At 48.7% G+C, this 57,671-nt stretch carries 45 protein-coding genes and 1 tRNA gene (1 of these 46 cut by a window edge); 24 read left to right on the forward strand and 22 right to left on the reverse strand.

Going from position 1 to position 57,671, the window contains the following annotated elements:
• The first annotated feature begins 171 nt into the window (after positions 1–171).
• The 6 genes from H6F94_RS17115 (at position 172) to H6F94_RS17140 (ending at position 8,534) form a co-directional block, all read left to right on the forward strand.
• Entirely contained in the window at positions 172–1,602 is a 1,431-nt protein-coding gene (locus H6F94_RS17115) for an APC family permease (protein ID WP_190803448.1), read from the forward strand.
• A 719-nt stretch (positions 1,603–2,321) separates the two neighbouring features.
• The gene (locus H6F94_RS17120; protein WP_190803449.1) at positions 2,322–3,701 is read left to right on the forward strand and encodes an ammonium transporter; all 1,380 of its coding nucleotides are present in this window, start codon (positions 2,322–2,324) and stop codon (positions 3,699–3,701) included.
• A gap of 15 nt (positions 3,702–3,716) precedes the next feature.
• Complete coding sequence (locus H6F94_RS17125) at positions 3,717–4,151, forward strand: hypothetical protein (RefSeq protein WP_190803450.1); 435 nt, start codon at positions 3,717–3,719, stop codon at positions 4,149–4,151.
• A gap of 177 nt (positions 4,152–4,328) precedes the next feature.
• Positions 4,329–5,762 (forward strand): acyl-CoA dehydrogenase family protein, encoded by a 1,434-nt coding sequence (locus H6F94_RS17130; RefSeq protein ID WP_190803451.1) that lies wholly within the window; start codon positions 4,329–4,331, stop codon positions 5,760–5,762.
• A 103-nt stretch (positions 5,763–5,865) separates the two neighbouring features.
• The gene (locus H6F94_RS17135) at positions 5,866–8,028 is read left to right on the forward strand and encodes a DUF1989 domain-containing protein (RefSeq protein WP_190803452.1); all 2,163 of its coding nucleotides are present in this window, start codon (positions 5,866–5,868) and stop codon (positions 8,026–8,028) included.
• The gene (locus H6F94_RS17140; RefSeq protein WP_190803453.1) at positions 8,025–8,534 is read left to right on the forward strand and encodes a hypothetical protein; all 510 of its coding nucleotides are present in this window, start codon (positions 8,025–8,027) and stop codon (positions 8,532–8,534) included. The genes H6F94_RS17135 and H6F94_RS17140 overlap by 4 nt, the downstream gene beginning before the upstream one ends.
• A 191-nt stretch (positions 8,535–8,725) precedes the next feature.
• Here H6F94_RS17140 and H6F94_RS17145 read toward each other — a convergent pair whose 3' ends face one another.
• Entirely contained in the window at positions 8,726–9,400 is a 675-nt protein-coding gene (locus H6F94_RS17145; protein WP_190803454.1) for a carbonic anhydrase, read from the reverse strand.
• A gap of 167 nt (positions 9,401–9,567) precedes the next feature.
• Positions 9,568–9,666 carry a transposase-like zinc-binding domain-containing protein gene (locus tag H6F94_RS33595; RefSeq protein ID WP_190803455.1) on the reverse strand — a complete coding sequence of 33 codons (99 nt, stop codon included), beginning with the start codon at positions 9,664–9,666 and terminating at the stop codon, positions 9,568–9,570.
• A gap of 205 nt (positions 9,667–9,871) precedes the next feature.
• Between H6F94_RS33595 and H6F94_RS17155 the strand changes: the two genes are divergently transcribed.
• The 3 genes from H6F94_RS17155 to H6F94_RS17165 all read left to right on the forward strand — a co-directional run bounded on the left by H6F94_RS17155 (position 9,872) and on the right by H6F94_RS17165 (position 11,070).
• Positions 9,872–10,267 (forward strand): nuclear transport factor 2 family protein, encoded by a 396-nt coding sequence (locus H6F94_RS17155; protein ID WP_190803456.1) that lies wholly within the window; start codon positions 9,872–9,874, stop codon positions 10,265–10,267.
• A 46-nt stretch (positions 10,268–10,313) separates the two neighbouring features.
• Positions 10,314–10,709 (forward strand): EthD domain-containing protein, encoded by a 396-nt coding sequence (locus tag H6F94_RS17160; RefSeq protein WP_190803457.1) that lies wholly within the window; start codon positions 10,314–10,316, stop codon positions 10,707–10,709.
• Positions 10,710–10,773: 64 nt separating this feature from the next.
• Positions 10,774–11,070, forward strand: a complete 297-nt coding sequence (locus tag H6F94_RS17165) for a muconolactone Delta-isomerase family protein (protein WP_190803458.1) — start codon at positions 10,774–10,776, stop codon at positions 11,068–11,070.
• A 68-nt stretch (positions 11,071–11,138) separates the two neighbouring features.
• On the opposite strand, the gene H6F94_RS17170 is transcribed toward H6F94_RS17165, so the two are convergent.
• From H6F94_RS17170 to H6F94_RS17185, 4 genes are all read right to left on the reverse strand, one after another.
• The gene (locus H6F94_RS17170) at positions 11,139–12,092 is read right to left on the reverse strand and encodes an SMP-30/gluconolactonase/LRE family protein (RefSeq protein WP_313949318.1); all 954 of its coding nucleotides are present in this window, start codon (positions 12,090–12,092) and stop codon (positions 11,139–11,141) included.
• 298 nt (positions 12,093–12,390) lie between these two features.
• Complete coding sequence (locus H6F94_RS17175) at positions 12,391–12,714, reverse strand: hypothetical protein (protein WP_190803459.1); 324 nt, start codon at positions 12,712–12,714, stop codon at positions 12,391–12,393.
• 21 nt (positions 12,715–12,735) lie between these two features.
• The gene (locus H6F94_RS17180; protein WP_190803460.1) at positions 12,736–13,113 is read right to left on the reverse strand and encodes a hypothetical protein; all 378 of its coding nucleotides are present in this window, start codon (positions 13,111–13,113) and stop codon (positions 12,736–12,738) included.
• A gap of 247 nt (positions 13,114–13,360) precedes the next feature.
• Positions 13,361–13,522 carry a hypothetical protein gene (locus H6F94_RS17185; protein WP_190803461.1) on the reverse strand — a complete coding sequence of 54 codons (162 nt, stop codon included), beginning with the start codon at positions 13,520–13,522 and terminating at the stop codon, positions 13,361–13,363.
• A 1,374-nt stretch (positions 13,523–14,896) separates the two neighbouring features.
• On the opposite strand from H6F94_RS17185, the gene H6F94_RS17190 reads away from it, so the two are divergent.
• The 3 genes from H6F94_RS17190 to H6F94_RS17200 are packed head-to-tail and all read left to right on the forward strand — an operon-like array spanning position 14,897 to position 18,920.
• Positions 14,897–16,129 (forward strand): DNA double-strand break repair nuclease NurA, encoded by a 1,233-nt coding sequence (locus H6F94_RS17190; protein ID WP_190803462.1) that lies wholly within the window; start codon positions 14,897–14,899, stop codon positions 16,127–16,129.
• 8 nt (positions 16,130–16,137) lie between these two features.
• Positions 16,138–17,802: an ATP-binding protein gene (locus H6F94_RS17195; RefSeq protein ID WP_190803463.1), complete on the forward strand. Its 1,665-nt coding sequence runs from the start codon at positions 16,138–16,140 to the stop codon at positions 17,800–17,802.
• Positions 17,803–17,846: 44 nt separating this feature from the next.
• Positions 17,847–18,920, forward strand: coding sequence for a Druantia anti-phage system protein DruA (locus H6F94_RS17200; RefSeq protein ID WP_190803464.1), 1,074 nt, complete (start codon positions 17,847–17,849; stop codon positions 18,918–18,920).
• A gap of 87 nt (positions 18,921–19,007) precedes the next feature.
• Here the strand turns inward: H6F94_RS17200 and H6F94_RS17205 are convergent, their stop codons facing one another.
• Positions 19,008–19,343, reverse strand: a complete 336-nt coding sequence (locus H6F94_RS17205) for a winged helix-turn-helix transcriptional regulator (protein WP_190803465.1) — start codon at positions 19,341–19,343, stop codon at positions 19,008–19,010.
• Between the two features lie 126 nt (positions 19,344–19,469).
• Between H6F94_RS17205 and H6F94_RS17210 the strand changes: the two genes are divergently transcribed.
• From H6F94_RS17210 to H6F94_RS17220, 3 genes are all read left to right on the forward strand, one after another.
• A complete protein-coding gene (locus H6F94_RS17210; RefSeq protein ID WP_190803466.1) occupies positions 19,470–20,204 on the forward strand; it encodes a glucose 1-dehydrogenase in 735 nt (244 codons plus the stop codon).
• 311 nt (positions 20,205–20,515) lie between these two features.
• Positions 20,516–21,856, forward strand: a complete 1,341-nt coding sequence (locus H6F94_RS17215; RefSeq protein ID WP_190803467.1) for an AAA family ATPase — start codon at positions 20,516–20,518, stop codon at positions 21,854–21,856.
• Entirely contained in the window at positions 21,853–22,539 is a 687-nt protein-coding gene (locus tag H6F94_RS17220) for a Rho termination factor N-terminal domain-containing protein (RefSeq protein ID WP_190803468.1), read from the forward strand. Before H6F94_RS17215 ends, H6F94_RS17220 begins: the two co-directional genes overlap by 4 nt.
• Positions 22,540–22,657: 118 nt before the next feature.
• Here the strand turns inward: H6F94_RS17220 and H6F94_RS17225 are convergent, their stop codons facing one another.
• Positions 22,658–23,947 carry an AAA-like domain-containing protein gene (locus H6F94_RS17225; RefSeq protein ID WP_190803469.1) on the reverse strand — a complete coding sequence of 430 codons (1,290 nt, stop codon included), beginning with the start codon at positions 23,945–23,947 and terminating at the stop codon, positions 22,658–22,660.
• Between the two features lie 171 nt (positions 23,948–24,118).
• On the opposite strand from H6F94_RS17225, the gene H6F94_RS17230 reads away from it, so the two are divergent.
• Together H6F94_RS17230 and H6F94_RS17235 are read left to right on the forward strand one after the other, a co-directional pair.
• Positions 24,119–25,126 (forward strand): tetratricopeptide repeat protein, encoded by a 1,008-nt coding sequence (locus tag H6F94_RS17230; protein ID WP_190803470.1) that lies wholly within the window; start codon positions 24,119–24,121, stop codon positions 25,124–25,126.
• A 182-nt stretch (positions 25,127–25,308) separates the two neighbouring features.
• Positions 25,309–29,115: a WD40 repeat domain-containing protein gene (locus tag H6F94_RS17235; RefSeq protein WP_190803471.1), complete on the forward strand. Its 3,807-nt coding sequence runs from the start codon at positions 25,309–25,311 to the stop codon at positions 29,113–29,115.
• A gap of 278 nt (positions 29,116–29,393) precedes the next feature.
• Here H6F94_RS17235 and H6F94_RS17240 read toward each other — a convergent pair.
• Both H6F94_RS17240 and H6F94_RS17245 read right to left on the reverse strand, forming a co-directional pair.
• A tRNA-Thr gene (locus tag H6F94_RS17240) sits at positions 29,394–29,465 on the reverse strand.
• A gap of 58 nt (positions 29,466–29,523) precedes the next feature.
• Positions 29,524–30,387 carry an aminotransferase class IV gene (locus tag H6F94_RS17245; RefSeq protein WP_190803472.1) on the reverse strand — a complete coding sequence of 288 codons (864 nt, stop codon included), beginning with the start codon at positions 30,385–30,387 and terminating at the stop codon, positions 29,524–29,526.
• 98 nt (positions 30,388–30,485) lie between these two features.
• On the opposite strand from H6F94_RS17245, the gene H6F94_RS17250 reads away from it, so the two are divergent.
• The 3 genes from H6F94_RS17250 to H6F94_RS17260 all read left to right on the forward strand — a co-directional run bounded on the left by H6F94_RS17250 (position 30,486) and on the right by H6F94_RS17260 (position 35,358).
• Positions 30,486–31,424: an isopenicillin N synthase family dioxygenase gene (locus tag H6F94_RS17250; protein ID WP_190803473.1), complete on the forward strand. Its 939-nt coding sequence runs from the start codon at positions 30,486–30,488 to the stop codon at positions 31,422–31,424.
• 310 nt (positions 31,425–31,734) lie between these two features.
• Complete coding sequence (gene uvrB, locus H6F94_RS17255; protein ID WP_190803474.1) at positions 31,735–33,738, forward strand: excinuclease ABC subunit UvrB; 2,004 nt, start codon at positions 31,735–31,737, stop codon at positions 33,736–33,738.
• A 156-nt stretch (positions 33,739–33,894) separates the two neighbouring features.
• The gene (locus H6F94_RS17260) at positions 33,895–35,358 is read left to right on the forward strand and encodes a DASH family cryptochrome (protein WP_190803475.1); all 1,464 of its coding nucleotides are present in this window, start codon (positions 33,895–33,897) and stop codon (positions 35,356–35,358) included.
• A gap of 97 nt (positions 35,359–35,455) precedes the next feature.
• Here H6F94_RS17260 and H6F94_RS17265 read toward each other — a convergent pair whose 3' ends face one another.
• The 9 genes from H6F94_RS17265 to H6F94_RS17305 all read right to left on the reverse strand — a co-directional run bounded on the left by H6F94_RS17265 (position 35,456) and on the right by H6F94_RS17305 (position 45,594).
• Positions 35,456–35,899 carry a response regulator gene (locus H6F94_RS17265; protein WP_190803476.1) on the reverse strand — a complete coding sequence of 148 codons (444 nt, stop codon included), beginning with the start codon at positions 35,897–35,899 and terminating at the stop codon, positions 35,456–35,458.
• Entirely contained in the window at positions 35,896–37,308 is a 1,413-nt protein-coding gene (locus tag H6F94_RS17270; protein ID WP_190803477.1) for a sensor histidine kinase, read from the reverse strand. The genes H6F94_RS17265 and H6F94_RS17270 overlap by 4 nt, the downstream gene beginning before the upstream one ends.
• 276 nt (positions 37,309–37,584) lie before the next feature.
• Entirely contained in the window at positions 37,585–37,875 is a 291-nt protein-coding gene (locus H6F94_RS17275) for a hypothetical protein (RefSeq protein ID WP_190803478.1), read from the reverse strand.
• A complete protein-coding gene (locus H6F94_RS17280; protein WP_190803479.1) occupies positions 37,872–39,986 on the reverse strand; it encodes an ATP-binding protein in 2,115 nt (704 codons plus the stop codon). The genes H6F94_RS17275 and H6F94_RS17280 overlap by 4 nt, the downstream gene beginning before the upstream one ends.
• On the reverse strand, positions 39,983–41,200 hold the full coding sequence (locus H6F94_RS17285) for a Pvc16 family protein (RefSeq protein WP_190803480.1): 1,218 nt from the start codon (positions 41,198–41,200) through the stop codon (positions 39,983–39,985). The genes H6F94_RS17280 and H6F94_RS17285 overlap by 4 nt, the downstream gene beginning before the upstream one ends.
• Before the next feature lie 2 nt (positions 41,201–41,202).
• Positions 41,203–42,747 carry a hypothetical protein gene (locus tag H6F94_RS17290; RefSeq protein ID WP_190803481.1) on the reverse strand — a complete coding sequence of 515 codons (1,545 nt, stop codon included), beginning with the start codon at positions 42,745–42,747 and terminating at the stop codon, positions 41,203–41,205.
• Positions 42,747–43,487, reverse strand: coding sequence for a T4 family baseplate hub assembly chaperone (locus H6F94_RS17295; protein WP_190803482.1), 741 nt, complete (start codon positions 43,485–43,487; stop codon positions 42,747–42,749). The genes H6F94_RS17290 and H6F94_RS17295 overlap by 1 nt, the downstream gene beginning before the upstream one ends.
• Positions 43,488–43,490: 3 nt before the next feature.
• Positions 43,491–44,021, reverse strand: coding sequence for a phage tail protein (locus H6F94_RS17300; protein WP_190803483.1), 531 nt, complete (start codon positions 44,019–44,021; stop codon positions 43,491–43,493).
• 16 nt (positions 44,022–44,037) lie between these two features.
• On the reverse strand, positions 44,038–45,594 hold the full coding sequence (locus H6F94_RS17305) for a phage tail sheath family protein (protein ID WP_190803484.1): 1,557 nt from the start codon (positions 45,592–45,594) through the stop codon (positions 44,038–44,040).
• A gap of 840 nt (positions 45,595–46,434) precedes the next feature.
• Here H6F94_RS17305 and H6F94_RS17310 point away from each other — a divergent pair.
• Positions 46,435–49,704: a PAS domain-containing sensor histidine kinase gene (locus H6F94_RS17310; protein WP_190803485.1), complete on the forward strand. Its 3,270-nt coding sequence runs from the start codon at positions 46,435–46,437 to the stop codon at positions 49,702–49,704.
• Between the two features lie 164 nt (positions 49,705–49,868).
• On the opposite strand, the gene H6F94_RS17315 is transcribed toward H6F94_RS17310, so the two are convergent.
• Together H6F94_RS17315 and H6F94_RS17320 are read right to left on the reverse strand one after the other, a co-directional pair.
• Positions 49,869–50,123, reverse strand: a complete 255-nt coding sequence (locus H6F94_RS17315; RefSeq protein ID WP_190803486.1) for a GlsB/YeaQ/YmgE family stress response membrane protein — start codon at positions 50,121–50,123, stop codon at positions 49,869–49,871.
• Positions 50,124–50,344: 221 nt separating this feature from the next.
• On the reverse strand, positions 50,345–51,178 hold the full coding sequence (locus tag H6F94_RS17320; RefSeq protein ID WP_190803487.1) for a metal ABC transporter permease: 834 nt from the start codon (positions 51,176–51,178) through the stop codon (positions 50,345–50,347).
• 440 nt (positions 51,179–51,618) lie between these two features.
• On the opposite strand from H6F94_RS17320, the gene ppk1 reads away from it, so the two are divergent.
• Positions 51,619–53,892, forward strand: coding sequence for a polyphosphate kinase 1 (ppk1, locus tag H6F94_RS17325; RefSeq protein WP_190803488.1), 2,274 nt, complete (start codon positions 51,619–51,621; stop codon positions 53,890–53,892).
• A gap of 391 nt (positions 53,893–54,283) precedes the next feature.
• A complete protein-coding gene (locus H6F94_RS17330) occupies positions 54,284–55,921 on the forward strand; it encodes an ATP-binding protein (RefSeq protein ID WP_199320491.1) in 1,638 nt (545 codons plus the stop codon).
• A 99-nt stretch (positions 55,922–56,020) separates the two neighbouring features.
• Here H6F94_RS17330 and purH read toward each other — a convergent pair whose 3' ends face one another.
• Positions 56,021–57,562, reverse strand: a complete 1,542-nt coding sequence (gene purH / locus H6F94_RS17335) for a bifunctional phosphoribosylaminoimidazolecarboxamide formyltransferase/IMP cyclohydrolase (protein WP_190803489.1) — start codon at positions 57,560–57,562, stop codon at positions 56,021–56,023.
• A gap of 98 nt (positions 57,563–57,660) precedes the next feature.
• Here purH and isiD point away from each other — a divergent pair, with 98 nt between their 5' ends.
• On the forward strand, positions 57,661–57,671 hold the 5' portion of the coding sequence (isiD, locus tag H6F94_RS17340; RefSeq protein ID WP_190803490.1) for a protein IsiD. The gene runs 205 nt beyond the window's last position; only the first 11 of its 216 coding nucleotides appear in the window; the start codon lies at positions 57,661–57,663; its stop codon lies off the right edge, out of view.

Genomic DNA, 57,671 nt, shown 5'->3' on the forward strand with positions numbered 1-57,671 from the left:
GGCAGTTGCGATGGGTTGTTGCAATTGGTTATTGCCATTAAACGATCGTGATTGCCAATACAGACCTGAGGAATTGGCAAGGGTTACTCTACAGCCATTATTGGTCTCGAGAAGTTTGAAGATTAGCGTCCAGTTAGTCTCTAACAAAGCTTCAATATTGAGGGATTAAGTATGGCTATCAGCACAAGGTCAGGGGCTGCCTCTGGCCTTAGATCAGAGTGTCTTTCTTTCCGAGAGACACTGGCTCAGTCAATTGCAAATATTGCACCTACCGCAACTCCTACGATCAACGCACCTCTAGTGTTCGCCAGTGCAGGTAAGGGAATGTGGCTGGCTTACTTGATTGCGACGATTGGCCTGGTGTTAGTCGGGATGAGTATCAATCAGTTTGCTCGTCGCTCCGCATCGCCAGGTTCACTGTATGCCTATATTGCCAGAGGTCTAGGACCCACCGTGGGTGTTCTTTCTGGTTGGGGGCTGGTGATTGCTTATTTGCTAACGGCGATGGCAGTTCTTTGCGGCTTCTCAAACTACAGCAATGTCTTAGTGAGCCTGCTGGGTTTTCAGATTGCACCGATTTTCTTGTTCGCGCTCTGCGCGGGTCTTTGCTGGTATTTTGCCTACAAAGATATTCAGCTATCCACCGTACTCATGCTCGGCCTTGAGGCTGTTTCCATTGGGATGATTCTCATCCTGGCCATCGTTGTTTTGGCAGGTCATGGCTTCACGATTGATCTGTCTCAGCTGAGCCTTGAGGGAGCTTCGTCTGAGGGCATCCGTTTGGGTCTGGTTCTCGCCGTCTTTAGTTATGTCGGCTATGAGAGCGCTACAGCGTTAGGTGACGAAGCCAAAGAGCCCTTAACCACGATTCCTCGGGCCGTGGTTCTCAGCGCCGTTCTGGCAGGAACTTTCTTTGTGATCATCTCCTACGTTGAGGTGCTGGGCTTCAGCGGTTCTGACATCCCTCTAGATAAGAGCGATGCGCCCCTGAGTGTCCTAGCTAATTTAGCGGGAGTGGGCTTCTTCGGTCCGCTCATTTCGATTGGGGCATTGATTAGCTTCTTCGCTTGTGCCTTGGCTAGCATCAATGCGGGCGGACGGATTCTGTTTTCGATGGCCCGCCACGGTATTTTCCATTCCTCAATGGGACAGCCCCATCGTTTAAATGAAACGCCGCACATTGCTGTGACTATGTCATCGCTGATCGTCTTTTTGATTCCCGCCTCAATGTCCCTATTTGGGGTCAAGGTGCTAGAGATTTACGGCTACTTGGGAACCATTGCCACTTACGGTTTTCTGATGACCTACATTCTGATCTCAGTTGCAGCTCCTGTCTACCTTTATCGCGAACGGGCTCTAAAGATCGGTGACATTGTGCTCGCCGTTCTGTCTGTGCTGTTCATGCTTGTTCCGGTGGTCGGCAGTGTTTATCCTACGCCGCCATCGCCGTTCAATGTATTCCCCTATTTGTTCTTGATGTTTCTGCTGGTTGGTGCAACCTGGTTCTTCTTGTTACGCCTTCACTCACCTGAAATTATTGACGAGATGGAGGGCGAACTTGAAGCGATCCACACTCGGTTCAGTGATCTAAAGAAAGTCTAAAGACAGACCTTTTCTAAGTTTTAGCTGTCAAAGCTGCTTAGGCAGGAAGCTCAAGCCTTAGTGGTGCTAGGTTGAGGCGCTATGTTGAACAGTAATCTGGCCCCTGCTGCAAACCCAGCAATACGTCGAAATCCCCTGCTCATAAGCTTTCTGAGTTACTTATGAACTAATCGTGACATTTGCCAGAAACCTGTGTTATTACATACCTGTGTGGCCCCGTTGGCTAGGTAAGTGTAGAGCGCAGGTGTGGGTGTCATTGCCCTGACAAACCATTACTTGTCGGTTATTTTAAGCCTCGTCTTCTCTATCTCGTTCTTTTGAAAAATTGGAAGGTTCACGGCTTCTCAAAACTTAAGTAGCCCTGTTGACAAACCTGTCATAACGAGTGATATAACCTCTATTGACTCTTAAGATTGCCCTCCCCCGGTATCTCTGCATTTTCTAGAGCTGCGCTTGCTAGTTTAAGCGTCCTTGAGACTATTGCAATTTGCTGTACGGCTCTCTTCAGGGTCCGTTTGTTTACTATCGCTGGCACGATAGTAATCGGCGTTGATACCAACGGTTATAGAGACTGTTTGTTGTAGAAAGTTTGGCCTAGGTTGGTGTGAGACTAGCGGCTTCCAGAGCTGGCTAGTTTCGGTATAGGTGGCAACAAATTATGTCCAGAAGGTTGTGTAGCGTACACGCAGATTGTTGGGAACTTTAGGACGGACTTGGACATGGAGCCAGAAGCTCAGAAATTTTTAGCGACGTTTGTCTCAGAGTCCTATTACTATTGGGCCTCTGTTTTCATGATCATCATTCACGCTGGTTTCCTGGCATATGAGGGAGGAGCTTCCCGGTCCAAAAATGTCTTGGCCACGATGGTCAAGAATCTGCTCACCCTGTCCAGTGTTGGCCTAGCTTTCTACTTTTTTGGCTGGTGGGTTTATAACTCATTTGCCTTATGGCCGATGAACGGCGGTATTCTCGGCCCCTGGACTAATTTCGACGCTAGTGAATCTCTTAAGGCCATTCAGCCCTATGTAGAAGGCTCCTATCCCTGGTCGTCAGCGCTAGCACCCAACACCGCAGACAATATAACCGGCGTATTCTGGTTTGCCTTTGCCCTGTTTTCCATGACCACAGCTTCGATCCTGTCGGGCGCGCTGATTGAGCGCGTCAAGATTGGGGCTTACATCGTGTTGTCGATTGTACTGGGTTCCTTTGCCTGGGTCATTGCTGCTTCCTGGGGTTGGAGTGCCTTTGGTTGGTTCTTGCCTAAGCTGGGTTACCACGATTTCGGTTGCTCCGCAGTCGTGCATGGCTTGTCTGGCTTCTTCACCTTAGGCGTTCTGCTGAACTTAGGTCCTAGGATTGGTAAGTTCGATGCTCAAGGACGGCCCAGACAAATTCTGCCCCACAATCTGCCGCTCACGATGGTCGGCTTGATGCTGATCTATGTGGGTTTTTATGCCTTTTTAGCGGCTTGTCTGATCTTCTTGCCGGGCTACACCGTAGAGACCACGATCTACAACACGCCCATGACCCTCTCCTCCTTGGGCGTGAGCACCACCCTGGCATTGGCTTCAGGCATCATCGGCTCCTATATCTCCTCGAAAGCCGATCCCTTCTTCACGATTTCGGGTGGACTGGCTGGCATTATTTCCGTCAGTGCTGGTCTCGACTTGTACCATCCGGCGCTGGTGATTGTGGTTGCTTTCATTGGTGGCTACACTATGCCTTTGGTTGCCGGTTTTGTTGAGAAAGTAGGGATTGATGATCCAGTCGGTGCGCTCGGTGTGCACGCCTATTGTGGTTTGCTCGGCGTGATGATGGTTGGCATCGTGGGAACAGGCTATGTGCAAGGTGAGGGCATTCCTCCCACTAGCTTTACCGGCCAATTTATTGGTGGCTTCATTTGTTTGATCATCCTGGGCTTCATCCCTGGTTACGTCGTGAGTTTCATTCTTAAGAAAATCAACCTGCTGCGCGTATCTAGAGAAGAAGAGATTGAGGGTTTAGATCTCTCAGATCTGGGTGTCCCAGGTTATCCCGAAGGCTCGGTCAGCAGTTTGCCGACTCTCCCTTCAGACACTGCTCAAACCGTCAACCACTGATTGCGAGAGAAACAAATGACGACGAGTCCATTCAAAACCTCAGAGGAGTTCCTGAAGGCGAAGGGACCGATTTACACCTTTGCGGATAACCCCACAATCATTAGCATTCTGATTGGGGTGAGTATCTTGATCCTCCTCTACTTCATTTACTCCTCCTACACGATTAAAAAAGGCGCTCCAGCCCCCCAAAATCCTGCTGTTCTTGGTCTATTAATCGCCACCAGTGCGCTTTCTTTTGTCAATTCGGCTTACACCAATAACATTGACAAAGGCCGCGAGACAGCAAAGGGCACTCTCAGCGCTCAAGTTGTGCCAGCGAAGGGCAAACCGTCTGGCCTAGCCTCACTGTTCGCGTTGCTTACAGCTGGGATCTCTTATACAGGTAGCAGCAGCTTGCGAGCGAAAGGTAAGTCTAAAGCACGCCGGGGTTCCCGTCGGGGACGGCCCTAACTAGCCTTTCACTAGGTCAGTTTGCCTTCTTTAAAGTCTGTAGTGATCTAAATTTCGAGGCTGGAGAATCCGGGGCGACCTTAGCTTAAGACGATCCAGCCTTTGAAGTGAGGATGTGCTTTCAATCGGCACGCGATTAACTCCTCAAGCCATTTTAGTAACACGTTGAAGAGAGCTATGAGTCACAAAAAGTGGGGTTCAGAAGATTTTTGGGGCTTGGATTATGACTTCGATCCCCAGTGGTTGCTAACCCCAGGTCAGCAAGCTTTACAAGCAAAACTAATCGATGTTTGCGCCAGCACGCTTCGCCCAAACGCGATTGAGTCTGACCGGAATTTAGTTTATCCTCGCGGGAATTTCAAGGCTCTGGCCTCACTGGGTTTGTTGGGTCTTTTTGTACCGAAGGAATGGGGCGGTTTAGGTGAGAACCATACTTGCGCCGCAATGGTGGTTGAAACCATTGCTCGCTATGGTTGTCCCAGCACTGCCATGTGCTACACCATGCATCTGGGCGCTGTTGCTGCTGCTTTATTCCGGGCTCACGACAATCCTGAACTTCAGCAATTGGTCAAGCGCCTGGATCAGGATGTGCTGATCGGGACGCTGTCCTACTCCGACCCGGAGACAGGCTCCCACTTCTGGTATCCAGTTTCCTCAAAAGCAGAACGAGTTTCTGCGGGTTGGCAAGTTTTTAAGAAAGCGTCCTGGACAACCTCAGCAGGCTTTGCTGACTGGTACATTGTCCAAACCACCAGCCCAGAATTTGCCGGCAATTATTCTGACCTGTCCTGCTTCCTGATCTACGGCGACGAAGTCAAAGCCGAACCTCAAAAGTGGGACGCTTTGGGTTTGCGCGGTAACCAGTCGGGCACGCTGTTGGTGGATGGGGTCACCGTCCCGGCTGAGCGGATGGTGGGGCCAAAAGGTGACGGCACTTCCTCAAATGATGAGATTGTTGACCCATTCTTCCTGCTGTGTTCTTCTGCCTGCTGGAACGGCATTGCGATGGGAGCGATTGACATTGGCAAGCGCCATGTAACCCGCAAGAAGCACGTCGATGTCGGCATGCGAGTTGCTGATTACCCTACTATTCAGGACTACTTTGGCGAAGGCATCATTGATACCAATGCCTGCCGTTCGTTCACGTTTTCAATGGGCAAGTTGATGGATGATTTGACCAACAACTGTGATTGGTCACTCCATCGAGATTTGACAGCTTTACCCCGCTCTGTCTATTTGCCTTGGTACTGGCAGATCAAATTCTCGGCAGCCAAGAACGTCGCTCAGGTCTGTGACAAAATGCTCCATGCCTGCGGTGGTTCTGGCTTCAAGAAAGACATGGAGATCGAGCGCTATCTGCGAGATGGCAAGGCGGGTTGGGTAATGGGACCCACTAATGAAGTGCTGCGTCAGTTTGTGGGCAAGCTCGCATTGCTGGGCATGGAGTCTCTGGACTACTGGAACCAAGTCGTCAACGAGCGAGTTCTACAAAACGAACTCAAAAAGCTAGATGTTGAGGCCAAGAAAAAGCTAGCAGAGAGTTTGCTAGCACAAGTGGCTGAGGAAGAAGTTCAAACAGATCAAAAGACATTGCTGAGCAGTACCGTTTGAGGCAAATGCCTATTAGACAGCAGCAACAGGGATCCTGAACTTTGAAGGGTTGAGAGCGGTAGGATGATGTGTATCCCATCGCTCTCATCTATTTAGGTGCATCATGTCTTTCCAGACGCTTGCAGTTGAGCCGGGTTCTGTTCGCACCTTTTACATTCCTGCTGGTGAGTTGTTCAGTGTTGTTGATCCAGAGGGAGGGCAATCCTTTGCCCTAGAGCTGGGAACCGGTGGTCCTTTAGAAGTCATTTCTAGTTCAGCCTTGGCCTTGGTCGCTGGAACGCAACTAACCCAGCCTGTCTGTGTGGATAGCCAGGAGCCCAATACGGGTTGCACCCTGCGTGCCCTGGCTGATGCCAACCTTCAGGTTGCCGTTCTGGCTCAGAAGCCTGCGTTAACCCCAGGAGCTTTTACACCAGCCACCCCTTTAAAAGTCACTGCTCCCCTGAATGATTTGCCGGCTCCTTTGGGTGAGGTTCTGGCGGAGTATCGAATTGAGCCTGCGACTGCGATTGCTTACTCGGTGCAGGCGGGACAATATATTCAAATCATCGATGTCGAAGGCAGTCAATGCTCTGATTTCTTAGCCTTTGCCGGTGAACATTTCGAACAGGAATTAGATGGCACCGCTACTCGGACTTTGAATGGTATCGCCGTCCCTCAAGCTGGTTTGCATAGCAAATATTTTTCCCAGCGCTTGCAGCCAATGTTTGAGGTAATTCAAGATACCTGTGGTCGCCATGATAGTTTTCTGCTGGCCTGCACCGATCGCTATTACGAAGACGCTGGCTACCCTGGTCACGTCAGTTGCAGCCAGAATTTCAACTTGGCTTTAGCCAGCCACGGCGTAACGCCTCGACCCGGTTGGCCGGCGGTCAATTTCTTCTTCAATACAGCTTCAGATGCGCAGGGCACGATTGCTTCAGGCGAATCTTGGTCGCGTCCTGGCGATTATGTTTTACTGCGAGCTAGCCAGGATTTATTGTGCGCTAGTTCCTCTTGCCCGGATGACATTGACCCAGCCAACGGCTGGCAACCTACAGCAATTCATGTCCGGATTTATGCCGCTGATGCTGGCTTTGAAAGTGCCTTGGGCAGACGGGTTTCTCCTGATCTACCCGTGCGCCTCACCCGTGGCAGTGCGTTCACGCCGCGCATTCGAACCCTGACCGATTATTTGGTGGAGTACAACGGTTTCTGGGTTCCCAATAGCTTTGCTAATTATGGCCCCCAGGCTGAATATTGGGCCTTGCGCGAACGGGCGGTCTTGCTGGATCTTTCAGCCCTGCGTAAGTTTGAAGTGTTTGGGCCAGATGCCGAACAGTTGTTGCAAATGGCCTTCTCGCGCAATGTTGCAGCGTTAGCGATTGGCCAGTCTGCCTACGGCTGTTTGCTCAATCCGCATGGCGGCATTATTGATGATGGCATTGTGTTTCGCTTGAGCGAGACGGCCTATCGCTATGTTGGCAATTGTGATACCGATGGCGATTGGTTACGGCGATTAGCTCAGCAGCAGCAATTGCGAGTTGGGGTGCGCTCATCCAGCGACTATCTGCACAACTTAGCGATTCAGGGGCCGCTGTCGCGCGATGTTTTGCGCCCCTTGGCAAAGTTAGATCCTGGTTTTGCTGCCAACTTATTAGATGAACTCGGTTACTTCCGATTCGCCACTGGCACGGTTGCTGATATCCCAGTTTTGATTTCCCGTACGGGCTATACGGGAGAACTGGGCTATGAGTTGTTTGTGCATCCTGGGCAGGGCGAAGCGCTGTGGGACGCATTGCTACAGGCAGGGGAGCCTGAAGGTCTCATGCCGATGGGAATGTTAGCATTGGAGCGGGCTCGAATTGAAGCAGGGCTTCTAGCGGCGGGCCGTGAATTTGATGATTTGATTTCTCCCTACCAGGCCGGTATCAGCTGGGCAGTTGCCTTGAAGAAACCGGAATTAATTGGTAAAGCAGCGCTGGAAAAACTGAAGGAGCGGCCACCCAAAGTAGCCGTTGGTCTGGTGTTAGAGGGCAATGAAGTTGCCGAACATGGTCAATGTATTTATCCGGTTGAGGAACGCTGGCGAGTGGGTGTAATCACCAGTGCAACCTTCTCACCCATTTTGAACAAAAGTATTGCTCTGGCTCAAGTTGCGCCTGAATATGCAACCCCAGGCAGTCAATTAGAAGTCGGGTTTGTTGATGGCATGAAACGCCGGGTTAAAGCCACGGTCGGGCCGTTAGCTGCTTATGATCCAACCAAGAGTCGGGTGCGAGCATGACGAGTGCCTCAATTGCGCAGCAGAATTGGCTGGACCTGACTGGCTATCAGTTATGGGATTTAGTTGGGATTGATGGTTTGCAGGTTACTACCAGCTTGGTAGGCGATCTAGCGGGGAGAATTGCTCCATTTCAATCTTTTGAGACCACGCTGGATCAGCAAGCCTGCTCGGTGTTGCGTTTGTGTGAGGGCAATTTTCGCTTTGGTTTGCAGGGCGATTCTACTTTTTTTGAGCAGGTTAATTTGGCAGACCAACGGGTTTGGCTGCGTCGCTGCAAGCAAATGACGGCGATTGCTATGCCTGAAGCTGAAGGTTTAGCGCTATTGCCAAAAATTGCAGTTGCTAAACTGCCGCACCGTTTGGAGGGACTGCAACCTAACTGTGCAGCTCCTAGCCGGATTGATGGCATCTCTGTTTTGATTTGGCGGCATCTTTACCAGGGTCAAGCAGTGTTTGAACTGCAAATGGCGGCTAAGGATGCTGCGACAATTCGAGCAATCTGTTGAATAAGTTGCCGTTGTGAGACATTGCCTTGTGATATCTGTCCACGTTTTTCTGGCGGCTTCGTAGCTTTTCAGGTTTCCATCATGCGTGGCACGAAGCCTTGCTGCATCAGAAGTTTGTGGAAGAACCGCTTGGCTGTTCTCACATCCCGCTGCTGCCGGAAAATATTGAAGTAGAAATGGGTCGCCTCTGACTACCTTGAGCTAGTGGTAATCAATGGGTCAGGCACTGGAAAGGAGCACTGCTTCAGCAGTGTAAACTGCCCTAAATCAGCATTATAAGCAAATACCTGGCCCGTCTCAATTTCGTACATCCAGGCATGCAGATTTAGTTGCTTGCTATGCAACTTAGAGCGAACGACCGGATAGGTTTCTAAATTCTCGATCTGCGTCAATACGTTCTGCTCAATCGCGATCTTGAGCAGCTGCTCGGGTTCCGTATACGCATAATTATCTAATACTAACCGTCGGGTCGCTTCCCCATGGCGCTTCAACCAGTCATAGACTAGTGGCATCTGCTCGGCCAGGCTACCAATCTGCAGCAACCCCTTCATAGCTCCACAGTGCGAATGACCACAAACAATAATGTCGCGCACACCCACCCCAGCAACCGCATATTCCACTCCGGCGGCTTCAGCACTGCTGGCAGCGCCATAGGAGGGGATGATATTGCCAACATTCCGCATCACGAAGAGTTCGCCTGGCTGAGACTGTGTAATCAGGCAGGGATCAATCCGCGAATCGGAACAAGTAATGAAGAGAACTTCTGGGGCCTGCCCGTTCGAGAGCCGTTCAAACAGTTCTCGATTGGTGGTGAAGTAGTCATCATGAAATGTGTTCAGTCCCTGGATCAGACCTGTTACTGACATAATCGATTCCTCATACTGGCAAGAATAGTCCTGTACTCGCGCTAGATCCTCAGGAGCCGACGCAGTTCTATCCTTCCCTTATTACAAAGGAATCGTAACACTTTCCGTAGTTTTGTGAAGAAAAGGCAGCAATTACAAGGCATTAAGTTCGACGGGTCTTCCATGAACTACCGTCTGCAGTTGCGACACTTGAAGCGCTGCTTACCGATATGGATACGACCGTTCTTCACAGTTTGAACACCGGTGCAAGTCGGGCAAGTTGGCATTACAAGGAATTAATTGAAATCGGTTGTTAAACTAGCCTCATTGCTTTTGCAGGGCTACCATTTCAGGCTGGGGCTTTAATCATTGACCGAAATCAAGTTTGTATAGGGCATCAATGAATGGCTGGTTTAAGACTGGACTGACCTCTAGTTCTCTGCTACTGTCGTGGCATTAAAGTTACAAAACTAACCAGCAAAGGAATTAGTGATGGCACTCCGCGAGCGCGTTCAGGAACTTCTGGATTTCTTGAAAACTAGTCCGCCCGCAGAGCAAGTATATGAGCGATTTTACGCTGAGGATGTAGTGGTTCAAGAGAACTTGCAGGCGCCTAGAGTTGGGCGAGCGATGAGTATTGAGCGACAGTTGCGCATGAATGCCAATGTGAAAGAGGTGCATGATTTCAAGATTGGCCCTGTCTTAGTGGATGGCGATCATTCAGTGGTTGAAATGCATATAGACTTGACAACTCTGGATGGTTATCGCATCCGGATTGAGGAGTTAGGCATGCAAACCTGGAAGGATGGGCTAATTGTTCGTGAACGTTTTTTCTATGACCCCAGTAGTTTTCAGGGCAAGTCTAAAGAAATTAATGATGTGCATTAGTTTCACTAGTAAGTGACAAGTTAGGTTCGTTTCGTAGGGATTCAGAATGGTCAAGCTTGTGTACTGCATTCGGAAACGGTCGGATTTAACCAGCGAGGAGTTTTACCACTACTGGCAACACAAACATGGTGCGTTGATCCGTAGCCTGGCTCAAAAGATTCGGGCTCAGAAGTATATCCAAAGCCACACGCTGGACACGCCGATTAATCAGGTACTGGTGCAATCGCGAGGGCTAGATCCAACACCACCCTATGACGGTGTGACTGAAATTTGGTGGGAAAGTATGGAAGAGTTTCTAGCCGGGGTAAATTCACCAGAAGGGATGGAAGCTGCTCAGCAGTACATTGCGGACGAGGCCAACTTCGTTGATTTTTCACAATCGCGCGCGCTCTTGGCTGAAGAGCACACGATCTTTGACTTTTCGGCAAAGGGTGAGAACTAGCTGAAGTTGGCGCGGTTCTTATTGAACCAAGAATTGAATCAAGATTGAATTAAAAGAGGCTGTTATGCAATTTTTGATGATCGCACGACCCCTTGAAGGCACACCTATCGAGACAATTTTGCCGTTGATTAAGCCTGAGGCGGCAAAGTCTTGGGAATATTATGCTGCGGGGCAAATCCGTTCCATGTACTACATTGCGGATATGAGCGGAGCTGTGTTTATTTGGGAAGCTCCCAGCCTTGAAGCTATGAATGAGTTAATCGCACAGATGCCGATGCATCAAACTGGCGCATTTCAGTTTGAAATTCTGCCCCTCAAGCCTTACACGGGTATCGAGTCATTATTCGCCAGCTCGGTCTAGGCGATCTCACTGCTGCTAACTGGGTGTAAAGGTCAGCAATGCCAACTTTTACACCCGTTTAGCTAGGTTTAGTTGGCTCCTGGCTTGCCAGTTTCTAAGCGAACAACCTCAGCCGGTTGAACACCAGTGGGCGGAGGTAAGAACATGCCACCATTGGTGACCACGTAGATTGCTGTGCGGTCACTGTTGGTGCGACCAAAGGCGAGTGCTGTACTGCCCGTTACACCTTGGGCTGCCTGAGCAATTGTGGTGACTTTTCCATCTGGTGCCATGCGTACTACGCTGTTGTAAATGTGGGTGGCACCGTACAAGTTACCTTCGGTATCAAAGGCAAAGTCGTCGATGTTGGCTTGCTGAGCAAAGACTTTGGGTTCTCCAGGTTCACCTCGTCCATTGAGGGAAATCTGCAATAACAGCATTTGATCGGTGTTGGAGACATACAACCTGCCTCGAAACACTTTGAGGCCATTGACGCCAGGAGTTTGGCTATTGGAACTGCGGCGAGCTAATAGGGGATGCTCTAGCCAAATGCGGGCACTGGGTTGAGTGATATCTAGCTCCCAAATTGCGCCCCGATAAGAATCAGCAATCAAATAGCGATTGCCTGAAAGCTGAGTCAAGCCATTGAGAAAAAGAGCATTGGGTAGGGTTAGCAACGTTTCTACAGTGCCACCATTGGCAATGCGAAAAACGGTAGGAACCTGACGATCATTCCAACCGGTGACTAAAAGACTGCCATCGGGCGCAAAGGCTAGAGCAGCTACTTTGCCATTGACCGTTGCATAGAGCGATTGCCTTCCCTCTGGCGTTATGCGGATGATTTTGCCGTCTTCGTGACTGGTGATATAGAGGGAACCATCTTTATCAACCACCAGGTTTTCTAAAAAGGTGTTGGTGGGAAAGGTTGCAATGGTTCGATTGGCGCTTAATTCAACTGGGGTGTTGGCATAAAGCGGTGGCAATTCTTGGGTATTGGCTGGGGGAATGGCAATTGCACTAATGCTAAATCCCAGTGCGGACACAAGTAGTCTAGTTATACTGCAATTCATGTTCTCCTCCTACACAAGGGATAAGGACTTTAGAGGTCGGAATACACTGAGTCAATACTTGATCAGTTAATGCTGACCAAATGGATACTGATTAGTCAATGATCCGGGGCATTGATTCAGGTGCATTGATTCGGGCGCATTGATCAGGAGCGAAGGAATAGAGCGTTCTAGCAGGAGTTTGCTGAGGTGATTGAAAGCCAGGTGGAAAGGTGTGATTGTGTCGTTTATGGTCTGTGTTTCGACCTTCAGAAGCTTTGAGCTGAGGTAACTTTCAGGGGGAACTTAGGGCCGATTGAACTAGACGGGCAGAGAGGTTGTAGAGGATGACTGAGCGCCCAGTATCATCCAGAACGCGGTTGCTCTCAACCCAATGGGCTGCTTCTAAACTCACTAACAAACGTTTGACTTCCTCATTGCGAAGACCGGAATCTCGAATGATTAGAGATGCGGGGATGTTGGCTTTGTGGTTGTGAGCATCGGTGTAGTTCGCCAGCACCAGCAAAATTAGTTTGAGTGAGGGCATCAGTTTGAGTTCGCGGCTGATGTGGTCCCAAAGGCGTAGGCGAGTTTGGGAAGAAGATAGAGAAGGAGTCATTGGCGGTCGGGGCCTTGAGGGTTAGGGGTTATAGAAGCTGCGGAGATTGAGGTTGAGGTCTAGTTGTGCTTTGCGCTGTTGCCAAAGTCGGCGCAGGTAAGCAACGGCATCAGGCGCGTAGGTGAAGCGTTCGATTTCGCTTTTGAGTAGTCGGCCAAATTCTTGTAAGGCTTGGTGCGTTTCGCAGGTGCGAATGGTTTGGACGCAGGCTTCGAGCCACTGAATGAGATTGCGGTAGCTGACGAACTGGCCGCCCCGGTCTTTGCGATGGACAAAGAGGACATTGGCCCATTGTTCGAAGCGCAAAATGCAATCGGGCGAGATACCGAGATAGGTGGCGAGGTACGAGAGTGAAATCTCGAATTGGCGGGGGTTGATGGTTTGCAAAAGTTGGCGCATGGGATGCGAGTGGTGGAGAAGAAATTGAGAAGTAGGGGTAATGATTAGGGTTGCGGCAATATTGCACTGGGCAGGAAGACCCTGCCCCTACCGGGATTCGGGGTTGAAATCAAAAAGTTTGCAATTTCGCAGCTGTGGGTAGGGGCGAGGTTGCCTCGCCCTGTGTCCCCTACGCAATTCACCCTTGAACTGACAGGGTTCAAAACGTGGTTGCGGCAATATTGCACCGGGCAAGGAAACCTTGCCCCTACGGATGGAATTCATCACCATTGACATCAATAAGGTTTAGAAAATTTGCGGTCGTGGGTAGGGGCGAGGTTATCTCGCCCTTACCGGGATGCCGCCAAATGATTAGCCACCCTGTTTTTGGCAATGCAAAGTCGGGGTGGCTAGGGGGTGTTAAAATCACCCGTTAGCCTCCTGACTGGTCTCAGTCCAGTTGAGGGGTTAGCTGCCCAGAAGTTGATGTATAGCTTCTCGGCAGCGCTAAGTTTTTGCAGCGTATTAACCGTGATCGACGATAGGCAAAAGCTCCGCTCAGTGCGATGCAGCCAAGATTAGCAGAGCAGCGGTCGTTGTGCAAGCGCGTCTTCTTTTTGCCACCTACTAGCCAACCGAGCCAAATTTTAGCGACCCGTCGCTCCGCAACAAGCACCGGAGCTTACCGATTAGCCAACCGAGCCAAATTTTTAGCTCGCGTCGGTTTGAAATAGCAAAAGATGGCTACTGAAATACAAATGGCTCTAAAAAATTGATTGATTTCCTTCCGAATCATTAACTTTCCAAATCAATTTAGCCAACTTTCGCTATTCACAAGCAAATTTGGAAGAAAATCTAACAAAGTTGGCTAAATTTAGCCAACTTTCGCTGCTGGGACTGAAACTTCGCTACCCAATAGCAAAACTTCGCTCTGAGATAGCTAATCGAGCTTCTTTTTAGTGAAACTGTCTCTAATCTCACTGAACTTTTGGGATCTGCAATGCAAATCTCGGTGATTTTACTAAGTTGAGGCTTGACCTTCCGGAGGTATTTCTAAATCTAGTGGGTTCGCATCTGCTGCAAACTGTGGAGCTATGGAAGCGCTGGATTCAATCCTGATGTCCCGAAGCACCTGCGCTAACAAATGAATGACACCTGCCACACTGTTGGCAGTCAAGCCTACATCTCAGCCAAAGCAGTAGGTAAGAGAGAAGTGGGTGGTTCGCTGAGTCAACTGGGGTGCTACTTTGTCCGCAAACCCCACAAAGCTCAACCTGAAGCTGAAGCCTTCTGAGCAGTTCTTTCAGTTTCTATAGTTCCCAGAGTCTTTAAGTCTCCCGTGCCTTTTGCGGAGACTTGCAAGAGGCGTTTTTCTGCGGCCAATTGCACCAGTTCCTTACTTTCTGGACATTCAACAGAATCAAGAGATAGGCTATTGAAGATGTATGGCCACCAGACCGAATGAATTGAGCCCCAATTCTAGGACAAAGTACCCTCATCCGGTGATTAAGAGCACCGCAAGCTCGCTCTGTCCAATTGTTGTGTGAGAAGAGCTAATTTAGTACATAGTTTAGACCGCCAAACTCTAGATTTTCACCAAAATTTGTTAGAACAGTTCGAAATCTGGGCACCATCTAGGTAGGCCCTTGATTTATTCCTTCACGAGTTAGATGTGAGCTATGGAATAGCTTCAGGCAATAACACTTGAAGATCTGACTTGAGACTAAGTTGTATTTACTGTTTTGGAATGTATATTGACCCGATGAAGATGGGTACACTTTAAAGATGAGAGTGAAAACAAGATATGCCCAGAAAAGAAATACCTGATAGTGCTATTGAGTTAGTTGCCAAGCACATCAATACGAGAAGCAATAAGAATCATGGTATTCCCGTAATAGGACATGAGGAAAATATAGAAACTCCTCAAATATTTGAAATCATTCCCTTCGATCAGATTGATGATAGCGAGAAACGATTTTACGCGATTGATGGCAGCTATAATAGCGAACAATTTTACAACGGTTTATGCCTGGCCATTTATGCGGCTGGCTATATTTGCTTTCACAAAGGTCAGCAAATTCGGATGAATTTATTAGATGATCCAGTCGTGCTAGGTAAGGCATATTATCCACAAAATATTCTTATCACACATCAAGACCATTTAATAGCTATTTATGATGAGTTTCTGGCTTTAGAGCCAGTAAAAGATTTGCTCAATTTCCTAGGTGAGGCTCCAGAAAAGATTTTTCCATACAAAAAAGAACAAATTTGCACTAACCTATCAACGTTACTAGGCTTTTGTCAGGAAGTATTAGAGATTGCTCTTATTTTAGAGATCACTAATTTAGCAGAAACGAAGCCAGGAGATTTTATTTTGCGAGATGGTACGCTACGTCCCTTGCAAATTAAACAGGAATACTTAGTGAAGTTAGGAAAGTATGCTCATGAAAACGGTATAAAAATAGTCGCTGTTACCAAACAGTCTCCCACCAAAATGGAGCTTTCCTATACATTTAGGCAGATTGATAACTATCTACAAGATCAGCTTAAGCATGAGTATCCTTTTACAGAAACAGATCCAAGGCGTAGAAAGCTCTGTTGCTGGTTTGAGGTTCCTGATGTAGTTCTCAAAGCAGCATATCAAGGAGACATGTTTATCAAAAAATCTATTCGTGGAGGGCGGGGGTTTGGGTTGTTTTTCGCAGCTAGGTTAGACTATGTTGAAAAGTTGCAAAACTATGACTGGCTCATAGTAGATGTAAATATCTTTAATGCGATTCCAAAGATTGAATCAAAAAATTTTGAAAGAGATAAGGCAGAATTAGACTCGATATTTAAGGAGTTAACTCGCCTTACTCAAGAACACTACATCCTTGGCTATCCTTATCCATTGTGTGAAGCTCATAATTTCATATCACTGAAGAAGAATTTTAAAGAGGAGATAATAGCTCGTCTTAAATACTCACTCTACAGAGATCAAAGAATGGACAATGTTGACATCGAAAATCTTTTTCTGGATATGCACGAAAGATTCTAGGAGGACTTATGGGAAAAGTTGATTTTGGTGTTCTTTACGGTCAAAAAACAACTGAGGATGCACTACTGATATACTCCTCTTATGAGGATGCTAAAGCTAGTCCACAAACTGGAGATTTCATTGTATTAACCCCAAAAAATGAGGGCAATACAAAATACTTGGCAAGGGTCGAGGCTGAAATCTATGACGAAGACCCTATTTTTAAGTCACAAGATAAAACTTTGATCGCTGTACATTACGCCAGGATTGCAGAAAGGGAGCTTTCTGAACGGGACAAGCAAAAGATGTTCAGCTACACTTATAAAGTGCGAATTCTAGGTACGTTTACAGATAGTGGTTCTACAATTTCTTTCACAACTGCTGTAAGAAAACTACCAATTGTTTCTTACATTGCAAGGCATTTAAACAAACGCGAAATAGAAGCAATCCTCAACAAAACGAATGAAAATGGTGTTGAGATTGGATACCTTTGTGTAGGAGAAACTGTCTTTAGAGATAAAGGGCCAATTCTATTTGAGATTGGAAAACTGCGTAGCAGACGCACAATGGTTTTTGCTCAGTCAGGTTTTGGAAAGACCAATCTCGTTAAAGTACTTCTCTACCATATGACTCGCGATACGTCATACGGGAAGTTGATTTTTGATCTAAATGGCGAATATTTCTTGCGTGGCACAGCTACATATGGATTAGGAGATATCAATGATGACCGAATTCGAAATAATGTCGTTGTATATACCGATAAGAAATTGCCGGAAGACTATGTGAAACAGAAGCGATTTATTTCTGGTGGCAAAGTTGCCCTCAATATGCACAAGCACTTAGCGGTGGGCGACATATTAAACTTCGGGGCTGGTTTTTCTGAAGTCATGAAATCTTTTCTTCTGTATCTTGATGAAGACGGCGTGTCTAACTTTATTGAGAATATTGATGACTATGTTGAAACTCCAAGTAACCTTTATCGAGACTTTTCTGACTTCTTTGGTGAACAGAAAAAGGATTCAAAGGGAAACCCTAAAGAAGATGTTTCTGCTCGAAAAACAATTATGGCGATTCGGAAAAGAATCCGTCATTTAATTGATGAAGGTACCTTACATTCTAAAGCATCGAAACTCTTGGAAGATGTATTCAAATATTTAAAGGAAGGAAAGACTGTCATTATTGACTTATCTCTGAAAGATAATATGGATGCTAGCATCATTTCAACTATCTTAGTTCGCAAGCTGTTTGAAGGTAACAAGGAGAATTTCACCTCGGATGAGCCAGACAAAGTCGTTAATGCTGTCGTCTTTGTGGAAGAGGCTCAAAATGTTCTGTCTCAAGAGTTTGTTAAGTCAAATGCGAATCCATTTGTCAGAGTAGCAAAGGAAGGCCGTAAATTTGGACTCGGCTTAGTTGCTGTAACGCAGCGCCCTTCTGCAATTTCTGATGAAATTCGAACTCAAGCAGAAAATTTCTTTGCTTTTCATATGGGCAATTCTGATGACATTAAGGCACTTGTGAAGTCCAATATCAACTACGATGGAGTAATCTCAAACTTTATCCAACGTGAGACAATCGCAGGTAATCTCTATATGGTTTCTTCAGATCAAGCTTTTGCCCTTCCTGTTCGGGTTACTGAATTTGAAAAACTGGTAGAAGAGAAAGTGTATTCAGAGACCAGATTTAAAGATTGATTCAGGCTAAGAGTGATATCTTAAAAATTCTTAGATGAGGTGTGATGGAAGAGAAACACAAGCAATTCCTTAAACGAAAGCTGCTTAAAAATCTAAAAGATTATGGAGTTGTGTGGAACGAAAAAAAACATCAAGTTATTGTTGAAGATTTCAGAGAGGTTCAGCGAAAACTAGCTGAACGGACAAATTCAAAAGGGCAAGAGTATAAAAATAAAGTTCAAAAGTATCTTGCGCAACCATCAGATATTAATATATCTAAAATCAACCCTCGCCTCGTTGCAGTTGAATCTAGAGCCGAACATCAACGTCTTTGGGCATATGCTACATCTCGTTGGTCTGTACCTGTTACAGTTGGGTATGGGAGACGTCTTCGATACTTTGTCTTCGATCGTCAGAATGATAAGTTGATTGGTATAGTTGGTCTTTGTGATCCCGTCATTGGTTTAGGTACTAGGGATGACAAGTCTATTGGATGGACAAAAGATCAAAAAGTGCAGCGCTTATATAATTGCATGACTGCATATATTCTTGGAGCAATTCCGCCTTATAACAAGGTGCTTGGCTCAAAACTGGTAGCTCTTACTTTAATGTTTCCAAGAGTTCGCAAGGACTTCTATCAAAAATATAAAGATAGTTCCTCTCTTATTAGTGGGGAAAATAAAAAATCTCATCTTATTTATATTGATACATTAGGAGCGTTTGGTAAATCAGCGATTTATAATCGGTTGACAAATTGGGAATTTATAAATTATACAAAAGGGCAAAGCCATCTCCACATAACGGCTAATGGTAGTTGGGAATTAATCAAGCAAGTTGTTCCAGAAGATGCTTTTGAAACTTATGAGTTCGGTCAGGGACCAAATTGGAAACTGCGTACATTGAGAAGAGCCTTGCGTGAACTTGGTTTGTCGGAGGAGATGCTTAGTATTGGCTGGCAGAGAGGTTATTACCGTTGTCCTCTAGCTGAGAATTGGCAAGAGTATTTACTGGGAGAGACAAACCGGGTTATATGGAAAAGCTTTACTCAAAGAGATTTAGTGAACTATTGGTACGAAAGATGGGTGATGCCTAGATTTGATACTTTACAAGCTAATTTAGAGTCGTACACTGACCGATAGGGGGGCTGACTTGTACTTAAGGTGAATTTTGATCTATCCAAGTATTATATGGAAAAAGTTAATCTAATACATTTTCAAAATCTCAACCTACTCTACAGGCTCCACTCGCTTCAAATGTTCCTGCCCCCATTCACAAAGAGCTTTCAGCGCAGGCTCAAGGCTTTTACCATAATCCGTAAATGAATATTCAACCTTGGCAGGAACATCCGGATAAACTTTTCGATTAACAACTCCATCGTTTTCTAATTCTCGAAGCTGTTGAGCCAACACCTTTTCGCTGATCTCAGGCATCAATCGTTTTAACTCGCTAAAGCGTCTTGCCTCATCCTTCAATTGCCATAAAATTAAGATCTTCCACTTCCCGCCCAGAACTTTTAAAGTAGCCTGAACAAATCTCGTACCCTCAGTTTGCCCTTCCGGCATTTGCGTTCTTCCTTAAAGATCTTCAAGACTTGGAGGCTTACAAAAAAGTAAGTTCTTCCCAAAAAACAAACGTGAGCATACCATGTATCTGTTCAGCAATCACCTCTGTGAACAGGAGCTAACCTCATGTCAGCATTGACAGGAAAAGTCGCAATCGTAACCGGCTCATCACGGGGTATTGGACGAGCAATTGCCGAACGCTTAGGCAAAGATGGTGCTAATGTTGTCGTGACTTATGTTGGCAACCGAGACAAAGCAGAAGAAGTTGTGTCAGCCATCCAAGCAACTGGAGCAGAGGCAATTGCCATACAAGCCGACATGAGAAGTCTGACTGATATTGGCAAGCTATTTCAGCAGACACTTGAACGTTTCGGAAAGCTAGATATTCTCGTCAACAATGCCGCTGGCAAAAACATCTTCAAACCCACTGCTGAGCTGACCGAAGAAGAATACAACAGCATGTTTGATATCACCAGAGGCGTTTACTTCGCATTGCAACAGGCCGCGCAGCACATGTCAGACGGAGGGCGCATCGTCAACATGTCTACCAGCGGTACAGCAATGGCAATTCCAAGCGGTGGCGCTTATTCAGGCAGTAAAGCAGCAATTGAGCAGTTCAGCATGTGCCTGGCCAAGGAACTTGGTCCCCGTGGTATCACCGTCAATACCGTTTCTCCCGGCGTGACCGCAACCGATGGACTTGTGCTCGAGCAAGACCAGGTGAATCAAATGATTGCTCAAACTCCCTTGGGACGTTTGGGTCAGCCTGATGATGTTGCCAGTGCTGTTGCCTTATTAGTCTCCGATGACGCCCGTTGGGTAACAGGCCAAGGGCTACGAGCAAACGGCGGCATTGTGTAGCGCCGGATTCGTCCAATTTGAATGTAAATAATCTCTGTTTCAGAGTTGTTTAGGTATGAATGGCTAGCTCTATAGAATCTCTGTGGCGAGACGTAACAAATTCTGCAAGATCTTTAGAGCTAGCCATAAACTTTCAAAGCATCGCGCGGGCAATTGTGAAACGGTTGCCCGATGACGATGATTACCCTACTAAAATCATCAAAAATATGAAGCTTGTATGATTTTCCCGGTAAATAAGTAACGGGCGGCGTGGATATTCATCTTCGAGTGGGCAGACTGGGACTGGACATTGCCTGAGCCGTCCTCACCCCATGAACACGACAACCATTAGTCTTCGCGCTGCCCTGCGAAGTCTTCCTGAAAATGCCCAGGAACCCATTGTTGAGACGCTTTTTGCAACGCCGCTGCTAGAAGCATTAGGGTTTCAGTCTGGAGAAATTCATCCAGAGTACAACACTGGCGATGGAGCGGTTGATAAAGCCGCCAGAAAAACCATCGGAGACGATGTTTTTCTATATACAAAAGCGAATCCCTATCTCCTAGTTGAGTTGAAAGGGAGAGACATCAACCTATCCAGCGAGGCCGCAGACTATCAAAAGACAGTCAAGCAATTAAAGCGATATCTGCTTGCGCCTAACTGTCAGACAGTCCAGTGGGGAATTATTACCAATTCTTGCCACATTCAACTATTTCGGAAGCATGGGAGAGTAATTTTCCCAGCAACCCAGTGCCTTTCCCTAAACGAAGACAATGTTGATCAAGTCGTTGCTCTCATACGCCAAAAAATTGAAAAGCCAGCCAAGGCCCTGACGATTGCCGTTTACAACAACAAAGGCGGCGTTGGGAAAACAACGACAACCGTTAATCTTGCCAGTATCCTAACTTTTCTAGGCAAGAAAGTCTTGGTGATTGATCTTGACCCCAATCAGCAAGATTTAACAAGTTCTCTAGGTTTACCAGTGAGCAAGGGAGACGTTCTCAATGCTCTTACCGAACGGGAAGTCAAGCTTCAGAGCGCTATCCGTCCCTATTCATTTCCCCTGAAGACCAAAAAATCAGAGCTTAGATTTGACATCATTCCGGCTGATGAAGGATTAGTCGAAGAATCTGAGGCGTTACTAAATCAGCGGATAAAACGCAATGCGCTTTATCGAAAGTTAGAACCGGCAAGACAAGAGTATGACTATATTCTGATAGATGCCCCACCTAATTGGCGTTTTTACAGCCAGCTCGCTGTCTACGCAGCTGATGTCGTTCTCATGCCAACAAAGCATAATAATCTTTTCTCCCTGGAGAATGCCGCAACGGCAATCAAGAAGTTCATCCCTAAAACGCAAGAGGAAAAGGCTGATGGCACTCCCGTCGCCTTGCCAATTTTCTTCAATGGCGAGAAGATTACCCCACCTCAGCTAGCGGTTGCACAGCAGGAAATCAACAGCATTATCAAAGCTGTCAAGAAGGAAGAGAAGTTTGATCTGTTGCCTTACTTCTATCCCAGATACACCAACGCCGTCAGAGATCTCCACATCCATCAAATACCGAGCTACGCTAACATCGCCGGTGCAGCCTTTTCGCGCACGCCCGCAGTCTACCGCGATAGATCGGCTCATGAGTATTACAAAAATCTAGCCAAGGAGTACTTCCTGCAATGAGTAATCCCAGAGATATTGGCAACTTGATGCATCTATACCTAGATGAGATCAGCCCTGGCAACGGAACCGATGCCCCTGAGTTTTTGCTCAAAGCGTCCGCCAATCTGCTCAATCAAAAAGGGGGACGAAACTGGATCCCAGTCATCGTCAAAGAAACCGGCGAAGACAAGTACGAAGTCATCGGCAACTCCTTCGTCTATGCTGTTGCTGAAAAGGCTGGCTTAGAGCGCATTTGGTGCATTATTGCTGACGACAGCAGCGATACAGTCGAGATTACCAAAGTACTTGCAGGCGAAGAGGTACCCAAAATCAACCTCTCCAAAGCTTCTAGAGACGAGATTATGGCAGCCCTGCAATACTTAATTGAGCAACCCGCCAGCGCTCTCAAGACCGTCAAACTGGCCGTTGCGACCAATAGAATCGATGAAGCTCCCCGTCAATACTGGAAGAACTTCGAGCCCATCACAAACCTAAAGTGCGGCATCACCAAAGGCAAAAAACTTGACGCTCTCAAGCAAGTGTTTTATCTGACACCTCAAACAATGCCAGACACCATCACCGACGCAGACATTCTCAAAACGATGTCAACAGCGGATTTAAAAGGAATGGCCAAGAAACGCGGTATTGCTGGTCTAAGCAAGATGAAAAAGGATGAACTCGTCGTTGCCCTGAGTAAGAATTGAAGTTAATCCGTTTCTGGCCTAACGCTAAGAGCGACACGTTAAGTTGTGAGGGTTGAACGCTAGTTCTGACCCTCTTTCTTTTAAAACCTGAAAGGCCTATAACAAGATATCAGTTTATTCATAAATGAGCCTGTAAATACTGCCGATACAAATTGCAGCGTGTCAGTATACTATCTCCTTGAAATTTCACCAAGCCAAGGCTGTGCAATTTAAATTTATTTACCGTTGATAGTTTGACAGAATCATCGTCAAGCAAATTTTTCATTGCATCTGCTAATTCTGGCTGCTGTGTCAGAATTAAATATTGACGGCGTAGATGGTCTGCGTAGATACTTGACGAACTCATAGCGTTTTGTAGTATTTGCGCCAAAGTAACATCCATATTGGCTAGATGAAAAAGGGTAAGACGCACTAAAAACGGATGTCCGCTAACCAGTTTCATTAATCCTTCAACTTCAGTCTCGTCCAAATTTAATTGATGTCTTCGGGCTAAATCTAAAATTTGCTTCTTATCAAATTCAGGCAATTCTACAGATAGACCTACATTAAATGGTGAGTGGTTGATATCAAGAGGTACGTACACTTCTGTAGAATGTACAATGACCAATCGCAGTTTCTTCCAAATCTCTCGCCATTTGCCTTCTTCATGCAAAGCGCGCAACAGTCCAAAAAAATCTCGGCAAATTTCTGGATATTCAAAAACTTTGTCTACCTCATCCAAGCCAAGCGTTAGTGGTTTGCCGATGGTTGGTAGTAGATATTCCTCAAAATAGGCTTTGCATGCCATGCTACTACCCAAAATTTCCGCTAGATCCCAATAATCGCTAAGCTTATTGGGTATGTTTAAAGCCAAACTAACACTGGCACAAAACCAGCGAAAAAATTTATCTGAATTGACAAAAATTTCCTGGGCTGCGAGTTGAAAATCTAATATGACGGTGCAATCACCTTGAGATTTTGATCCCTCAATAATTCTGAGCAACAGCGAAGTTTTACCCATTTGCTTGGGTGCTTTAATTCTAATTAAAGCGCCAGGTTTTTGAATCTGTTCGTAGCAGCGTTCTTCAATGGGCAAGCGCTTAATATAAAATGGCGAATCGAGCGGCACTTGCCCGGCTGGGATCTCGCCAGTTGTAGCAGATATTGTGTTGGCAGCAGGCGATGAAAATACATCGTTCGCACTTTCTACCGTCAGATCAGCAACATTTTGCCATTCCAGTCCCAAAGCCCGACAAATTTCTCTAAAATTAAGGTAATCGACAGGTTTACCATTCAGAAAACTGCTGATAGTAGATTGAGACATCTGTAAATATTCAGCTAAATCCGTTTGGCGAATGTAGCCATTACGCGGTAGCGCTGATTTTGCTTCTGATATGAATTCGGGACGTACTCTAACTGAACGTGGCATGTTTGATATCACCTAAGATATTCAATCTCGCTACAAAGTCGATACGTACTCGATATACTCCCATGCAAACTCAAGTGCTGCCAAGGTTACATAGGACTAGTAGGAATAAGGCTCAAGCCGACCCAATACACAGCCCTACTTTAACTGAAAACCTTTCTGGATTGTATAGCCATGAAATTCACCTTCAGACCTTCCTTGCTCGCTCCTGCCCTGTCGATTTTGCTGCTAGGTTTTTCGGTGCGATTAGTCGTTGCACAACTACCAGCTTCTAATGCCTCTGCTGGCTGTCAAACTCTTAAGCCAGCACATCTTAACACAGCAAACGATTTCATCGGCATGGGACACTTTCAAGAGGACTGCCAAAAAGACTCTCAAGCTGCGGTTTCTTCTTTCACACAAGCAATTCAGCTCAATCCCACAGCTGAAGAACCCTACTATCATCGGGCAAATGCTTACGCTGCAGTTGGAAATTATCAAGCCGCAGTGGCAGACTATACTGAAGTTATTAGGCAAAATACAGGTAGATTCGGTTTTAGTAGTCCTGCATATTGGAACAGAGCTAGAGCTTATGAAAAATTAGGCGAAGAACAGAAAGCAATTTCAGATTTGGATCAATTAATCGGTGATAGTAGTTCCAACGCTGACGAGTACTTTTTTAGAGGTAATATGTACCGGGAGCTAGGGAATAAAGAAAGTGCAATCGCCGATTACAAAGCAGCAGAAAAACTCTTTCGGGACTATTTAGATGGAGTTTACGGTAGTGGTCATATGGATCCCATGAATCAAGAAAAACTGGATAAAGTCAGAAATGAATTATCCCGCCTGGGAGTAAATACTTCAATGCCACAGATTACGACTGGTCGTATTTTGCAATCAATCGCCAGAATAGAAGTCGAGCGAGCCTTAAAATTAGCAAGCTTTGAACCTCAACATCCAACGGCTCAGAGTTTTGATGCTCAACTTCAGGATTTGTATCAACAATTGTCCGGAGCACAACCGCAACCCTATCAAGGAGTAGTAGAAAACCTGATATCAAATGCTGCATATGAAAAAATGGAAAGTCTTGAGGCCGAGCGAGCTCAACTCCTAGAAAAGTTTACTCCAAGCCATCCAGCAATATCATTAGTTGATAGCCAGAAAAATCAATTAGAAACCTTAATTCGCCGCAACAAGGTATAGGCTTTTGTCGTCTCTAGAGTGTGTGGCGGTCTAAAATATAGGTGCAGAACCTGAGTGCTTGTTTACCGTCACGTACCACATAACTGAGTGCGTGACTTCGTGATTTTACAAGCCACACAAACTGTTTTTGTGATGAGCTAAAAACATTGACAACCTTAACCCATTAGTAATACGGTTAGACAATGAACAATAATTTTTCATACAAAGTTGGCGGAAGCCTAGCAGAAGATGCTCCTAGTTACGTAATTAGGCAGGCAGATTCTGATCTTTACAACGAATTGAAAGCTGGGAACTTTTGTTATATCTTTAACTCTCGCCAGATGGGCAAAACTAGCTTGCAAGTCCGCACAATCAAACGACTGCAAGCAGAAGGAATCGCTTGTACTACAATTGATATTTCTGGACGCGTTAGTAAAGACATAAACCCGGAACAGTGGTATGCGGGTATTGTTTACACCTTAGCTGCAAGTTTTGAAATAGCTAATCCCAGTGAATTTATTAGAACGTGGTGGAAAGAGAACTGCGAATTATCGCCTATACAACGTTTAGACGTATTTATTGAAAAGTTCTTGCTAGAAAAAATTCAAAGTAAGATAGTCATTTTTATTGACGAGATTGATAGTATTTTAAGCTTGCAGTTTAAAGGTGACGATTTTTTTGCCTGGATTAGAAGTTGCTATGAAAAACGTAATCTTAATAGCGAGTTCAATAGAATCACTTTTGTCCTTCTTGGCGTAGCAACACCTAGTGATTTAATCGCAGATAAAGTACGAACACCCTTTAATATTGGCTGTGCAGTCCAACTCGATGGTTTTCAAATCCAGGAAACTTTCCCTTTAGCATCAGGCCTAAAAGGAATTGAAAATCCACAAGCTATTTTGCAAGAAGTTTTGGCATGGACTGGGGGACAACCCTTACTTACACAAAAAGTATGCGATTTGTTAGTAACTCCCCAAAATCTTATCCATTATCACTCGCTAAAAGCAAAGGGAGAAATTACAGAAGCCGAATGGGTGGAGAATGTTGTCAGACAGCAAATCATCGAAAACTGGGAGTCACAAGACGAACCCCCCCATTTAAGAACCATCAAAGATAGAATCTTGATGAGCAGGCATAATACAGGTGCGTTGCTTGGCTTGTATCGGAAAATTTTACAATTAGGACAAATCCCCGCTTCTGATAGCCCAGAACAAATAGAATTACGGCTATCTGGATTAGTCGTAGAACGACAGGGATACTTAAGAGTTTATAACCGTATTTATGCAACAATTTTTGATTTAAATTGGGTAGAAAAAGCACTCGCCGATCTAAGGCCTTACTCAGAAGCATTATCAGGCTGGTTTGCTTCAGGCTGTCAAGATAATTCTAGATTGCTGCGTGGTAAAGCATTAGAAGATGCAAAAAAATGGATGGCTAATAAAAGCCTGAATCAGCAAGACTACCAGTTTTTAACGGCTAGCCAAGAATTTGAAAAGCAAGAAATAGCTACAGCATTATCTCTTCAAGAAGAAGAAAGTCGCATTTTAGCGCTAGCTAATGATACTTTAACCGCAGCCCAGCATCAGGCCAGACGGCAAGTTCGTATTGGTGGTGGCGTTCTTATTTGTTCTCTTATTGGAGCAGCGATTGCTTTTATATCTGCAACTAATCAGTTACAAGAAGCTCAAGAAGGTACAAGATTAGAACAAGCAGGAGTAGCAGCCCTACGGCAGTTTGAAACAAAACAAATTGAATCTTTAGTCACAGCGGTAGATGCAGGGCAAAAGTTAAAAAAGCTTGTAAAAGATGGACGTTCTATAGAAAAATATCCTGCAACAAGTCCAGTTTTAGCTTTGCAAACAATTCTCGATGATATTCATGAAACAAAGCAATTTGTTGCTCATCAAGACGATATTACAACGGTGAACTGGAGCCACGATGGCCAGTACATCATCACCGCTTCTAATGATAAAACTGCTCGTGTCTGGAACTTGTCAGGTAAGCTGATAACCGACCTAAGAGGACACCAAGAGGGAGTTTTTATTGCTAGCTTTAATCCGGATGATAAACATATTCTCACTGCATCAAATGGTTTAGATAGAACAGTTCGTATTTGGGATTTTTCTGGGAAGCAATTAGCGATACTTAAACATCAAGAAGATGTAACTGATGCCAGTTTTAGTCCAGATGGAAAACGTGTAATCACTACCTCCTTGAAACCGCCTACTGCAACGATTATAAATGGAGAAACTGTGGTTAGTGCCTCTACTGAAAAAAGCGTTCGCGTATGGGATTTGTCTGGCAACTTATTGCTGCAACTTAAAAATAGAGTTAATAGTGCCAGTTTTAGCCCGGACAGTAAATATATTCTTACCGCTTCTGATGACAAGACTGCCCGTATTTGGGATACATCGGGCAAACTATTGCGAACATTCACAGGACATTCAATGGCCGTTAACAGTGCTAATTGGAGTCCGAATGGGAAATATATTCTAACTAACTCTGATGATTCCTATGTTTGGGATCTTTCAGGTAAGCAAATTGCACGATTCAAAGTAGATGATAAGTGGGCAACGACTCAGACTGGTTTTAGTCCCGATAGCCAGCATATCTTTGTAGCAACGCCCCACAAAACTTACATTAGGGATTTATCTGGCAGGCTGATTAGAGAAATAAAAAATGAGAAGGTACTAAATAGTGATGCAGGATTTAGTCCAAATGGCAAGAGGTTTTTTACAACTGATGACACTATAAAAGTGTGGGATATAAGAGACGCAGCTGTGAAAACATGGGATCTATCAGGTGATCTACTCACCGAACTGACAGGCAATCAAAGGAGCCCCCGCTGGAGTCCCGATGGTAGATATATTGTCACTTTTGGACAAGATCGAATGGTTCGTATCTGGGACTTATCTGACAGAACACCAGTAACTATCAAATCAAAAGACGGTGTTATGGGAGCAAGCTGGAGTCCCGATGGTAAATATATTGTTACCCCAACTCAGGAATCCGTACTGATTTGGGATAGTTATGGTAAGCAGTTGGCAAGATTTCAAGGACATTCAGATCTTGTTAGTAGTGCTAATTTTAGTCCAGATGGAAAACTAATTGTCACAGCCTCAAGTGATAAAACTGCTCGTGTCTGGAATACATCCGGAGAACAGTTGTTATTGCTTCCTGAACATGAAAATGGAATAGAATATGCTGCTTTTAGTCCAAACGGCAAGTATATTCTAACGACGACCTATGGTGACAGTAATAGCAAAACTAGAATTTGGTCGAAGTCGGGCAAGTTATTAACTACATTCAAAGCTAGAGGAATTAATTGGAGTCCTAATAGCAAATATATTATGGCTACGTTTGATTATGACGGCAAAAACTACTCTAGCTTGTGGAGCATTTCGGGTGAAAAAATAGTAGATTTTAAAGGAAGTAAAAATAGCTATCTTGGTGCCAGCTTCAGCCGAGATGGAGAGCATATTGTTACGACTGACGGAGATACGTTATCCATTTGGAATACATCTGGTCAAAAAATATCAGAATTTAAAGCGAACCAAGAGATTTATAGCCCTAGCTTTAGTCCAGATGGAAAACTAATTATTACTACTTCCCCAGATAACAGGGTGATCATTTGGGATACTTCCGGCAGACAATTGGTTGAAATACCTCATCAAGATATGGTTGCGCTTGCTAAATTTAGTCCAGATGGGAAGCGTATTGTCACGACTTCAGGCGATAAAGTTTTTCGGATTTGGGATATATCAGGTAAGCTACTAGCACAATTTAAGCATTCATCTGTATTTACATCACCAGTAAATTTCAGCCCAGATGGAAAATATATTCTTGCGCAGATAGCTGGTCAATTCTCTCATAATAATGAGGTGCTGATTTGGCCTGTTGACGAATTAGATGGGTTACTGGCACGAGGCTGCCACTGGCTAAAAGATTACCTGGACACTCAACCTCAAGTACGAGAAAGATTAAAAGTTTGTCGCGCAGGATCTCTATAGTCACTTTATGTCGTACATGGCTCGACGTTGACGCTCCCAGCCTTTGCCCTGTCTTAGTTAGTATACCTGTCGGCCCTGACTTACCAACCCCACTTTCTCGGCCAGGACTTGCGCCCCTTGAGCATCTCCTAGGCTTCTGAGGCGTACCAACAGCGCACCGATCTGAGCCCGAAAACACCCAAAAATGCTCCAAAACTTGGAGGAGTGTCGGTTCAGTCTGATGCTTCACGCCCTTGCCTGAAACGATAGAAACCTTATCCTAAGCAGGTTTTACTCAAAGCCGATGGTGGGATTTGAACCCACGACCGCTCGATTACGAATCGAGTGCTCTACCACTGAGCCACATCGGCACTCTACGTATAGTAAGTGTTTTGGGGGCACTGAAGCAACTGCCCCTCAGGTTGCCCCTCACCTTTCAGACACGGCGTTTCGCATTAGGGTCAGCAGTCCTTCCCAGAGCGTGCGAGTTAGCGGGCCTGGGCATTTGGGCAGCGGGTAGTCGTCGATTTGAGCGACGGGCATCAGCAGGCGCACGGAGGAGCTGAGAAATGCCTCTTCTGCTGTCCAGAGGTCCTCTGGCCTCAGCTCAGTTTCCTCATGAGGGATGCCCTGCTCGCGCAGCACTTGCAAGAGAAAGTGACGGGTGATGCCATGCAGAATGCCAGCTTCCACAGTTGGCGTACGCACCACACCCTGACTCACCAGCCAGAGATTGCTGGTAGTCGCTTCAGTCAGTTCACCCCTGGTATTGAGCAACAGCGCATCGTCAGCCCCACTCTGCTGAGCTTCGAGTAAGGCCAAGATGTTGTTGAGGTAGTTGCCCGTTTTAGCCGCTGGATTAAGGGCCAGACGATCAACCCGTTGGCGTGGTACAAGCCGCAGATGGATTCCCTGCGCAGGCAAGACAGCTTCAGGGCTGATCGGTCGCACAACAATGATCAGACTAGGCTGAAGCTTAGCGCCAGGGAGTAAACTAATTTCCTCCTCAGCCCCACGCGTGACCACGATGCGCACGTAGGATTCAGGGTTAGCAGCCTGTTCTAGGGTCCGGGCTACTTCTGTACCAATGTGGTCGTCGCTCCAGGGGACATCGAGATATAGATAGGCGGCTGACTGACGCAGACGGTCGAGATGCTCTTGGAGGCCAAAGGGTTTACCAGCTAGGGTGCGTACCACCTCATAAACGCTGTCCCCATAAAGAAAACCCCGATCCAGGACAGACACCGTTGCTGTGGGGCTGATGACCCCATCCTGATTGACCAGCAAACCCACTGCAGATCCCCGTTAACGCTCAGCTGATTAGATTATGAGTAGGCCCGCTCTTGCCCACCTCATTAGATTATGGGTATTCCTGCTAGCTCCAACGCACCATGACCGCTCAAACCATCCCCGTTCTGAATTTGCAAGCTTTCAAGGCCGGTAGTGACAGCCGAGCCCACTTCGTGACAGCCCTAGGCGAGGCTTTGCGAGACACCGGCTTCTTTGCAGTGACTCAGCATGGAGTTAACTCGGAGCTGATTCGCTCGGCCTATCAAGCGGCTCAAGCCTTCTTTGAGTTGCCAGAAGTTGTCAAGCGAAAATACGAGCGGCCCGAACTAAACGGTCAGAGAGGGTTTACTCGCTTTGGGCGAGAACATGCCAAAGATCACCCTGTCCCCGACCTTAAAGAGTTCTGGCACGTGGGTCGAGAGGATTCTACGGTTTATCCAGCTAACCTCTGGCCTAACGAGATATCGACCTTCCAGGTGACCTTGAGTGAACTCTACCGTCAACTGGAGGGCTGTGCCCAAGCCCTGCTTGCTGCTTGTTCGCTCTACTTAGAGGAATCCCAGAACTTCTTGCCAGCCTTGGCTGAGGAGGGAAACAGCATTTTGCGCATCATTCACTATCCGTCCATTCCTCCAGATGCCCATCCTTTGAGCCTGCGGGCTGCTCCGCATGAGGACATTAATCTGCTCACCCTGCTTTGTGAGGCAACAGAAGAGGGTCTAGAACTTCTGCAACGAGATGGCAGTTGGCTGGCGATTCCGGCGCTACCGGGTCAAATTATTGTGGATGCTGGCGACATGTTGCAGCAGCTGACTAATGGTTTGCTCAAAAGCACGACTCACCGGGTTACAAATCCGACTGGGCTGCGGGAACGACGCTTTTCAATGCCGTTTTTTATCCACCCTCGTCCTGAAGTAGATTTGACGCCTCTACCTCAATGTGTTGCTGCCACCGGAGGTCAGGCAAAGTTCCCTCAGATCACGGCAGGTCAATATCTAGAAAAACGGTTACGGGAGATTGGCTTGGCTCCTCAGATCTAAGCTTGCACTAGGTATAGGGCCTTGGCTGAAAATATGAATCTAGAAGTAGAATAGAGCTAGGGTTCTAATCCAAAAAATGGCTAGATAGAAGCCAAAAAATGCCTTAATTTAGACTGCTAATCAAACACTCAATTGAATGCTTAAATCAGCACAATTCGTTCTTCAAAATGTCTTGAAAAGACAACCTAGAAAAAACGGCACATTCGTGGCTTAGAATCGCGCAAGACAACCACACAACTGCTGGCTGAACAGCGATAATAGAGATAGGAATTCAGAACTGTACCCCTCTCGCTCCCCCGAGTGCCAGTCTATGACCTCTTTCAAGATTCAGGCTCCCTTTGAACCTACGGGCGATCAGCCCAAGGCGATCAAGCAGTTGGTCGGCGACCTGCGCCAGGGTCATCGTTTCCAGACATTGCTGGGAGCGACAGGCACAGGCAAAACGTTTACGATCGCCAGCACGATTGCGCAGGTTGGACGCCCGGCGTTGGTGCTAGCTCATAACAAAACTTTGGCCGCTCAGCTGTGCAACGAGTTGCGGGAGTTCTTTCCAGAAAATGCGGTCGAATATTTCATTAGTTATTACGACTACTACCAACCCGAAGCTTACATCCCAGTCACCGATACCTACATCGAAAAAACAGCCTCGATCAACGACGAGATCGACATGTTGCGCCACTCGGCTACCCGTTCATTGTTTGAACGCCGAGATGTGATTGTTGTTGCCTCAATTAGCTGCATTTATGGTCTAGGGATTCCAGAAGAGTATCTCAAGGCATCGATTCCATTGCGCGTGGGTGAAACGGTAGATCAGCGCGAGATCCTACGCAACCTCGCCAATGTGCAGTATGAACGCAATGACATTGACCTCACAAGAGGACGTTTCCGAGTTAAAGGTGACGTGCTGGAAATTGGTCCAGCTTATGAAGATCGCATCATCCGGGTCGAATTCTTTGGTGATGAAATTGATGCAATTCGCTATATTGACCCAGTCAGCGGATCGACCTTGCAAAGTGTTGAGGGGCTGAACATTTACCCCGCTCGTCACTTTGTGACGCCTGAAGATCGCTTGCAGGAAGCCTGCGATGCCATTGAAGCTGAGCTGAAAGAACAGCTGGCCTTGTTAGAGAAAGAAGGCAAATTGCTTGAGGCTCAGCGTTTGCAGCAACGCACCCGTTATGACTTGGAGCTGTTGCGAGAAGTCGGTTTTTGCAATGGCGTTGAAAACTACTCTCGTCATTTGGCTGGACGGGTTGCAGGTGAACCACCGGAATGTTTAGTAGACTACTTCCCCGATGATTGGTTGCTAATCGTCGATGAATCTCACGTGACAGTGCCTCAAATTCGAGGCATGTATAACGGCGACCAAGCTCGCAAAAAAGTTCTAATCGACCACGGTTTTCGTTTGCCTAGTGCTGCTGATAACCGCCCGCTCAAATCCGATGAGTTCTGGTCAAAAGTCAAGCAGTGTATCTTTGTATCAGCCACACCCGGCGATTGGGAAGTTGGAATCTCAGAAGGGCGAATTGCTGAGCAAATTATTCGGCCTACTGGTGTAGTTGATCCAGAGATTTTTGTGCGTCCTACGGAAGGCCAAATTGATGATTTGCTAGGCGAAGTCAGAGAACGGGTTGATCGACAGGAGCGGGTGTTGATTACCACGCTGACAAAGCGGATGGCGGAAGACTTAACCGAATACTTCCAGGAGCGAGGGGTTCGGGTACGTTATTTGCACTCAGAAATCAATTCGATTGAGCGTATTGAGATTCTGCAAGATCTACGGGACGGAAAATTCGATGTGCTGGTTGGGGTCAACTTGCTGCGCGAAGGATTAGATCTGCCAGAAGTTTCTCTGGTGGCTATTTTAGATGCGGACAAGGAAGGCTTTCTACGAGCGACTCGTTCGCTCATTCAAACCATTGGGCGAGCGGCTCGTCATGTGCGTGGTCAGGCCATTATGTATGCCGATAACCTGACCGATAGCATGATCAAAACTATTGAAGAAACGGAGCGGCGTCGGGCGATTCAGCTCAAGTACAACGAAGAACACGGCATCACTCCCCAGCCAATTATCCGACGCGCTGGCAACGCAATTCTGTCCTTCTTAGAAGTGTCCCGTCGGCTCAGCAGCCAGGAGCTAGAGACGGCCTACGAGCAGCGTGATGAAATCCCATTAGAGGACATTCCGGAATTGATTAAGCAGTTGGAAGCGCAGATGAAAGAAAGTTCCAAGAACTTAGAGTTTGAAGAGGCCGCCAAATACCGCGACCGAATTAAGCACTTGCGCGATAAGCTCCTAGGACACCGGTCCTAGTCTGGCCAGGTATGAAAACCGCCTGGGACCCTGTTTTTCTATAGGTTTTCTATAGATAATGGTTACAGGCGGTTTTTATATCTAAGCCACACTTTTAAGCCACACTGGTATATTAAAAACATTTAAGCTAATCTCAGCGAAATTGGAACAGCGGCGGTGACCCAAAAGCGAATTATTATCTGGTATCGCAACGATCTGCGGTTGCATGATCATGAGCCCATGTATGTAGCTCTTAAAGCTCAGGCTCAGGTCATTCCTATCTACTGCTTTGACCCTAGACAGTTCGCCCAAACTTCTTTTGGCTTCGCGAAAACTGGCCCGTTTCGAGCGCAATTTCTCTTGGAAAGCGTTGCTGACTTACGTCAGTCGCTTCAGGCTTTAGGTAGTGATCTCGTTGTGCGTTGTGCCTTACCTGAAGTTGCGATTCCCCAACTGGCTCAGGAATTAGGAGTTCAAGAGGTTTATGCTCAAGAGGAGGTCACCTCTGAAGAGATTGCAGTTGACACGGCGCTCAAAGCAGCACTGGAAGCGATTGGCGCTCAGTTGATTTCTTTTTGGGGACATACTCTCTATCATCCGGATAATTTACCTTTTAATCTCTATCAACTCCCGGAGATTTTTACCCAGTTTCGCAAGCGGGTGGAAAACTCTGCAACCGTTGATCCAACATTGCCAACCCCTAAGCAGCTACTGCCGTTACCCAAGCTTGAAGTTGGACAAATCCCTCAACTCTCGGACTTTGGTTTGGAACCCCCCTTGTTGGATCCAAGAACTGTAGTGCAGTTCAGAGGTGGAGAAACGCAGGCACAAGCGCGGTTGGATTACTATTTCTGGAAGCAGGATCATTTGCGGGTCTACAAGGAGACGCGAAATGGCATGTTAGGAGGCGATTACTCCTCTAAGTTTTCGCCCTGGTTAGCGTTGGGTTGCCTGAGTCCTCGTTATGTGTATGAACATGTCAAAGACTACGAGACACAGCGCATCACTAATGACTCAACCTACTGGCTAATTTTCGAATTGTTATGGCGAGATTATTTTCGCTTTATTGCTGCTAAGCATGGGTCTCGCCTGTTTCGGGCTTCTGGCTTGCGAGGCGTTTCTATTGCCTGGAAGCAAGATTGGGAGCGCTTTGCACTTTGGCAGGAGGGCAAGACTGGCTTTCCCCTAGTTGATGCCAACATGCGCGAATTAGCTGCCACTGGTTTTATGTCAAACCGAGGCCGTCAAAACGTTGCTAGCTTCCTAACCAAGAACCTGGGTATCGACTGGCGCATGGGTGCAGAATGGTTTGAGTCACTGCTGCTTGATTACGATGTTTGCAGCAATTGGGCCAATTGGAATTACACTGCTGGTGTGGGTAATGATGCCCGTGGTTTTCGCTTTTTTAACATCCTGAAGCAGTCTAAGGACTACGATCCACAGGGTGAATATGTGAAGCATTGGTTACCAGAGCTAGCTACTTTACCTGCAGCTAAAGTCCACGAGCCCTGGAAACTCTTACCAGTGGAGCAGAAGCGCTTCGGTGTGAGATTAGGGGTTGACTATCCCAATCCAATTGTTGATTTGTTCAAATCGGCTCAAGCCAACGAAAAGATCTACAATGCCGCTTTCTCAAGATGAAGTCGAGATGTGATCTAAGCCACAATATAATCACGATACAAACAGGCACGACACAGATAAGCCCAATGCAAAGAGAATGGCTACCTGGAGGGGGTGCTTAGTCCAGGTCTGGTTGCCGGTTGAGCGTGAGCCAGTATATGTTGAGCGCCTTCACAGTTTCTAGCAGAGACTCGAATCCGACTGGTTTGAGTAAGTAAGAGTTAACGCCTAGATCATAGGCACGTTGAAGGTCAGTGTTCTCCTGCGAAGAAGTCAGCACGACAACCGGCAAACGCCTCAAGGGCGTTTGCTGCCGCAGCCATTCTAGGACTTCTAAACCTGACAAACGGGGCAATTTCAAATCCAGCAGGATTAACACTGGCAGGGGGTGACGTTCCCGATCACCATACTCCGCTGCTCCCATCAGGTAGTCCAGAGCAGACTGACCGTTATTGACCACTTGAGGGAGGGTAAGACTAGCCTTGCGAAAAGCCCGTTGGATGAGAAGGACGTCATTAATATCGTCCTCCACCAATAGAATGGTGCGATTGTCAGAGCTCATGGTTGTTCAGGTTGTTCCATCGCTTTGCGTAGCTCTATCCAGAATCGACTCCCCTGCCCCAACTGAGACTCCAATCCGATCCGGCCCCCCATCCGTTCTGTTCCCCTACGAACAATGGCTAGGCCAATGCCGGTACCAGGATAGCTCTCAACGCCGTGCAGCCGTTCAAACACGCGAAAGATACGACTGTAATATTGTGGGTCAATGCCAATGCCATTGTCTCCAACCCACAGACGAATCCAGTCTCCCTGCTCTTCTGTCCAAAGATGAATTTGAGGTTGCTGATCGGGCGCGACAAACTTAATGGCATTACTGAGTATATTAGTAACCACTTGGACCAGAATCGGTCGATGCCCCATGACCCGAGGCAGCGTTTCTGCAACTTCAATCTGAGCCTTACGGACCTGCACATCCGCCTCTAGTTGGCGGAGGGCGTCTTGAATGACTATGGCTAAGTTAACAGGCTGGAGCTGAAAATCAGCCCGGCTTAAGCGGCTGTAGGTCAGCAGATCATTGATGAGCGTATCCATCCGCTCAGCAGCATCAACAATACGCTGAGTGTACTCCTGAGCGAGTGTGTCCAACTGGTCGGCGTAGTCTTCCTTCAGCGCTAGAGAGAAGCCTTGCATTGCCCGCAGGGGGGCACGCAGGTCATGGGAGACCGAGAATGCGAAAGCTTCTAATTCTTCATTGGCAGCTTGAAGCTGGCTGGTCCGCTGCTCAACTCGTTGCTCCAGACTCTGGTTGAGCAGTTGAATCTCCGCTTCAGATTCTAGACGCGCCTTAATATCGCGGTTAATAAAGTAGTAGACTAAGCACAGAAACAAAACATCGAATGCGGTGGCTAAAGAGAACGTCAGAATCGCCCCTTGACTGCTTTCTCTTGCCCGTTGAGATAAGCGTTGTAACGAAGCATTCTCCTCGCGTTGCATCTGATCGATCACTCGACGCACATCGTCCATCTCCCGCTTGCCACGGTCTGATAAAACGATAGGTAGAGCTGCGTCTAAGCCTTGATCTTTACGTAGGTTGATAGTTTCTTGAAGTTCGGCAAGCTTATTATTAATCTGTTCTTCAAGCAAAGGGATTCTACTGTTTTGCGTGGGCCTATCATTGGTCAGCCTTTTGAGGTTTTCAAGACGTTGATTGATACTTGAAACAGCCGTTCGATAGGGGTCCAAGTAATTCTCTCGCCCGGTCAGCAAATAACCCCGCTGACCAGTTTCAGCATCTTTTACAGTTGAAAGAGTTTTCTCCAGTTCCTCGATCGTCTCATGACTATCAGTAACTAACGCTTGATTCCTCGCCAGAGCGAGGATGTCTTGATAGGAAAGCAGAGCATTTACTAGCAAAATCGTTAGTAATATACCAAAACCTGTTGTAATTTTCTCTGTGATAGACCACTTCACAGTTCTATCTCTCCTACTAAAGGGATTGGTTGAAAAACAACGATTTGCCAAATTGAACAGATAAAAGTGGCTAGACTGACCACCTATCCCCCACTAGGAAGTGATCCTAAAAGCAGCATAGGACAACGATAGGGATACAAAATCTTGTACCCTAATCTCCCAGCCATTGCTAGTGAACGATTTTTGCCCACCTTGGCAAGCAATGCACCTATCCTTTGACCTGTTTCGCTAATCGTAGAAAGTTAGAAAAAGTAGAAATTTAGGCAGGGTGATGAGTCATGGGTTCAGGCCCCCACCCGCTCCACCACGCAGTCCTGTATAGATGGACTGAGCAATTTGCTGGCCTAGACTCGATGGATCTTGGGCTGAAGCTTGAGCTGGCGTAACTGTCAGGTTGGCAGGCAAATTGGCGATTGTGCCACCGGCTTGCCAATCTGCTGGCAAGCCCTGAACTGTGAGCAAGTGAGCCAGTTCACCCTCAATTGCCACTTGCAAGCGGCGACGCTGGCTAGGGGAAAGGTCAATGCCATTTAGGATGAGCCGGTCAATTTGCAAATTGATGTTCATGCCACATCTTCAGGGGCTTGCCAGCGAAAATCAGCCTCGTTGATTGGGCGTTCTAGCTTGCGAAATTCTGTGCGTGCTGCTGATAAAACGTGAGGCATCGTAACTGCCGTTCCCGCCCGCGCAGCCAGAAAAGCAGCATTAATTGCAATCGTGTGAATGCTACCCCCTGCTAGATTCAAACGTCCCAGTCGCTCCAGATCTAGAGCTTGAGTGGGAGCATCCTCAGGAAACACTTTCTGCCACAGACGCTTGCGGTCAGACACGGACGGAAACGGAAATGCAATCACAAAGCGTAGGCGGCGCAGAAAAGCATTATCCAAAGCACTTTTTAAATTAGTTGCTAGAATCGCCAGCCCACTGTAGGTTTCAAGCCGCTGCAACAGGTAATTAACCTCAATGTTGGCGTAGCGGTCGTGGCTGTCTTTGACCTCGCTGCGTTTGCCAAATAGAGCATCGGCCTCATCGAAAAAGAGCAGTGCTCCCCCATCTTCCGCCGCGTCGAAAAGACGGCGCAGATTCTTCTCTGTTTCGCCGATGTATTTGCTCACTACTGCTGAGAGATCAATGCGATAGAGGTTCAGGCTTAGATCGTTCGCTAGTACCTCAGCCGCCATAGTTTTGCCCGTGCCGCTCTCGCCCGCAAATAGAGCGTTCACGCCGAGACCACGATTCATGCGACGACGGAAACCCCAATCGTCATACACGGTGCTGCGTTGACGCACCTGATCAGCAATTTGGTGCAACAGATCCAGCTCCTCAGCCGGGAGCACAATATCGTCCCAGGTTGCTTTGGCATCAAGGCGCTGGGCTAGGGTGTCCAGTTGAGGACGCGTGCTAGCAAGACAGCCTTGCCATAGCAGGTTGTCTAGCGCAGTTGCCTGATAAGTTGTTCCCGATTGAGCTGCCCCCGATTGAGCTGTCTCTATCTGTACTGTCTCTATCTGTGCTGTTTTTTTCCACGCCGACTGCGTAATTTTGGCAATCTCAGCTAAGTTCAAGCGAAATTGATTAGCAAGGCGAGCTGGATTCTGGCCAGCTTGCTCCCCTAGCGCTAGTTGCCAAAGCTGCCGCTGCTCGGTTGGCGTCGGTTTGGGAATATCCAAGCTGAGCACTGCCCGGTCCAAAGTCAAACCAACGTCTCGGCTATCAAGAAAGAAAATACCATTACTACGGCTGAGAAAACGGCGGAGCAGAGCTAGTGAACCCGCCTGATCGGGCGCGTTATCTACCGCTTCAAGATCTAGATAGAGAGCTAATGGTAGCAAGAGGCTTTCCCGTTGCCACAGACGGCTAAGCAACTCTAAGTCAGACGCCTGAGCAGGCAGCAGTTCTACCGGTAGCCGATAGGGATGTAAGCCAAGTTCAGTGCAGGTTTGCCAAGCAATCAGCTGCTTACTGGCCGGATCTGCACCCAGCAATTGCAAGACTGGTAAGGGTTGGTTGGGAGCAGCCTGCCGTAAGTGGTCCACAATTTCCCTTACGATTGCCAGCTGAGAGGGGGGCAGGGGCAGCCCTTCGGCTAAAAGCTGGTGCGGATCGAAGGAAAACAGCAGGGAGCCCAGCTGCTCATCCAGTTCATTCAGGCCTTTCAAATAATTGACAATGCGCTGATTAGCGCGCATGGAGCTAGTGGTCAGCGGTTGGGCACTAGTTTGATTGATTTCGATCAGTCGCCAGTAGCGTAACGGGCGTTCTGGAGAGAGCAGGTCCCAAGCCGGTTCGTCAAACAGGGTCAGGGCCAAGGCCAGCGTGGGATAGGGCCGATTTGGATCATCCTGCGCCTGGGCACAGAGACTGGGAATCCGTGTATCTAGCTCCATTGCTGCGCACAGCAGCAGCACCGCTTGCTCGAAGCGGGACAGCCCAAACCGTTGACTTAGAAGCACGAGGGCAGGCGGCGGTTGCAAATCCTCAGGACCGTTGAGCACCGTAATGGCCTGTGCCAGATCTGCCGCAGATCTGGCTTCTGAGCGGCTGAGTTGGGCCAAACGGGAGCGCAACCAGGCTAGGGCTGAGGTCAGATAACGCTCGTTGCCGACTAGCCAGGTGTTGTGCCAAGTATCGGGCTGGGTAGCGGGCCGGGCATGGGGCCAAGGGTCGGACGTGCTCATGGCAGAACAACCTTTTGGGCTGGATCGAAAACTGGCGGCGAGACGGAGCGGTCTACTAGGAGACTATCCACGCCATCGACCCGCAAGCGCAGCCAGTACTCACCCCTGGGAACACTGCGGCGGTCAAAACGCAGTTGCTCAAGCTTTTGTGTTGTGACCGGCGCGTCGGGGTCAACCTGTGGGCGCAATTCCCGCTCGCCTAGCAACAGCACCACCTGTTGCTCCGGCCAGATCTGAGGCCGACAGGTCAGCGTCAGCTGCTCCGGTCCCAAAACTGGTGCTGGCAGAATTTCAGGAGCAAGGGTGAAGGGTAGAGCATTAGTGGTTTGGATTCTGCCGTCCTGCCTGACCTGTACAGAGACCGTATAAGCTCCAGCAGGCCAGTCTGTAGCTTGGTCCGGCAGGATGACTGTCAAGGCAGTTGCAGTGCTGTTGGGCTGAGCAGCCAGTTCGATGGGGGCAGCTAAGCGCGGATGGCGAAAGCGCACTACGGGTTCAGGTTCACTATCGAGGTGATTGCCCCGCAAGACGAGAGGCTCGCCTAAACGCAGGCTAGGCTGCTGATTGGGCAGTTGCAGCGATTCGAGAGTGGGAAAGGGCGGCGTCAGGCTGGCTTGAGCGAGCACACCTCGATCGCTGGTACCACGCGTCAGCACAGGTAGAGGGGTGCGGATCGGACGCTGGCTATCAATTAAGACAACCGAAACTTCGTAGGCGGCCGAGATCCGGTACTGAGTTTGAAAGGTTGTCCAAAGCTTGGAAAGATCTTCTAGCGAAAGTGGTTGTGGCGTGATGCGTACCCGCTCGATTTGATTGTGCAAGTCACTATCAGCCAGAGCGGTTTGGATATCCAGAGGATTGAGCAGGGTGTGGTCGTGCAGAATGCGCATTGCTTGCCCCAACAAGCGATGGCCAATGACATCATCGTTACCCTGGCTGTAGGCCGTGACTAGGTAGTAAAGGTTTAGGGCAAGGGGCAAGGGACCTGTCTCACCAGGCCGAACCCGCTTGGGCATGCTGGTGTTGCTCCAGGCTGCATTGGGCAGGGTTTGGTAGAGAAACAAATTGATTTGATTGCCACTGTCGCCGTTCTCGCGAGCTTTGTCTGGTGGCCGGGTAGTGACGCTGCCACTGCCCAATTCCTCGGTGCTGCCCTGCGCAATCAAGTTACGCAGGGTCGCCGTTACAGCAGCAATTGCCAGAGAATTGCTCATCACTAGCCTCCATTGCGCTGTTTCAAGTAGTCATCCAATGAACGTGTGGGACTGCGTCGGGTTGGCTGGGCACGTGAAGTAGCCGGTGGCGTTGGTGGATTAGCCCGAACTTCGATCCGACCAATACGAATCTCGACGGTGGGTAGGCTGGCACTGGCTGTCTGCTGTTCTTGACGTTCTGTTGCTCTAGGCTCTGCCTGAACCAAGTTTGGATGGGTCAGGTTTTGGCTGTCTGAGGCGATCATTGGAGCTGGCTGCTGGGGTAAGCCGAGCACAGGTTGGGTGAGGCTATGAAGCTGAGCTGCCCCAAGCATGCTCGGGCTCTCCGGTGAACCTGTTGGAGATGGTTGAGGATTGCCTGAGAATACTGAAGCCAGTGAATCAGAACCCACATCCCTGGAACGCAGAGACGAGGAAAGGAGGGGCTCTTGGTGGCTGAGGCCACTTTGCTCCTTGCCTTGCCCCAAGAGGATACCGACCTCAAGTGCTTCAGGTAAGGACAAAGAGCCCTGCTGATTCAGCGCAACTGGCGGCGATACAGACTCAGAAGCGCCGACTTCAGAAGATTGACGTCGGAGTTCACGCATCTCCTCCGGGTGGGGAGAAACCAATATTTGCTCTCTGCGCTGCTCCTGGTTAACGTGCCATACAGGATTGGGAGGAGTTGCAGAAATCAAGGGCAGATCAGTAGAGGTAGCAGTCGAATCCAAAACAGGCTTGGACTCGAAGCTAGAACTTGATGGCTGGTCCGCAGATAGTGCTAAGTCTGAAGAGACCGAAGCAGATAATGGCTCAACTCCAGCTCGGAAAGAACGCTCAGATCTCGGTGGCGCCTCAGTTCCAGAATCGGCTAGGGGTTGAGGCTCGGGCCAAGCTTCGCTACTCCGCAGCTCTGCCGGAGGCGTCTGTAGATCTGCTGGACTAGAAGGACTTAAGGCTGGGGCTGATGGCAGCAAGGGCGAGGCTGAAGGGGCTAAGCCAGGTGCCGCAGAGGATCGTTGACTGGACGTTGACTCAGGTTGTCTTGCAGGAGGGGCAGAGATACTCTCAGTGGAAGCCACTCCCGGAGGTTGGCCAGGGAGCTGCAAACCAGTCTGGATCAACAGGTCCTCAGTTTGAGTTGGGAAACCAGAGGAACCAGTTTCAACCGGATTTACAAGCGGAGAGGCTGAGTCTGACAACTGCGAAGACTGCGAAGACAACTGCAAAGGCTGGCCAGAGGTCGACGTCGGGGTTGAAGTGAGAGGGCTTTCTGAACTCTGTCCTGCTGACATCGGGACTTGCCTATCCAGCTGCTGAGACGGTCCAAACTGCTGCCGACTTGGCGCTGAGTTTGGCGGCAAAGATGGCGCTGAGAAAACTGTTTCCAGCTCAGGGCCAGCCTCATCTGAGGAGGGGACTTGTATTGTAGGTACTTGCTGCTCTGACAAAGCCCAGGTGCTGCCGACCATCTCCTGTTGGGGTGCAAACAGGGAGGCGACTACTGGTTGCACTCCTGAGGTCAAGCCCAGTGTGCGTTGAGTCAGACGAGTGAGAAAGTCCGTCATCAGCCGCTCACTAAATCTAGATAGAACTGCCGTCGTAGCGGGCTCATCGCTAAAATGTCAGCCTCACGCCAGCCGTAGAATCGCGCTAGGGTATGCACTTCCCGCAATAAGCGTTTAGCCTGCACGCCAAGCTCGGTCCAGAAGAACGAGAGGATGTCAAACAGGGCTGACCAGCGGTGCTGGCAGGCTGGACATTCGAGGTTCAATTGAATTTCTGCCTGGGGATCCCATTCAGTCATTTGTTCGACTAGTTGCTCCAACACCTGTGGAGGCAACTCAGCGTAAGTAACCGATGAGCCCTGACGACTAGCTTTAAGCAAACAGCGTTGAAGTAACCAGGGGGAAGGCGTTGCTCTGGCTCGGACTAAAGCAGCTAAATCCCAGCTATTGGGCAGGCGTAATTCCAACTCAAATTCTGCCAGGGTCAACGAGTAAGTTTGCACTTTAGAGCTAGCAGTATCAGTGGCGTCTATCAGACGGATATCTGCGGCATTCAGCGCGAATTCCAAGCGTTCTTTGCAACGTGAACATTCAGCTGAACCGGTCAATTGGGAGCCAAATGTGAGTTCTCTAAGCGTCAACAAGTGAGCATCGCGTTGGCCAATACTCAGCGAGGCGAGTTCAGCCGATGAGCGCTCTGGGTAAGCGAAACGAAGCAGGGTCAACGCCCTATCTAAAGGATGCTGACCCTGTCCGATTTCCCAGATCTGCAAGATTTGATGGGCAGACAGGGGACGCATGCTTTAGCTCGGTTCTGTGAAGCTGGGTTCAGTGGGCTCGGTTACTTCATAATCCCGTTCCCAGCCTTCGTTTTGCAACTTGATGCTCTGAATCGCAATCGCCTTGCCATTAGCATCTAATTCGGGCAAAGCCTGAAATTCAGACACCCAACAACGAAAGACTTTGTAGGCAATGGCAACTTGACCTGCTTCGTTGAGAACTTCGATGATAATGTCTTTGCGAAAGTCCTTGAGTGAGACTTCTGAACCTAAACCAGAACCATAATTCCAAACTTTATTAGCCCACTTTTCGAACTCGGTGTCGTGAGTGACGCCTCGCTCTAAAGTAATCGGTTCGTATTTAGTCGGTCCTGGTGAATAGCGTTCGCTGCTGAGATCCCCACCTTCGCGATGAGGAATTGCCTCGGTGCTGCGTTTGAGGGAGCCAACTTTGCTGACGCCAGCGACATACCTTCCATCCCACTTGACGCGGAACTTGAAGTTTTTGTACGGATCAAAACGGTAGGTGTTGACAGTGAATTGAGGTGCAGGCATGACTTGTTCTTACTCCTTAAACCGCAACCTGACCGGCCATTTGCTGGAATTTGAGAATCACAAATTCGGCTGGCTTAAGCGGGGCATAACCGACCACGATGTTGACAATGCCAAGATTGATATCGTTCTGGGTCGTGGTCTCACTGTCGCACTTGACGAAATAGGCTTCTTTGGGTGACTTGCCTTGAAAAGCGCCCTGGCGGAACAGGTTGTTCATAAAAGCGCCGAGATTCAACCGAATCTGCGCCCAGAGGGGTTCATCGTTGGGTTCAAAGACAACCCATTGGGTGCCGCGATACAGGCTCTCCTCTAGAAACAGAGCTAAGCGACGCACCGGGATATATTTCCATTCTGAGGCGAGGCGATCGTCCCCTTGCAGCGTGCGTGAGCCCCAAACTACCCGTCCGGCGGCGGGAAAGGTGCGCAGGCAGTTGATGCCCAGAGGGTTCAACTCGCCGTTCTCGGCATCAGTAAGCGATACGCTCAGTTCTGGCACGCCAACCAGCGTAGCTTCTATCCCGGCTGGAGCTTTCCAGACGCCGCGTTGGGTATCTGTGCGGGCAAAGATGCCAGCTACAGCACCACAGGGTGCGAAGGTTTCCACCTGGTTGCCGCGCATAGGATTGGGCTTGCGCAGGTGGGGGAAGAAAACAGCTGCGTTGCGGCTCTTAGTGCCCAAAGCAGCAACACCCGTACTCGTACCATCACCCTTGGCTGCGTCCTTATTGGTCCAACTACTAGGCGCATCAATAATCAACATGGCCTGCCGCCTTTCGCAGTAGCTTGCAGCCTCGCCCCATACGGTGTTGGCAATGTCCTCACCCGGTTTGGGGGGCGGAATACACAACAGATTGAACAAATCTGCTTTCTCTAGAGCGTAGAGACCTTGCTTGTTGACCTCACTGCCACTGTAGGTGTTGGTGTCCAGATTTTGCCCGTCGGATCCACCACTGCTAGCACCTGCTTCTGATTCACCAACATCGGGGCGACTGCTTGGGAGCGAACCGGGCAATCGCACTAGTTGCGATTCCCGTTCCAAAACTTTGTCGACTCGGCGCACATCATCCGGACGAACCGAGACATTTCGAATGACCTCAACCTGGCCCGTTCCAGCATCTTTGATCGAAAGGTTGAACAGATTAGCCTTGTCGTCATCCGACCCTACAACGTCGTGGTTGACGCTAGCCTGCAATTGATTGCCCCAGGCTCCTTCGCTAGCGGCTTCTAGATTGAGCGTGCTGAAAGCGAGTTGGGCCTTAGCAGGTGGGGCAGCAGCAGGAGCAGCAGAATCAGCAGGTGAGGCATCGCCGCGAAACAGTCGCACAATGACCGCCTGACTGCCACCGTTCAGATAGAAATCTCGCACCGCATAGCCGAGCGTACTTTGAACCCACAGCCCACCAAAAACGCGTTCAAAATCACCAAAGCTATTGACCGTAACAGGTTCGTTAACCGGCCCACGTAAGGCACGGCCTAAGAAAGCAGTAATTGAAGTCGCAACTCCGGTAATGGTGCGCACACCACTCGGAATTTCTTCAATATAAACGCCAGGATAAGTCGGTGTGACAGGCATCGAAAGTTTTTCCTCTCAGCCAATAAGAGCAAGCCAGCGCCGAATCACCTTGTGGTGAGAGGCGCTAATTCTTTTAGCTAACTGGAGTGCATCTTATGCGAAGAGACAACGGAACCTCAAGGTTATTACAGAAGTTTGGATTCTTTTTACAAAAAGTCATGACTCTGTCTGTCATGACCGCCTAGCCCTATACTCTGTGCAGCTCTGTGCAGCTCTGTGCAGAAAGAACTTGCTCAGTTTTTGCTGCCGTTTAGGTTTGAGAGGCGCTAGAACGGGTAAAGATTTGTTTGACTAAGCCTGCAACCCTGGACGGTTAAGACTGTGATAGGGTAATAGCCCAGTTAAAACCCTTCTAATAGAGACAACCAGTGAAAGCTGAATTTGAAGGGAGAACCTGGATCTGCTGGTTTGCTAATCGTTAAGTGAGACTGCAAAGCGTATTCTGCACTATTTTTATAGTAATAGTGTGAATGATTGGGATGGCTAGCCTAGATGCTGTCTATCTGAAATAAACAGTCTGCCTAATCAACAGTATGTTCAGTCGCACTGATATGCCGTCCCAGCCTAGAACCATCAGATGTTGTAAAACATCAGCCAAAATTAGAGACTAAAAGTCAAGGATGAAACGCTGAAAGCTCGGATCAGCAGGATATGGCCTAGGAACGATCAGCAAAGGGCACCGTTTAAATTCACCCTTCCTGAACTTCCTGGATTTTTAGGGCACCCAAATCGTATCAAAGCCCTGAGTTTCAAGATCTAGCTCGGCTAAAACCCCTGCTTCTTTTCACCCACCTAAACCATACTAGAGGACGGAGTCAAGCTAAGCACTAGTAACAAAAGATGATGAACGAGGGCGAAGCTGCCGTGCTGCCTCTGATTGAACACCTAGCCGCGGGACTGTTCATCCTGGCTGTCGAGCCTAAGGTTGAGCCCCTGGTTGAATCGCAGCATGGATCCAGCAGCAGTTTTCGTCTAGTCTTCGCTAACCCTGCTTTTCGGCAACTCCTACCTGTAACTGTGCCTGACCCAGAAGGTTTGCAGCCATCCCAATATTTGCCACTGGAACTTGCAAATAGTTTCTGTAGAAACGCTAGCCTCTGTGAGCTGCAGCAAGAGACTGTTCACTATGTGCTTTCTATTGCAGACCCAGTTCAAACTCGCACCGTTTTAGTAACGTTATCACCAGTCCAGGATCCCAGTGGCAGGGTGGTGCAACTCGTCGGTTGCTGCCAAGTGCAGCCTCTAGCTTCGGCCTCGCCCCGAGATGCCTTGAATTCAAACTCTAATCGGAAAACTCTGGCAGTAGAAATTCAATCTCCAAGCTATCAAGAACTAGCTCGAATCAATGCTGATTTGCAGCAGAAAATCGCTGAAATGCAACGGCTGGAGGAGGCACTGCGGCAGAGCGAAATTCAGTTCAGGGCGCAATATAAAGGCATCCCCGTTCCTACTTATACCTGGCAGAAGAGAGGAGAGAACTTTGTTCTAATTGACTATAACGATGCAGCGGCAATCTTTACAAACAATCAAATTGCCAATTTTGTTGGCATTACGGCTCAAGTGCTGTTTCATGACGCACCAGAGATTCTGGCTAATCTAACCCAATCTTTCCTAGAGCGGACCACAATTCAACGGCGGAATTCTTTTTGTCCGCCTGACCAAGATGAACCCAGGCAGTTCAGGGCAAGCTATGTGTTTGTGCCTCCCGACCAAATCATGGTTCACACCGAGGACGTTACTCAGCAAGAGCAAACCGAAGCCGAGCTACAGCAAAGTGAAGCTCGTTATCGGGCCATCGTTGAAGATCAAACCGAGCTGATTGCCCGCTACCTGCCTGACACCACACTGATTTTCGTCAATGAAGCTTACTGCCGTTATTTTGGTAAGTCTCGGGAGCAATTAATCGGACGGCCCTTTTTGCAGCTTGTTCCGCCAGAAGAGCACGAATCTCTTCTAGCTTGTATTGAAACTCTGAGCCGGGAAAAGCCAGTTGCAATTTACGAGCACCCCGTCCTATCTAGTGAAGGTGTGGTTTGGCAACAGTGGGTAGATCGCGCCATCGTTGATGCCCAGGGACAAGTGGTCGAATTTCAAGGCGTAGGACGTGACATCACTGAGCGCAAGCGGGTAGAGGAAGCCTTACGAGCTAGTGAGGAGAACTTCCGAAGGCTGATCCAAAGTTTGCAAGTGGGGATGTTGCTGCAGGGACCTAATGCTGAGATTTTGCTAGGCAATCAAGCGGCCCTTGATCTATTGGGAGTGAGTGAAAGCCAGTTACTCGGTAAAACATCTTTTGATGCCGAGTGGCGAGTAGTCCATGAAGATGGCTCGCACTTTCCAGGTGAAGAACATCCTGTACCGCGAGCCATTGCCACTCGCCAACCTGTCCGTAATGTGATCATGGGCGTTTATCGTCCTGGTTCAAGTGATTGGATCTGGTTATTAGTGAACGCAGAACCTCAACTGAGCACAGAGGGTGATATCACTCACGTTATTTGTAGCTTTAGCGATATTACAGAGCTGAAGCAAGCTGAAAGAGCGCTGCGCACCAGCGAGGAACGCTACCGCAACATCGTCGAACAACAAACAGATTTGGTCTGTCGATTTTTACCAGATGGCACTTTGACCTTTGTGAATGAAGCTTACTGTTGCTACTTTGGTCGCTCAAGGGAAGAGCTGATTGGCCAAAGCGCGATTTTATTTGCGGCAGCAGAGGAACAAGATGCTCTGACCCATTACTTCCATTCGTTCAGTTGGGGCAATCCAATCTCAACCTATGAACATTGGGGAACCAATGCCCAGGGTGAAAAACGTCTGCGGCGCTGGCGAGATCGAGCAATCTTCGATGAGCAAGGTCATTGCATTGAAATTCAATCAGTCGGACAAGACATCACAGATCGTAGGCAGGCCGAAGAAGCATTAATTCGGGCCAGGGTAGCGGAGGCGGCGAATCAAGCTTTAGCGCAGGAAGTTACCGAACGACGCCAAGTGGAGGCTGCTCTACGAGCTAGTGAGGAGCGCTACCGCCGCATGATCGAAACGACGATTGAGGGCGTTTGGATCCTCGATACGCAAAGCCGGATAACCTTTTTAAACCGACAGATGGCGGCAATGCTGGGCTATAGCGTTGAAGAAATGCTAGGCCATTTCATCTTTGATTTTGTCAGTGAAGAGAGCCTAGTCGCTAGCCCAATTGAAGGCAATCCCCAGAACAGCTTTGCCCGTCACGACTCGCTCTTTCAACGCAAAGATGGCTCCCAACTGTGGGCGATTGTGTCGACCAATCCGCTTTGGGATTCTGATGGGCAATATACAGGCACCCTAGGCATGGTCACTGATATTACCAAGCGTAAGCAAGCTGAAGACCTAGAGCGGGCCAACTTAGAATTGCAACGAACAAATGCCAGTCTTAAACGCCTAGAGAAGCTGAAGACTGAGATGGTAGCCACGGTTAGTCATGAAATTCGCTTGCCAATCGCTTCGGTCCGCACTGCGATCTCAGCGCTGCAAATTATGTCACTGGAGCTGGATCCTGAAGCTCAAGAGATGCTGGATCTTGCTGATGATGAGTCACGCCGTGTCACACGCTTGGTAAATGAGCTGTTAGATTTTTCGAAACTTTCTTCCGGCACTTACCGCTGGCGCGAAGAGGCAGTGTCGCTCAATGTGGTCTTAACCCAAGCTGCTCAAGCCACTCGAGCCCTATACGACAGCCGCCAATTAGTTTTGCACCACGACAAGACCTTGAACGATCTTCAAGTGTGTGGAGATGCAGACCGTCTTATTCAGGTTGTGGTCAATTTATTAGACAATGCAGCCAAGTTTAGTCCACCTCAAAGCCAGGTTTGGCTATCTCTCGTCCAACAAGAAAATGAAGCAGTTGTGTCTGTGCGCGATCAAGGACCCGGCATTGCTGTAGAACAGCAAGACCTGATCTTTGAATTGTTCAGGCAGCTGGCTCCCCCCTCTAAAGAACGGCCACAGGGAGTCGGCTTAGGCTTATATCTATGTCGCCAAATCGTGCACCATCATGGTGGCAGGATCGAGGTCATGACCCAACTGGGAAAAGGCAGTACTTTTAGTGTCTTTTTGCCCTCATTAGATGTTTGAACAAGGCATGTACTACTAAGATTAAGCTAACCCAAAAGGCTCCTGATTGCTATCAGGAGCTTTTTGAAGTTATCGGTTTTTGATGGCTTACTAGATTAAGTTGCTTGCTTAATCTAGTAATCATTAACTTTTTAATGTCATCTAGTTAATGCCATCTAGTCTAATTAGGCAGAACGTGTAACCAAACCATACAGAAATAGCAGGATGCAAGCGCCGATGATCGCAACCAGCAAGCCTTGAATGTTAAATCCGGTAAATGCAATTCCTAAAAGAGTGCTACCTACGAAACCACCAATCAATGCACCCAGAATGCCAAGAGCCACCGTTGCCAGGATACCGCCACCCTGGTGTCCAGGGTAGACTGCTTTAGCAATCGCACCAGCGATAATACCAACCAAAACCCAAGAAAGAATACTCATCTCTTAGCGGTTTCCTATTTACGAATAACGATTGACCAAATCGTAGCTGAGGCAATTTGCCTTTTGGTTCCACCAGAGGGGATATATTGTTGCCTGCCTTAGGATAGGCGCAAGCCAAAGCGGAGCAATTGCACTAGCAAAGATTAAGAAGATTAAAGGGACTACCTTAGCTTGCTCCAACTCAAATCAATTCAGGCCCAAAATTCAGATTAAATAGCAGATTAAACGGCTAATCTAAAGCGTGACAGCACTACCGCCACTAGAAATAGGGCAAATTGTGCCACAACAATACTAGGGCCGGAGGCCAGGTTCAGCAGGGCTGATAAAAGCATCCCGATTACTGCACTAACAGCCCCAACACCTGTTGAGAGCAGGACAAACACGGTAAATTGCCTGCTGATCAGTTTAGCCGTTGCTGCTGGAATCACTAAGAAAGCATTCACCAGCAATACCCCCACCGCCTTGATTGCCACTGCCACTGCCAACGACAGCAGTACCACAAACCAAGCCCGATGCCAGCGCACAGCTACACCCTGTGCTTTGGCCATACCTTCGTGCAAAGTCAGCAGCATCTGTGACCGCAAGGTTAGACCCAGCGAAACCACGCAAATACTCAGAACAGCGAGACATAGCCACAGATCGCGCTCGTTGATTGCCAAAATGTCGCCGAACAGCAGGCTCATCAGGCTACCCCGATAACTGCGAATAAAACTGAGAGCAATCACGGCTAGAGCCAGGGAAGCCGAAAAAACAATGTTAAGAACGGTGTCGCTCCAAAGATCTGTTCGATCTATTAAATAGATCACCCCCAAGCCGAACAGCACGGTGAAAGGCAGCAGCGTTAGCGTGGGATCTAGGTTCAGCAACACTCCCAAAACAATACCCAACAGAGCTGCATGGCCGACCGTGTGGCTGAAAAAAGAAAGTTGACGCAGAATAGCGAAGCTACCTAATAAACCGCCCAATAATCCTAACAACACGCCTCCTAAGAGCGCTCGTTGCATGAAGGGTAGTTGCAGTAGCTCCAACTGTTGGGTGAAATCCAGGTTCAGCATGGCATGAGGTTTGAGAGGCAGATCTGGTCAAAGAGCTCTGAGTATGTCTGAGTATGATAGTTGTCCTTGCGAACATTTGAGCGATGGCAGCATTTAGTGCCGTGGGCAATACAAGTAATTAACACTGCGAGGCACGAGCAATCAGTAACTGCAAATTCAGAGTTTGAAAGGCTTATTAAAACTCACTGAATTATTTCTCTGTATGGCTAATTTCTTAACGCTAGTGATTGCCCTGGATACTGTTGATGAAATTGGGGCGAACGACCTAGCGCCTCCGTTCTCAAGAGCAACCCATCAGTGGCAAATACTCTGAATTCTGACCACCGATAGGGTGCAGCGGTGACAAATATAGGCATATTTGTGATCTGAGGCGCTTGTGGGATAAATCGAGCTGCCCTAAGATCACAGGACTTTGTTCGAGATGCTGAGAACATCGCTGCATGTCTAGAACTCGTAAATCCGCCGCTAAGAATCACCCTGCTGTCGAAAACGATGAAACCTCTGCCTCTAAACGGGGTGGGGTCAAACAGGATGGCATTGAGCAGGAGAACCCCAAGCCGGTCGCAGTCGAGTCACCTGAGCATCCTGCCGACGACATCGAGATTGACTTCTCAGCCCCTCAGTATTTTCTCAATCGCGAGCTGAGCTGGTTGGAGTTTAACTATCGAGTTTTACGGGAGGGGATGGATGAACGGACCCCTTTGTTGGAACGCCTCAAGTTTTTAGCGATTTTTAGCTCCAATTTAGATGAGTATTTCATGGTGCGCATTGCTGCTCTGAAGCAGCAAGTAGAAGCTGACGTGCGTCAGCTCACCCCTGATGGTCGCACCCCCGCTCAGCAGTTGCATGAGATTGCCGCCTACCTACGCGTAATGCTATCTGAGGCACACACGCACTTCGAGCAAGTCCTCCGACCAGTGCTGAGCAAAGAAGGTATTCATATTTTGGAATACTTTGATCTCACGCAGGAGCAGCGCGCCTACCTGAACCAGTATTTTGAAGCGCAGCTCTTTCCTGTGCTCACGCCTCTGGCTGTAGATCCAGGGCACCCGTTTCCCTACATCTCCAACCTCAGCCTGAGTTTGGCAGTACAAATTCTGGATGACAAAACGGGTGAAGAGCACTTCGCACGCGTGAAAGTGCCCGGTTCTCTGCCCCGCTTTGTGGCGCTGCCTGAGGAACTGCGACGCGGTGTGCAGGGTGAAACCCTCGCTTGGGCTGGCGTACCCCTGGAACAGGTGATCGCGCACAATCTCGACACGCTGTTTCCTGGCATGAAGATCCAGGCCTACTACCCGTTCCGGGTGACTCGCAACGCTGATCTGGCCTTGCAAGAAGATGAAGCGGATGACCTGCTGCTGGCGATCGAAGAAGCGTTGCGCAAGCGACGCTTTGGTCCAGTCGTGCGCATGGAAATCGATGCGCATACGCCGCCAGAAGTTCGCGAGATGCTGATGCAGGAAATGAAGCTGGCCGAGGACGATGTCTACGAGATTGAGGGTGCCCTGAACTTGGGGGCGCTGATGCCGCTGATGAGCCTGCCCCTGCCCCACCTGAAAGACCCAGACTGGTCCCCCATCACCCATCCCCGTCTGCGTCGGCTCGACGATCTGAATGATGAGGATGGTGAAGAGAAAGACATTTTTGCAGTGATTCGTAAGGGTGACATTTTATTGCACCACCCCTACGATTCGTTTGCCACCAGCGTGCAACGCTTCATTACCCAGGCGGCCTCAGACCCTAATGTATTGGCGATTAAGCAAACCCTCTATCGGACTTCTGGCGACTCCCCGATTGTCAACGCCCTGATTCAAGCCGCAGATAACGGCAAGCAAGTGGCTGTTCTCGTGGAGCTGAAGGCCCGCTTTGATGAGGCCAGCAATATTGTCTGGACCCGCCGCTTAGAGGAAGTGGGTGTGCATGTGGTTTATGGTCTGGTGGGCCTCAAAACCCATACCAAAACTGCTCTGGTTGTGCGCCGCGAAGGTTCGCGCATCCGGCGCTATGCCCACATTGGCACCGGCAATTACAACTCCAAAACGGCTCGACTCTATACCGATTTGGGCATCTTGACCTGCCGCGAAGATATTGGGGCTGACCTCAGTGATCTATTCAATTACCTCACGGGCTACTCGCGTCAGCGGCAATACCGCAAGCTCATGGTCGCACCGGTCAATCTGCGTCAAGAGATGCTGGCTCTGATCCAACGCGAGATCGAGCATGTTAAAGATGGTCGCCAAGGGCGTATCGTCGCCAAAATGAACGCGCTTGTCGATCCGGAAACCATTAGTCAGCTCTACCGGGCATCCTGCATGGGGGTCAAAATCGACCTGATCATTCGAGGCATGTGTGCCCTGCGTCCGGGTGTGCCTAAGGTGAGCGAGAACATTCGCGTGATCAGCATCATTGGTCGCTTTCTGGAGCACTCGCGCATTTTCTACTTCCACAACGGCGGGGATGAGCAAATCTTTATCGGCAGTGCCGATTGGATGCGCCGTAACCTGGACCGCCGCGTTGAAGTAATAATCCCAGTTGAGGAGCCTTATATCGCTAAGGAACTGCAAGAGATTCTGGGCATGATGTTGTCCGACAACCGACAAGCCTGGGAGTTGCAACCGGATGGCACCTACATGCAACGTCGCCCTGCTCCTGGCCATCTGGAACGAGGAACTCAGTACATCCTGATGGACCGAACCAGAGCCAACGCAGGCTAGCCTACATAACTTTGAGTGAGCTACAGTCCCTTATTTAGAATCCTCGGAGGCGCAGCTGAGACATAAGCTGCGTCTCTGATTCCTATATTTGGATGCCAGATTTGTGCCAAATTTGTGGGTCAGTTTAGGACCCGGCTGATCTGACAGCTTGTGTCGTGTTGCCCAAGCTGGGGAGGTGTCCAGGCACAAGGCGCTTCTTAATATTTTCTTTATAGCATGCCTGAGTAGGAATACTTAAGATTTCCCTGGTAACGCTCGACACAGGGTTGGCAGAGTGAGTCAGCCTTTGAAGGGAGGCAAATAGACGCAACCGTACATAACATTGTCTATAGTCATTATCTGTAGTCACTATGGTTTTGCTTTAGGTGGTGGGGTCCAGAGTAGAAAAGCCATGAGCCAGCCAGATATCGCTAATTTGCTGACTGACAAGCTAGACACCGTGTTGCAAACCTGGCTGGAGGCAGTGCGTCAGGACCGTCAGATGGCAAGCCCGCTCAGCCTTTCCGAGACGGCTTTAAAAGACAATACGCCTCGTGTCTTGAGGGCACTAGCAACTGTGCTCTCCGCTAGCCAAGCTAGCGATGTTGCTACGCTCAGGCAGGCCAGCACTGATCACGGCATCACCCGTGCTACCCAAAGCTACAGCCCGGCAGAAGTAAACCGGGAGTACCAACTTCTGCGTCGGGTCATCTTTGATGTTCTGGAGTCGGACTTGGCTCAGCGCAGCTCCACAGAACTGCTGCGAGTGATTCGTCTGGTGGATGAAACACTGGATGGTGCAACGGCGATCGCATTTCAAAGCTACGAAGAAGAACGCGATCAACTGTTGCTGCGCGAGCAACGGGCCCGCAATGAGGCTGAAGCCGCCAATCGTCTTAAGGACGAGTTCCTAGCTACCCTCTCTCACGAGCTGCGTACCCCGCTTAATGCTGTGCTGGGTTGGGCCCAACTCCTGCGCAGTCGTAATCTCGAGCCTCACATGACTGCTCGCGCCTTGGAGACGATTGAACGCAACGCTAAATCCCAAGCCAAGCTTATTGATGACTTGCTAGATGTCTCCCGCATCATTAACGGAAACTTAGCTCTCAATGTTCGCCCGGTGGCATTGCCTCCTTTGATCGAAGCAGCTCTAGAGGCAGAGCGTTATGCGGCGATGGCTAAGGGGATCCGGGTCGAGCTGATCGTTGACCCAAGCCTTGGTTTAGTCGCAGGCGATCCTGACCGCTTGCAGCAAGTGGTCTGGAACCTACTCTCGAATGCCATCAAGTTCACACCAGAGGGGGGACGGGTCGAGGTCCGGGTCGATCGAGTTGACTCCAGAGCCCAGATTCAAGTTAGTGATACTGGCAAGGGCATCAGTGCTGAGTTCCTGCCCTATGTTTTCGAGCGCTTCCGACAGGCAGACAACACCACTACTCGCGTCTACGGCGGTTTGGGGCTTGGTTTAGCAATCGTGCGTCACTTAGTAGAGTTGCATGGCGGGACGGTTAAGGCGGAGAGCCCAGGCGAAGGATGGGGCTCAAGCTTTACGGTGAAGCTCCCGCTGGTGAATAAACGCGATGCTAATCGGCCGGTCAGCAATCTGGAGTACCAATCTTCAGCACTGAATCGAGCAGGTGCTTTTCCCCCCCCTCCTCCGCCAACTTTGAAAGGTGCGCGAGTGCTGATTGTAGATGACAATAGAGATACGCGCGAGTATCTAACCGCAGCGCTTCAGTCTTACGGTGCTGAGGTTACGGTATTCAGCTCGGCCGCAGAGGCATTCCAAGCTGTTCAGGAATTGCAACCCAATGTCATTGTCAGCGATATTGGCATGCCCGATGAGGACGGTTACTCTCTGCTACGCAAAGTCAGAGCCCTCCCCGTTGAGCAAGGCGGCAGAATTGCAGCCGTGGCATTGACCGCCTATGCCAGGCAAGAAGACCAACGGCAGACTTTAGAAGCCGGTTTTCAGCGGCATCTTACCAAGCCAATAGAGGTCGGTGTGTTAGCTAGCGTAATTGCAGATTTGCTTGAATTACCCGCTTAACTGGCTTGGGGATTGACTTTTGACTTGTGGGCAATGGCCCAGCCTGAAGCTGTTACTAGGGCTTGCCTTTGCGTCTGGCTGGACTTACGCCTGCGGTGATTAGTGAAGGAAGTGCCGCACATCGGTTAGCAGCATAGTCACGCCCAGCTCATCAGCTGCCTTGATCGAATCGCCATCCCGTAGGCTGCCCCCAGGTTGTACGAAAGCACTGATGCCTGCGGCGGTTGCGTTGCGCACTGTGTCGTCAAAGGGAAAAAAGCCATCGCTGGCTAGCACCGCCCCCTGGGCTCGCTCTCCGGCCTGCTCCAAGGCAATTTTGGCTGAGCCAACTCGGTTCATTTGGCCTGCACCCACGCCTAAAGTCACGCCATCTCGCGCCACAACAATGGCATTGGATTTGACATGTTTGCAAACTTTCCAGGCAAACTCTAAGTCGCTCAGTTGGGCTGAGGTGGGAGCCTGCTGAGTGACTACGCGCCAGTTCGCAACACCCGCTTGCAAGTCAGTGCTCTGCTCATCGGAGGCTTGCAACAGAAAGCCTCCCGCAATTACCTTTACGGTTTGGGCTGGACCTTGCTGTAACTCTGGCAAAATCAGCACCCGCACTTTCGACTTCTTGGCCAAAATTGCTTGGGCCTCTGGCTCACAACCCGGTGCAACGATGCATTCCAGAAAGGTTTCAGTTAGAGCTTCGGCTACTGAAGCATCAATGGGACGATTGAGGGCCACAATGCCGCCAAAGGCTGAGGTAGCATCGGCAGCGAAGGCTTTGCGATAGGCATCCACCAGACTGCTACCTTGTGCAACGCCACAGGGATTGGTGTGCTTGAGAATGGCTGCAGTCGGTGTGTCTTGGGCAAATTCAGCAATCAGGCGACGGGCAGCTTCCAGATCCACCAGGTTGTTGTAGCTCAGCTCTTTGCCTTGTAGTAGGTCCGCAGTTGACCAACCAGCTGCTTCGGTTTGATACCAGGTGGCGCTCTGGTGAGGGTTCTCGCCATAACGGAGCGTCTGGGCAACCTGTCCCACTAGGGCAAAGCTATCTTGTAGCTCAAAGGCCTCGCCTAAATAAGCGGAAATTGCCCGGTCATAGGCTAGGGTGCGACTAAACGCGCGATAAGCACAGGCGGCTCGAAACTCTGGCGAAGTTTGCCCCGCATTGGTACTCAGTTCCGTTAAATAGCTCTCGTACTGAGTGGCATCGCAGAGGATTGTGACATGGGCGTGATTCTTCGCCGAGGCCCGAATTAGCGTGGGGCCACCAATGTCAATTTGCTCAATCGCATCCGTCAAGCTCGCGCCAGGAGCAGCAACCGTTTGCTCGAAGGGGTACAAGTTCACCACCACTAGATCGATGGGGCGAATGTTATTGGCTTGCAAATCGGCCAAGTCCTGGGGCTGGTCGCGTCGGGCCAAAATGCCGCCGTGAATCTTGGGGTGCAGCGTTTTGACTCGTCCGCCTAGAATTTCAGGTGAGCCTGTGTAGTCAGAGACCTTGGTGACCGGCAATCCAGCAGCGATTAAAGCCTTGGCCGTACCACCGCTACTGATCAGCTCAAAGTCATACTGCTCCACTAGGGCACGAGCAAGCTCTAGGAGGCCAGTTTTGTCAGAGGTGCTCAGAAGGGCGAGGCGAGGCATGACCAGATCGAGAGAACAGCCTAGATAGTTTACTATGGACACCCGAAGACGGCTTAGCGTCCCTTCTAAAATGGGTCCAGAGGCAAGGGGCTCCCACCATGACACAGAA

The sequence above is a fragment of the Leptolyngbya sp. FACHB-261 genome (genome assembly GCF_014696065.1).
GTDB lineage: Bacteria > Cyanobacteriota > Cyanobacteriia > FACHB-261 > FACHB-261 > FACHB-261.

Excerpts from the sequence above, each read along its gene's own strand:
- H6F94_RS17295 (WP_190803482.1), bottom strand. The coding sequence starts at position 43,487 with ATGCGTCCCCTGTCTGCCCATCAAATCTTGCAGATCTGGGAAATCGGA.
- H6F94_RS17315 (WP_190803486.1), bottom strand. The coding sequence starts at position 50,123 with ATGAGTATTCTTTCTTGGGTTTTGGTTGGTATTATCGCTGGTGCGATT.
- H6F94_RS17225 (WP_190803469.1), bottom strand. The coding sequence starts at position 23,947 with ATGCCACGTTCAGTTAGAGTACGTCCCGAATTCATATCAGAAGCAAAA.
- H6F94_RS17285 (WP_190803480.1), bottom strand. The coding sequence starts at position 41,200 with ATGAGCAATTCTCTGGCAATTGCTGCTGTAACGGCGACCCTGCGTAAC.
- H6F94_RS17220 (WP_190803468.1), top strand. The coding sequence starts at position 21,853 with ATGAGTAATCCCAGAGATATTGGCAACTTGATGCATCTATACCTAGAT.
- H6F94_RS17125 (WP_190803450.1), top strand. The coding sequence starts at position 3,717 with ATGACGACGAGTCCATTCAAAACCTCAGAGGAGTTCCTGAAGGCGAAG.
- H6F94_RS17250 (WP_190803473.1), top strand. The coding sequence starts at position 30,486 with ATGACCGCTCAAACCATCCCCGTTCTGAATTTGCAAGCTTTCAAGGCC.
- H6F94_RS17305 (WP_190803484.1), bottom strand. The coding sequence starts at position 45,594 with ATGCCTGTCACACCGACTTATCCTGGCGTTTATATTGAAGAAATTCCG.
- H6F94_RS17235 (WP_190803471.1), top strand. The coding sequence starts at position 25,309 with ATGAACAATAATTTTTCATACAAAGTTGGCGGAAGCCTAGCAGAAGAT.
- H6F94_RS17275 (WP_190803478.1), bottom strand. The coding sequence starts at position 37,875 with ATGAACATCAATTTGCAAATTGACCGGCTCATCCTAAATGGCATTGAC.
- ppk1 (WP_190803488.1), top strand. The coding sequence starts at position 51,619 with ATGTCTAGAACTCGTAAATCCGCCGCTAAGAATCACCCTGCTGTCGAA.
- H6F94_RS17215 (WP_190803467.1), top strand. The coding sequence starts at position 20,516 with ATGAACACGACAACCATTAGTCTTCGCGCTGCCCTGCGAAGTCTTCCT.
- H6F94_RS17190 (WP_190803462.1), top strand. The coding sequence starts at position 14,897 with ATGCCCAGAAAAGAAATACCTGATAGTGCTATTGAGTTAGTTGCCAAG.
- H6F94_RS17200 (WP_190803464.1), top strand. The coding sequence starts at position 17,847 with ATGGAAGAGAAACACAAGCAATTCCTTAAACGAAAGCTGCTTAAAAAT.
- purH (WP_190803489.1), bottom strand. The coding sequence starts at position 57,562 with ATGCCTCGCCTCGCCCTTCTGAGCACCTCTGACAAAACTGGCCTCCTA.
- H6F94_RS17300 (WP_190803483.1), bottom strand. The coding sequence starts at position 44,021 with ATGCCTGCACCTCAATTCACTGTCAACACCTACCGTTTTGATCCGTAC.
- H6F94_RS17115 (WP_190803448.1), top strand. The coding sequence starts at position 172 with ATGGCTATCAGCACAAGGTCAGGGGCTGCCTCTGGCCTTAGATCAGAG.
- H6F94_RS17135 (WP_190803452.1), top strand. The coding sequence starts at position 5,866 with ATGTCTTTCCAGACGCTTGCAGTTGAGCCGGGTTCTGTTCGCACCTTT.
- H6F94_RS17130 (WP_190803451.1), top strand. The coding sequence starts at position 4,329 with ATGAGTCACAAAAAGTGGGGTTCAGAAGATTTTTGGGGCTTGGATTAT.
- H6F94_RS17320 (WP_190803487.1), bottom strand. The coding sequence starts at position 51,178 with ATGCTGAACCTGGATTTCACCCAACAGTTGGAGCTACTGCAACTACCC.
- H6F94_RS17205 (WP_190803465.1), bottom strand. The coding sequence starts at position 19,343 with ATGCCGGAAGGGCAAACTGAGGGTACGAGATTTGTTCAGGCTACTTTA.
- H6F94_RS17180 (WP_190803460.1), bottom strand. The coding sequence starts at position 13,113 with ATGCGCCAACTTTTGCAAACCATCAACCCCCGCCAATTCGAGATTTCA.
- H6F94_RS17195 (WP_190803463.1), top strand. The coding sequence starts at position 16,138 with ATGGGAAAAGTTGATTTTGGTGTTCTTTACGGTCAAAAAACAACTGAG.
- H6F94_RS17265 (WP_190803476.1), bottom strand. The coding sequence starts at position 35,899 with ATGAGCTCTGACAATCGCACCATTCTATTGGTGGAGGACGATATTAAT.
- H6F94_RS17310 (WP_190803485.1), top strand. The coding sequence starts at position 46,435 with ATGATGAACGAGGGCGAAGCTGCCGTGCTGCCTCTGATTGAACACCTA.
- H6F94_RS17290 (WP_190803481.1), bottom strand. The coding sequence starts at position 42,747 with ATGACGGACTTTCTCACTCGTCTGACTCAACGCACACTGGGCTTGACC.
- H6F94_RS17140 (WP_190803453.1), top strand. The coding sequence starts at position 8,025 with ATGACGAGTGCCTCAATTGCGCAGCAGAATTGGCTGGACCTGACTGGC.
- uvrB (WP_190803474.1), top strand. The coding sequence starts at position 31,735 with ATGACCTCTTTCAAGATTCAGGCTCCCTTTGAACCTACGGGCGATCAG.
- H6F94_RS17230 (WP_190803470.1), top strand. The coding sequence starts at position 24,119 with ATGAAATTCACCTTCAGACCTTCCTTGCTCGCTCCTGCCCTGTCGATT.
- H6F94_RS33595 (WP_190803455.1), bottom strand. The coding sequence starts at position 9,666 with ATGCCAACTTGCCCGACTTGCACCGGTGTTCAAACTGTGAAGAACGGT.
- H6F94_RS17165 (WP_190803458.1), top strand. The coding sequence starts at position 10,774 with ATGCAATTTTTGATGATCGCACGACCCCTTGAAGGCACACCTATCGAG.
- H6F94_RS17330 (WP_199320491.1), top strand. The coding sequence starts at position 54,284 with ATGAGCCAGCCAGATATCGCTAATTTGCTGACTGACAAGCTAGACACC.
- H6F94_RS17280 (WP_190803479.1), bottom strand. The coding sequence starts at position 39,986 with ATGAGCACGTCCGACCCTTGGCCCCATGCCCGGCCCGCTACCCAGCCC.
- H6F94_RS17210 (WP_190803466.1), top strand. The coding sequence starts at position 19,470 with ATGTCAGCATTGACAGGAAAAGTCGCAATCGTAACCGGCTCATCACGG.
- H6F94_RS17175 (WP_190803459.1), bottom strand. The coding sequence starts at position 12,714 with ATGACTCCTTCTCTATCTTCTTCCCAAACTCGCCTACGCCTTTGGGAC.
- H6F94_RS17120 (WP_190803449.1), top strand. The coding sequence starts at position 2,322 with ATGGAGCCAGAAGCTCAGAAATTTTTAGCGACGTTTGTCTCAGAGTCC.
- H6F94_RS17145 (WP_190803454.1), bottom strand. The coding sequence starts at position 9,400 with ATGTCAGTAACAGGTCTGATCCAGGGACTGAACACATTTCATGATGAC.
- H6F94_RS17160 (WP_190803457.1), top strand. The coding sequence starts at position 10,314 with ATGGTCAAGCTTGTGTACTGCATTCGGAAACGGTCGGATTTAACCAGC.
- H6F94_RS17155 (WP_190803456.1), top strand. The coding sequence starts at position 9,872 with ATGGCACTCCGCGAGCGCGTTCAGGAACTTCTGGATTTCTTGAAAACT.